The following is a 57,671-nucleotide window of genomic DNA, read 5'->3' as shown; positions in this document are numbered from 1 at the left end:
TCTGAAAAAGTTTTCAGACAGGCATTGTTACTGTCGATGCTTTGCAAAACCGCCTTAACAAAAACCGGCCATTTCCTAAATATCCGTTGAAATACAGTCAAACCAGCCATTATACTTACGCTTTGTAATCGGAGGTAATTCCAATTACAATCAAAAAAATCAATTGCTTCGGCGTTCCACCATCATAAACACAACAGAGAATTTACGCGAAGGAACCATCATGAAAAAGACAGGCGTACTCAACGCGGAGCTGTCCAAACTCATTGCCTCATTAGGGCACGGCGATATGCTGGTCATCGGTGACGCCGGTTTGCCCGTGCCCCACGGCGTGCCTTGCATCGATTTGGCCGTCAGCTTAGGCGTGCCTAAGCTTAGGCAGGTGCTGGATGCGGTGTTACAGGAAATCTGCTTGGAAAAGATCACGCTGGCCGAAGAAACCGAAACGCGCAGTCCCGATTTATGGCGTTTCGCCCGCGACCACGCAGAAAATAACCGGATTCAAACCGACACCGTTACCCACGAAACGCTCAAGCAGCTTTCTCAAACCGCCCGCGCCGTCGTGCGTACCGGCGACGTAACGCCTTACACCAATATTATTCTTCACTCCGGAGTTCCGTTTTAATGAACCAGCCAAGATTATTGGTGGAAATGCGGCAAATCAATAAATCCTTCGGCCCCGTGCAGGTGCTGCGCGGTGTGGACTTTGATTTGCGCGCCGGCGAAGTGCATGCCCTGATGGGCGAGAACGGCGCAGGCAAATCCACTTTGATGAAAATACTTACCGGCATTTATCAGGCCGAAGAAGGCCGGGTATCGATTGACGGTCGTGAAGAAACCATCAAAACCCCTGTTGACGCACAAAAACTCGGCATTGCCATCATCCACCAAGAACTCAACCTGCTGCCGGAAATGACGGTGGCGGAAAACTTTTTTCTGGGGCGCGAAATCGTCAAACACGGCGTACTGCAAAAGCAGGAAATGGCCAAAATTGTGACCGAGCAGCTTGCCGCGTTGCAGGCCAACTTCGGCCCAGATACTTTGATTAAAGAGTTGTCGGTAGGCCAACAGCAATTGGTCGAAATCGCCCGTGCGCTTTCCATTGATGCGAAAGTCATCATCATGGACGAGCCGACCGCAGCCTTAACCGAGCCTGAAATCCAGCGGCTGTTTGTGATTGTGCGGCAGCTTGCCGAAAAAGGCGTCGGTTTGGTTTACGTGTCGCACCGTATGGAGGAAATTTTTCAAATTTGCCAACGCATTACCGTATTGCGCGACGGCATTTCAGTCGGCACTAAAGAGATTGGCGACACGCATTTCGACGATGTTGTCCGCATGATGGTGGGACGGGAACTGAACGAACGTTTCCCAGAGCGCGACAGCCGTATCGGAGAAGTGAAACTGCAAGTCAGCAATCTTTCAGACGGCCTCAACATCAGCGGTATCAGCTTTGAAGTGCGCGCCGGCGAAATTTTGGCGTTCGCCGGACTCATCGGCTCAGGCCGGACGGAAATCGCCAATACCCTATTCGGCCTCTCGCCGCTGACGGAAGGCGAAATCAAAATCAACGGCCAACCCGTTCAGATTAAAAGCCCGCGCCACGCCATCAACCACAAAATCGCTTACGTTACCGAAGACCGCAAAGCCAAAGGGCTGATTCTCGGCATGAGCGTACGCGAAAACAGCACGCTGGTGCATCTGCCCGTGAAAAACGGCATGGTCGACCGCGCCCGCGAAAAAAGCTACATCAAACAGGCGGTTGAGAAGCTGAAAATCAAAGTTGCCGACACCGAAGAAGCCGTGCGCCGTCTTTCCGGCGGCAACCAACAAAAAGTGGTGTTGGCCAAATGGTTGATGCAGTTGCCGGAAATTTTGATTCTCGACGAACCTACGCGCGGCGTGGATGTGGGCGGAAAAGCCGAAATTTATCGCATTATCAATGAATTAAGCCGTGAAGGCGTAGCCATCATCATGATTTCGTCTGAGCTGCCGGAAGTGCTCGGCGTGTCTGACCGCGTTGCGGTGATGTGTGAAGGCCGTCTGAACGGCATTTTGAATACCAAAGAGGCTGACCAGGAAAAAATCATGGCATTGGCAGCCGGAGGGAACGCAGCATGAAACAATTGTCTATCGGTGCCACCATCAAAAAGATGGGGCCGTTATTGGGGCTGGTGGTTTTGTCGGCCGTATTGAGCGCGGCCACGCCCAACTTTCTGACTTCCAACAATTTATTCAGCGTATTGCGCCAAGTAACCTACAGCGGCCTACTGGCTTTCGGCATGACGTTTGTGATTCTGATCGGCGGCATCGATTTATCGGTCGGCGCGATTTTGGCTTTGGTCGGCATCATCACCGCCAGCCTGATTCAGACAGGCATGGATCCGATTTTGGCTTCCTGCATCGGCATTTTGCTCGGTGCGGCTTGCGGCGCAGTAAACGGGCTGTTGGTATCGGTAGGCCGCATCGCCCCTTTTATCGCCACGTTGGCAACCATGATTCTCTTTCGCGGAATCGCGCAGGAATATTCACAATCCAAACCCATTACCATCAATGTGGACGGTTTCTTTAACGATATCGGCTCCGGCTATCTCTTCAATACCGTTCCCACGCCGGTCGTGTTGATGCTGGCCGTTTATTTCATTTTATGGTTTGTATTGAAAAAAACACGGTTCGGCCGTCATGTTTACGCACTCGGCGGCAGTGAAGACGTCGCCCGTATTTCCGGCCTGAAAGTAAAAAGCCTGAAACTTTGGGTTTATACCCTGTCGGGTATTCTTTCCGCCGTAGCAGCTTTGGTAGTTACCAGCCGCCTCTCTTCCGCCAGCCCCAACGCCGGCGTGATGTACGAATTGGACGCAATTGCCGCCGTTGTGCTGGGCGGAACCAGTTTGTCGGGCGGACGCGGCTGGCTGTTCGGCACATTGGTCGGCGTGGTGTTGCTCGGCGTATTGAGCAACGGCCTGAATCTGCTGAACGTATCGGCCAATTACCAATTGATTATCAAAGGCGCGGTTATTTTGTTTGCCGTATTGCTCGACCGCAAAAACGCCTGATTTTTACCCCAACCTCGAATGGAGAACCACCATGAAATTTTTACGTAAAGCCTCAGCCTTATTGATTACCGGCGTTTTGCTGGCTGCCTGCGGCCAACAGCAAGCCGATAACAAAACCGCCGCCTCTTCCGCAGCTGCTGCCGGCGACACCGTAGGCTTGGCGATTTCCACCCAAAACAACCCGTTTTTCGTCAGCCTGAAAGAAGGAGCGCAAGCCCAAGCCGACAAACACGGCTTGAAACTGGTGGTGGTTGATGCCAACGACGATTCCGGCAAACAAGCTGCCGGCATTGACGACTTGCTGCAACAGAATATCAAAGTGCTGCTGATCAACCCGACCGATTCCGAAGCCGCTGCCGCTTCTGTAAACCGTGCTGCTAAAGCAGGTATTCCCGTGATTTCGATCGACCGCTCCGTGAAAGGTGCCGATGTGGTTTCCCATGTAGCGTCCGACAACGTTGCCGGCGGTAAAATGGCAGCCGAATTTATCGTAGGCAAACTGCCCGAAGGAGGCGAAATGGTTGAATTGGAAGGCATTCCCGGCTCCTCTGCCGCACGCGAACGCGGCGAAGGCTTCCACCAAGTGATAGACGGGCAGCAAAAAATCAAAATCGTCGCCAAACAACCGGCCGACTTCGACCGCACCAAAGGTCTGACCGTGATGGAAAACATTTTGCAAAGCCATCCGAACGTAAAAGCCGTATTCGCGCACAACGACGAGATGGCTTTGGGCGCGGTAAAAGCTTTGGAAGCAGCGAATAAGAAAGACGTTATCGTGGTCGGTTTTGACGCGACAGACGACGCCCAAGCCGCAGTTAAAGCCGGAAAAATGGCCGCTACCGTTGCCCAAAAACCGACCAAAATCGGCGAAATCGGGGTAGATGCTGCGAAAAAAGTGATTGCCGGCGAAACCGTGGAAAAATCGATTCCGGTGGAGTTGGAATTGATTAAACAATAAACCATTGCTACAACAACGCATCCGAATCAGCAAATGCCTGTCTGAAAAACTTTCAGACAGGCATTTGCTTGTTTCAAACCAAAGCTTGCCCAAAATATAACGGGCTGATCATTCAACATTCAAACTGTATTTCTTCAGCTGATAAGCCAACGTAGCGCGGCTGATATTCAGTTTGCGCGCGGCTTCTGAAATATTGCCGCCGCTGCGGCGCACGGCTTCCTGAAGAATATCGGCAACCCAATGCTCCAAGTCAAAACCCTGCTCCAGCAGCTGGCCGATATACGCATTTTTGCGGTTTGCGTCCATGCTGGCGGAAAGTGCGTCGCCGGCGATGCTGAAATAATCGGAACCGGGCGTAAAATGAGGAAACAGATTTTGCGCCTCCACAAAGTGATTGTGTTCGGTGAGGATAATGCCGCGTTCGATGACGTTTTCGAGTTCGCGGATGTTGCCCGGCCAGCGGTGTTTGAGCAGCAGTTCGCGCCCCTGGTCGCTGATGCCGAGTATTTTTTTCTGATAAATCGCGCTGTATTTGTCGAGGAAATATTTGATAAGTATGGGAATATCCTGCTGACGCTCGCGCAGGGGCGGGATATAGACGGGGAAGGTGTTGAGGCGGTAATACAGATCGGCGCGGAATTTGCCGGCGGCAACGGCGTCGGCGAGGCTTTCGTTGGTGGCCGCTACCAGCCGCACGTCTACTTTGCGCACTTGCGTGCCACCCACGCGTTCAAGTTCGCCTTCCTGTAAAACCCGCAGCAGTGCGGCTTGGGCGCGCGGCGACAGTTCGGCCACTTCGTCGAGAAAAATGGTGCCTTTGTCGGCGCGCTCGAATTTGCCTGCTTTGCTTTGTGCGGCACCGGTAAATGCACCTCGTTCGACGCCGAAGAGTTCGGCCTCTATCAGTTCGGGCGGAATGCAGGCGCAGTTGATGGCGACAAAGGGTTGGTTGCTGCGGTCGCTGCCTGCGTGCAGCCCTTTGGCGAAGGCTTCTTTGCCGACGCCGGTTTCGCCTTCGAGCAAGACGGCCACTTTGCTTTTGGAGGCTTTGTTGAGCATCTCGCACACATGGCGGAAGGCGGGCGATTCGCCCACGGCGTCAAACAGGCTGTCTTGCTCGAGCAGGTCGTTGTGTTTGCGGTGTTTGAGTTCGTCCAACTCGCTGCGCAGGCTGAACAGCTCTTCTTCCACCGGATCGGGCAGCATGGAGCGTTCCAGATCGGTGGTTTCGTCCCATTCTTCCACGGGTTTGCCGATGATGTGGCAGTGCGTATGCCCCATGGCTTCGCATTGGGTTTCGGTAAACGCAATCTGCTTGCCCATGAAATAGCTGCTGTAACCGCTGGCATAGCCCAGCAAACTCCAACAAACCGGCTCTTGGCTGATGCCGTTTTTCTTTTTGTGGTACGACACTTCAAACGAATCTTCCCAAGCGAATTCGCCGTAAAACCTGCCTTGTTCGATGTCGATATCCAGCGTAACGGGCGTGACTTTCACCATGCCGCGCACGGTATGCAGTTGCGGCCCGACTAAAAACGCTTCCGTCGGGTCGCTGCTGGGCCGCACTTTTTTGGCGATTTCGGCATCTTGCACGCCGGCATAATAGCCGTAACGCATGAAAAAACGCTTCGCCCGCTCTTTGCCTAAAGATTCGACCAAATCTTCGCGCAGCCGCCATAAGGCATAGGCGTGGCTCAACAGCATGCGTTGTTCGCAAAACCATATTTTTCCGTTCTCCACATCAAACCTGATACGGTCGATCAGGTCTTGATTGGCTATCTGCCGTGGTTGTTGTAGCGGCATAGCATTGCTCCTTTGTAAGCATGATTCAGACGGCCTTTATCGTTTGTTTGTTATCTGATGCCTGTCTGAAAAACAGGTTTTCAGACAGGCATTTAATGGCTCCTTGCTTACTAATATTCACACCTATGAAAAATTTGTCAAATATTTCAATTATTTTAATCACTCGTATCACTATGTTTTATATACATATTTTCAAAACCGTTTGATTATTTGGTGAAATCGTCGCCAACACTTCATCAAATGATGAAAGATTTTTTCCAGTCAAGCTTCATATCCGAAGCGGAATATTTTTTATTTCCTTAACTATCAATGTGTTGTACCTAAAAATCGTGTTTGGCATCAAAAATGCTTTGCTTTCCGTATGGCCTTGCTCATTCAAAGAAAGGAAGTGGATGAATATGCAAACCAACGCACCTGCCAAATTGGTGAAATATGTCCGGGTGCGCAGCGAGCCGGATGCCCGCTTCGTAGAGTTCGACTTCGCCATCAACGACCCGTCGCTGTTTGTCGAACTCATCATGCCGAAAGACTGCTTCACAGTGTTTTGCAAACACAACCAAGTGATACACATGACAGCGGAACAAGCGGCGAAAAACGACGAAGAAGCCGCCAAATGGCGCTACGGCACCGAAGCCGAGCTGCGATAAACCATTCAAAACCAAAATAGCTGTGGCATGACGCGGTTTCAGACAGGCATCAACTAAGGCCGTCTGAAACATTCAGATTCACAGCAATAACAACCTCCCCGGAGGAGAAGGAGAAACAGAATGTCTTTGGAAATCAAAACCGCCACCATCGACCCCGTGCGCCAAACCTACGCGCACATCGCCCGCCGCTTCGGCGAGAAGCCCGCTTCCCGCTATCAGGAAGCCACTTACGACGCGCAGGCCGTCGCCAACTTTCACTACCGTCCGCTCTGGATGCCTGAAAAAGAGCTGAACGATCCCACCCATACCGCGCTGGTTATGCAGGACTGGTATGCCCTGAAAGACCCGCGCCAGTTTTACTACGGCGCTTATGTGCAAAACCGCGCCAAGATGCAGGATACCGCCGAGAGCAACTATGCCTTTTTTGAAAAGCGCAATCTGGCTTCATTGATTGAAGACAACGTGAAAACGCGCATCATCACCGGCCTCTTGCCGCTGCGCCATGTCGAGCAAACCGCCAACCTCAACATGATGTCGTGCTGCGCCTACGGCTACGGCACCGCCTTAACACAAGCCTGCCTGTATGCCGCCATGGACCGCTTGGGCATCGCCCAATACCTCTCGCGCATCGGCCTCGCGCTGGACGACAACAGCGGCGAATCCTTAGCCGTGGCCAAAAAAGCATGGATGGAAGATGCCGCGTGGCAAGGTGTGCGCGCATTGTGCGAAGAAATGCTGGTGCATAAAGACTGGGGCGAATTGTTCGTTGCCCAAAATCTGGTGGTAGATACCTTGCTGAACATCGTTTTCTATCAGCACTTCGACAACTGGCTCTCTGCAAACGGTGCGCGCGATATTTCCATGTTGACCGAATTCATGCAGGCCTGTCTGAAAGACCAAGCCGGCTGGGCAGACAACGTATTGAAAACGCTGGCGGCCGAAAGCGAAGCCAACCGCGATCAAATCAACAGCTGGCTGGAAAAATGGCAGGAAAAAGCCTTTACGGCCTACCGACCCATCATTGCCGACCTGTTTGGCGGCGAAGCCGACAATATATTGGCCGAAACCGACGCCCAAATTAAACAGCGTGCCGCAAAAACCGGATTAATCGAAAAAGGAAAATAAGCATGAGTTCAAAAGTTTATCTCGCCCTGCAAGACAACGACACTTCCCGCTACATCGTAGAAGCCGTAGAGCAAGACAACCCCGACGTGGTGGTGATCCACCAGCCCGCCATGATCCGCATGGAATGCGAAGGCCAATTGGTGGTGAAGAAGGCCACCGTGGAAGAAAAAATGGGCCAAAGCTGGGATGTGCAGGAGCTGCATCTGAACCTGGTTACCATCGGCGGCAATGTGGATGAGGATGACGAACAACTGACCTTAAGCTGGAACCGCTGAGCAAATAAACTTTGATTTCTGCTACGGCGTTGCTGCGCCTTGCCGTACTGCCTGTACTGTCTTCGGCTTGCGGCCTTGTATCAGAAATAAGTTTATTTGCCATTAACCATACCGCTTAAGGACAAAGAGGAGAAAAACAATGGCAAAACTGAATTTAAAAGACAAATACCGTTTGCTCACGCGCGATCTGGATTGGGATTTTTCCTACCAAGACCGCAAAGAAGCGTTTCCGTATGAAGACTTCGAAGGCATCAAAATCACCGACTGGTCAAAATGGGAAGACCCTTTCCGCCTCACCATGGATGCTTATTGGAAATATCAGGCCGAAAAAGAGAAAAAACTGTATGCCATTTTTGATGCGTTTGCCCAAAACAACGGCCAGTTAAACATCTCAGACCCGCGCTACGTCAACGCCATCAAGATTTTCCTGACCGGCGTTACCCCGCTCGAATATCAGGCTTACCAAGGCTACGCCCATGTGGGCCGCCAATTTAGCGGCATCGGTGCGCGCATCGCTTCGCAAATGCAGTCGATCGACGAATTGCGCCATGTGCAAACCCAAATCCATGCCATGAGCCACTACAACAAATATTTCGACGGCTTCCAAGACTGGAGCCATATGCACGACCGCGTGTGGTATCTCTCCGTGCCGAAATCCTTCTTTGAAGACGCCCGTTCGGCAGGGCCGTTTGAATTTTTGCTTGCCATCAGCTTCTCGTTTGAATATGTGCTGACCAATCTTTTGTTCGTACCGTTTATGTCGGGCGCGGCGCACAACGGCGATATGGCCACCGTTACCTTCGGCTTCAGCGCCCAATCCGATGAAGCCCGCCACATGACGCTCGGCCTCGAAATCATCAAATTCCTGCTCGAGCAACACGAAGACAACCTGCCGATTGTGCAGAAATGGATCGACAAATGGTTCTGGCGCGGCACCCGCCTGCTCTCTATCGTGGCCATGATGATGGATTACATGCTGCCGAATAAAGTGATGTCGTGGAAAGAGGCATGGGAAGTGTATTTCGAAGAAGCCGGCGGCGCGCTGTTTAAAGACCTCGAGCGTTACGGCATCCGCATGCCCAAATACAGCGATGTGATCGAGAAAGAAAAAGAGCATATCTCGCATCAGGCTTGGTGGATTTTCTACAACTTCGGCCACGCGGCGGGCTTCCATACTTGGATTCCCACCGATGAAGAGCTGGACTGGTTGAGCGAAAAATACCCCGACACCTTCGACAAATACTACCGCCCGCGCTGGGAATTGGCGAAGAAAATGGAAGCAGAAGGCAAACGCTTCTATTCCAGCGGCCTGCCGCAGCTTTGCCAAGTGTGCCAAGTGCCGATGGGCTTCACCGAAATGCACGGCGATGCCGGAGAAATCAGCTACCGCTGTGCCGAGTTTGAAGGCGAGCGTTACCACATGTGTTCAGACGGCTGCCACGACATCTTTATGGAAGAGCCTGAGAAATTCGTCCAATCTTGGCTGCCGGTACACCAGATTCTGCAAGGCAACTGCGGCGGCCCCGAGCTGGAAAAAATCCTCAGCGAGTATTACCGCATCAACGTCGGCGCCGACAATCTGGATATGAAAGACTCGCCCGACGAAAAACGCTGGAAAGAATGGAAAGGCGTGGCCTGACAAGCAGTTTAGCGAAACTCGCAAAGCTCGTTTTCAGACGGCCTCTTCATCAAAACACACAGCAAATAAAAGGTATCGTTAACCAACTTGAAAAAACACCGTACCCGCCATACTCGGGCTTGCCCCGAGTCTCTCCCAAACTTTTCGGGGCTCAAGATACGCAGGCTAAGCCCGAGTATGACGGTGGTGTGATTTGAATGAAGTTGGTTGACCATAAAAGAAAGAAAAGGAGAAACCATGCCAACTAAAGCCATCCATGAAAACTACCACGGCGACGTCCGCGACCGCCGCGAAAATTTCGGCGGCAACATCTTAGTGTATGTCGGATGGGACGAGCATCTGCTCTTCTGCTCTGCCAAAGCGTTCCCGCTCCCCCCTGCCATGACCTTCAAAGACTTCCGCGAACATGTGCTGACCGAAGGCTTTTCGCAGCATCCCGACTTCGAGCACATCAAGTGGGACGAAGTGCAATGGAAGCTGAACAACGAAGCCTTATCGCCGGACGACGATAAAACGCTGGAGCAGCTCGGTTTCGACCACAAATCCCTGCTGCGCTTCAAAACGCCCGGGCTGAACGGCTGGAACGGCACCGGCGTGTAGAAAGGGGGACATCATGAGCTATCAAGTAACGGTAGAACCCACCGGCGACGTCATCGAAGTGGAAGAAGGCCAAACCATTTTGGCCGCCGCCTTGCGGCAAGGCGTTTGGCTGCCGTTTGCCTGCGGTCACGGCACCTGCGGCACCTGCAAAGTGCAGGTGACCGAAGGCTACGGCGACCTCGGCAACGCTTCGCCTTTCGCCCTGATGGATGTCGAACGCGACGAAGGCAAAGTGCTGGCCTGCTGCTGCATGCCCGAATCGGATATGACCATCGAAGCCGATATCGACGTCGATCCCGACTTCTTGGGCTACACGGTGGAAGACTACACCGCCACCGTCACCGCGCTGAAGCCGCTTTCACCCACCATTCTCGGCATCACCCTGAAACTCGACCGGCCCATGAAATTTCAGGCAGGCCAATACATCAACCTGCAAGTGCCGGGCGTGGAAGGCACACGCGCTTTTTCGATTGCCAACCCGCCGTCTATGGCCGACACGGTTGAGCTGCATGTGCGCAAAGTCGAAGGCGGCGCGGCCACCACTTGGCTGCACGAAAGCCTGAAAGAAGGCGACGAGCTGCCGCTTTCCGGCCCTTACGGCCAATTCTTCGTGCGCAAGTCCGACGGTCAAGACGCGATTTTCATTGCCGGCGGTTCGGGCTTGTCCAGCCCCGAATCCATGATTTTGGATTTGCTGGAAGAAGGCGACAGCCGCCGGATTTACCTGTTTCAAGGCGCGCGCAATGTGGCCGAACTCTACCACCGCGAGCTGTTTGAAAAGCTGGCCGAAGAGCATGAAAACTTCCACTACATCCCGGCGCTCAACGCCGCCCTGCCGGAAGAAAACTGGGAAGGCTTCAACGGTTTCGTGCACGAAGCCGTGGCCGATTACTTCAACAACCGTTGCAGCGGCCACAAAGCCTATCTCTGCGGCCCGCCGCCGATGATCGAAGCCGCCATTACCACGCTGATGCAAAGCCGCCTGTTTGAGCGCGACATCCACATGGAGCGCTTCCTCACGGCCGCCGACGGCAGCGAAACACAAACCCGTTCGGCCTTGTTTAAGAAAATCTAAACCATGATTCAGATGTTCAGACAGGCCGTCTGAAAAAACCAAAACCCAATAACGAGGAGAAAGCCGTGAGTAAAAAACTTAAAGCGGCCATTATCGGGCCGGGCAACATCGGCACCGACTTGCTGATGAAAATGAAGCGTTCCGAGTGGATAGAGCCGGTGTGGATGGTCGGCATCGACCCGCAATCCGAAGGCTTGAAGCGCGCCCGCGACATGGGCATCAAAACCAGCGATACCGGCGTGGACGGCCTGTTGCCGTATGTGAAGGAAGACGACATCCGCATCGCCTTCGACGCCACGTCCGCTTATGTGCATGCCGAAAACAGCCGCAAGCTCAACGAGCAGGGCGTGATTATGATCGACCTCACGCCCGCCGCCATCGGCCCTTTCTGCATTCCGCCCGTGAATCTGAAAGCACACGCCGAAAAGCTGGAAATGAACGTAAACATGGTTACCTGCGGCGGCCAAGCCACCGTGCCGATGGTGGCGGCCATTTCCCGCGTTCAGCCGGTTAGCTACGGCGAAATCATCGCCACCGTGTCGTCCAAATCGGTCGGCCCCGGCACCCGCGCCAACATCGACGAGTTTACCCGCACCACCGCGCAGGCCATGGAAAGCGTGGGCGGCGCCAAAAAAGGCAAGGCCATCATCATCATCAACCCGGCCGAACCGCCTTTGATGATGCGCGACACCATCCACTGCCTCACCGAAAGCGAACCCGACCAAGCTGCGATTACCGAATCGGTACACCGCATGGTGGCCGACGTGCAACGCTATGTGCCGGGCTACACGCTGGTCAACGGCCCCGTGTTCGACGGCAACAAAGTGTCGATTTTCATCGAAGTGAAAGGCTTGGGCGACTTCCTGCCGCCTTTTGCCGGCAACCTCGACATCATGACCGCCGCCGGTTTGCGCACTGCCGAAATGTTTGCCGAAGAAGCGGCCAACGGCGTTTTAACCCTGCCTGCACGCTAAGGAGAGCGACATGGATTTAAAAGGTAAAAAAGTTACCCTGCATGATATGAGCCTGCGCGACGGCATGCACGCCAAACGCCATCAGATTTCTTTAGACGAAATGGTAAACATCGCCACCGGCCTCGACGAAGCCGGTATGCCGCTGATCGAAGTAACCCACGGCGACGGCTTGGGCGGCGCTTCGCTCAACTACGGCTTTCCCGCCCACAGCGACGAAGAATACCTCGGCGCCGTGATTCCCAAAATGAAGCAGGCCAAAGTGTCGGCCTTGCTGCTGCCCGGCATCGGCACTGTTGACCATCTGCTGATGGCCAAAGACTTGGGCGTGTCGTGCATCCGCGTGGCGACCCACTGCACCGAAGCCGACGTTTCCCAACAACACATCACCAAATCCGCCGAGCTGGGCTTGGATACCGTCGGCTTTCTGATGATGGCGCACATGGTGCCCGCCGCCAAACTGATCGAGCAGGCCAAGCTGATGGAAGGCTACGGCGCAAACTGCATTTACTGCACCGATTCGGCGGGCTACATGCTGCCCGAAGAAGTGGAAGAAAAAATCGGTGCGCTGCGCCAAGCGCTGAAGCCCGAAACCGAGCTGGGTTTCCACGGCCACCACAACCTCGGCATGGGCATCGCCAACTCGTTGGCCGCCATCAACGCCGGCGCCAACCGCATCGACGGCTCGGTAGCAGGCTTGGGCGCGGGCGCGGGCAATACGCCGCTGGAAGTGTTTGCGGCGGTGTTGGAGCGCATGGGCGTCGAGCACGGTACCGACCTGTTCAAACTGATGGACGTGGCCGAAGACCGCGTGGTGCCGATTATGGACCAACCCATCCGCGTCGACCGCAACGCGCTCACGCTGGGCTATGCGGGCGTGTATTCGTCGTTCCTGCTGTTTGCCAAACGCGCCGAAGCCAAATACGGCGTGTCCGCCCGCGAAATTCTGGTGGAGCTGGGCAAGCGCGGCACCGTCGGCGGGCAGGAAGACATGATTGAAGATTTGGCACTCACTATGGCCAAGCAGAAAGGCAAAACAGCATGAGCACATTAAGCAGACAACAAATCGAACAACTGGCCGAACATTTGGAAAACGCCGAATTGCAGGCTTATGAAGTGACCAAAATCACCGACGATTTCCCCGACATGGATTATGAAGACGCCTTCGACATCCAATGGGAAATCCGCCGCCGCAAAGAAGCGCGCGGCAACAAAATCGTCGGCATGAAAATGGGGCTGACTTCATGGGCGAAGATGAGCCAGATGGGCGTAGAGCATCCCTGCTACGGCTTTCTGGCCGACTATTTCAGCGTGCCCGAAGGCGCGGCGGTGAAGCACGACGAGCTGATCCACCCGAAAATCGAAGCCGAGCTGGCGTTTGTGACCAAAGCCGACCTGCGCGGCCCGGGCTGCCACATCGGCGACGTATTGGCCGCCACCGATTTCGTGATGCCCGCCATCGAAGTGATTGACTCGCGCTATAAAGATTTCAAATTCGATTTGAAATCGGTGATTGCCGACAACTCTTCTTCCAGCCGCTTCATTACCGGCGGTTGCGCCAAGCCTGCAAGCGGATTGGATTTGAAAACGCTGGGCGTGGTGATGGAAATCAACGGCAAAGTGGTGCAAACGGGCGCGGGCGCGGCGGTGCTGGGGCATCCGGCCGCATCGGTTGCCATGCTGGCCAATATGCTGGCCGAACGCGGCGAATATCTGCCGGCCGGTTCGTTTGTGATGATCGGTGCGATTACCGCCGCCGTGCAGGTGGAAAAAGGCGACTCGTTCTGCGTGCATTTCCAAGATTTGGGCAGCATCAGCGGCCGTTTTGAATAACTTTGTTGCGACAACCATTGCTTAATAACAGCACCGTCATACTCGGGCTTGACCCGAGTATCTCCAAACGTAACCGCAACGCAAGATACTCGGGTCAAGCCTGAGTATGACGGGTGAACTGTTTTGAAGCCGAATCATTATCGTTGTTTCAATAGAAACAAAAACCTAAAGAAAGGAAACAACCATGCCGATTATTCAAGTCCACATGATGGAAGGCCGTACCGACGAGCAGAAAGAAGCCGTGATCCGCGAAGTAACCGAAGCGATGGTTCGCGCCGTGGGTGCGCCGAAAGAATCGGTGCGCGTGCTGATCAACGAGATGCCCAAGCAGCATTTCGGCATCGGCGGCGAATCGGCCAAAGCCAAAGGGCGGTAATGTTTCAGACGGCCTGTCTGAAAAACAAGAGGCCGTCTGAAGACCGCGAAGGAGGAAACATGGGCTACACCGTATGCATAAAAGACCCGGGCGGTTCGGCTGTCTGCACGCGCAGCATCACCGTACACGAAGGCCAAACCTTGCTGGCCGCTTCCGAACAGATGGGGCGGCACGCCATTTCGGTGGGCTGCCGCGGCGGCGGATGCGGTGTGTGCCGGATACGGATTTTGTCGGGCTGCTACCGCAAAAAAGCGATGAGCAAAACCCACATCAACGAGCAGGATTTGGCCGAAGGCGTGGTGCTGGCGTGCCGGGTTTTTCCCGAAAGCGATATGGAAATCGTGAGCGAGCCGCCCCCGCCGCCCTACAACCCGTTTATTTAATTCATTCAAGACGACAACCACAAACCGAATAACGAATACAGGAGAAACATCATGAGAAAAGGTGTAATGCGTCCCGGACACGTACAAATCCGCGTATTGGACATGGAGGAAGCCGTCAAACACTACGGCGATTTGCTGGGTCTGATTCCCACGGGCAGCGACGAACAAGGCCGCCGCTATTTCAAAGGCTGGACGGAAGTGGACAGCTTCTCCGTTGTGCTGCGCGAAACCGACCATGCCGGCATGGATTTCATGGCCTTCAAAGTGGTTGACGAAGCCACCTTAGACCAACTGCGCCAAGAGCTGGTTGATTTCGGCGGTTTGGACGTACACGACATCCCCGCCGGCGAACTGAAAGGCTGCGGCCGCCGCGTGCGTTTTACCGCGCCCACAGGCCATGTGTTCGAGCTGTTTGCCACCAAAGACCAACCGGGCAAATACGGTGTGAGCAACCACAACCCCGAAGCGTGGCCGCGCGATTTGAAAGGCATGAAAGCCACCCGTTTCGACCACTGCCTGCTTTACGGCGACGATCTCGACCGCACGTTTGATCTCTTCACCCAAGTGCTGGGTTTCGGTTTGGCCGAGCAGGTGGTTACGCCCGAGGGCGCGCGGGCCGCACAGTTTTTAACCTGCTCGATGAAAGCGCACGACGTGGCTTTTATCCGCCACCCCGAAAAAGGCAAATTCCACCATGCTTCGTTTTACTTGGAAACATGGAACGACGTGCTGTTGGCAGGCGATTTAATCTCCATGACCGATACCTCCATCGACATCGGCCCGACCCGCCACGGCTTAACCCACGGGCAGACGATTTATTTCTTCGACCCCTCCGGCAACCGCAACGAAGTGTTTGCGGGCGGCGATTACTATTATCCCGACCACCCGCCCGTTACTTGGGATGTGGACAAGCTGGGCAAAGCCATTTTCTACCACGACCGCGTACTCAACGAGCGTTTCTTAACCGTATTGACTTAAGCGGCATGTTCAGACGGCCTGTCTGAAACCAAAGGCCGTCTGAAAATGAATAACCGCCATACTCGGGCGTTGCCCGGGTATCTCCCCGAGTTTACGGAAAGCCAAGATACTCGGGTTAAGCCCGAGTATGACGGCGGTTATTGATTAAGTATCGAGCGCGGTCTAACCGTTCTTTTCAGACAGGCATCAAGGCCGTCTGAAAAACTTGCACAAACCCTATCCCGAAATAGAGGCAGCAACATGAAAGAATTCAAACATTTTATCAACGGCGAATATGTCGGCTCCGCCAGCGGCAAAACCTTTGAAAACCGCAATCCGGTCGACAACAGCCTGATCGGCATGGTGCACGAAGCCGGCAAAGAAGAAGTCGATGCCGCCGTAGCCGCCGCCCGCGCCGCCCTCAAAGGCCCGTGGGGCAAGCTCACCCAAGCCCAGCGCATCCAGCTTTTGAACAAAGTGGCCGACCGCATCAACGAGCGTTTCGACGAGTTTCTCGAAGCCGAATGCCGCGACACCGGCAAACCGCGCAAAATGGCCGCGCACATCGATATCCCGCGCGGCGCCGCCAACTTCAAAGCCTTCTCCGAAACTCTGGCCAACCACCCCACCGAAGCCTTCCGCCTCGACACGCCCGACGGCACCGGCGCCATCAACATCGGCCACCGCACCCCCAAAGGCGTGGTCGCCGTGATTTCGCCGTGGAACCTGCCGCTGCTGTTAATGACATGGAAAGTTGGCCCCGCTCTGGCCTGCGGCAACACCGTGGTTGTGAAGCCGTCTGAAGAAACCCCCGCCACCACCACGCTGCTGGGCGAAGTGATGAACGAATGCGGCGTGCCGCCCGGCGTGTTCAACGTCGTGCACGGCTTCGGCCCCAATTCCGCCGGCGCGTTCCTCACCGAACACAAAGGCATCGACGCCATCACCTTCACCGGCGAAACCCGCACCGGCGAAATCATCATGAAAGCCGCCGCCGTCGGCCTGCGCAACATCTCAATGGAATGCGGCGGCAAAAACCCCGCCATCGTGTTTGCCGACTGCGATTTGGAAAAAGCCGTCGAAGGCACCATGCGCTCCGCCTTCGTCAACTGCGGCCAAGTCTGCCTCGGCACCGAGCGCGTGTATGTAGAACGCCCGCTGTTCAACGACTTCGTGCGCCGCATGAAAGAAGAAGCCACCAAACTCAAACCCGGCCGCCCCGAAGACCCCGAAGCCAACTTCGGCCCGCTGGTGAGCCAAGAGCACCGCAACAAAGTGCTGTCGTACTACAAGCTGGCCGTGGAAGAAGGCGCCACCGTAGAAATCGGCGGCGGCGTGCCCGACATGGGCGAAGCCCTCAAAGACGGCGCATGGGTCGAGCCGACCATCTGGACAGGTCTGCCCGACGACGCCCGCGTTATCCGCGAAGAAATCTTCGGCCCCTGCTGCCACATCCGCCCCTTCGACACTGAAGAAGAAGCCGTCGCATTGGCCAACGACACCGACTACGGCCTCGCTGCCGCCATCTGGACGGAAAACAGCAGCCGCGCCGTACGCGTGGCCGAGCAGATGGAAGCCGGCATCGTGTGGGTAAACAGCTGGTTCCTGCGCGATTTGCGCACCGCATTCGGCGGCGCCAAACAATCCGGCATCGGTCGCGAAGGCGGCGTACACGGCCTCGAGTTTTACACCGAGCTGAAAAACATCTGCATCAAGATGTAAGGCAGGCCGTCTGAAAGCGGGCTGTGCTAAACCCCGTAGGGCGGGCATCTCTGCCAGCCGCCAAAAACAGTACGTCCGTCATGCTCGGGCTTGACCCGAGCATCTCACAACGTTATCGAAACGCAAGATACTCGGATCAAGCCCGAGTATGACGGCAAGCAGGCGGGTTGAAATGCCTGTCTGAAAACCCGTAGGGCGGGCATCCCTGCCCGCCAACCAACAACCCAAGCGCAGTGGCAATCAGACAAAGCAACCAACAATGCCTGTCTGAAACCCGTAGGGCGGGCATCCCTGCCCGCCTCCCAACAACCCGACAACCCATAACAAAAGGCCGTCTGAAATTTCAGACGGCCTCACGGAGAAATACCATGACCCAAGACGACATCAAACGCTTCGGCACCATGCTCTACCAAGCCATGACCGGCCGCCAAGCCATCCGTCCGCTCACCGAACAAGCGCCCGACATCACCATCGAAGACGCCTACCACATCTCCCAAGCCTTCCTGCAACACCGCTTAGACGCCGGAGAAAAAGTCATCGGCAAAAAAATCGGCCTCACCTCGCACGCCGTCCAATCCATGCTCAAAGTCGACCAGCCCGATTTCGGCTTCCTCACCGACAAAATGGTCTTCAGCCAAGGGCAAGACATGCCCATCAGCCAAATACTGATGCAGCCGCGTGCCGAAGGCGAGATTGCCTTCGTGCTGAAAAAAGACCTCAACGGCCCCGGCGTGACCGCCGCCGACGTCATCGCCGCCACCGAATGCGTGATGCCGTGTTTTGAAATCGTCGATTCCCGTATCGAAAACTGGCAAATCAAAATCCAAGACACCGTCGCCGACAATGCCTCCTGCGGCCTCCTGATTCTCGGCGACACCGCCGTCAGCCCGCACCAAGTCGATTTACGCACCTGCGGCATGGTGGTCGAGAAAAACGGCAAAATCATCAGCACCGGCGCCGGTGCCGCCGCCCTCGGCAGCCCCGTCAACTGCGTTGCCTGGCTCGCCAACACCCTCGGCAGCTTCGGCATCCCGCTCAAAGCCGGCGAAATCATCCTCTCCGGCGCGCTGGTACCGCTGGAAAACGTGAGCACAGGCGATTTCATGTCGGTATACATCGGCGGCATCGGCAACGCTTCGGTGTTGTTTAGCTGAAGCGTTGCCGACGGCGTTTGTTTTGAAGTGGGATAAATATCTGAAACACCGTTCGTACGCTTACGCTGCTTGCCTCAAACCAACATTAAAGATGCCTGTCTGAAACCTTTTCAGACAGGCATTTCTATCATGATGATCTATATCGGTTTAGGCAGTATAAATATCCAACCATCTCAATAATGAACATTGATGATGACTTTATCTCGGTATTCGCCTGCGCGGTAGTCGGCAGAATCAACCGTGGCGTAAACATTATACGTTTGTGCCGAGCCGTTGCCTCTGCCGCTCACTCCGTTGCCTATGTCCCGGCTTGTCGCCGTATCGCCCCACACAGCCCCGTTCATGCCGGCGGCTGAGCGCAGCTGATATGGTATGCGGTCGGGATTGCCTGTTTGAACGGCTCTCATTTCTCCTGCTCCGCCGGAATGGCCGTTTGAAGGCATCAGGCCGATGTTGTAAGATGTGTTCGAGGTGCAGGTAACGTTGATGGAAGTCTGCCCCTGCAAATTGGCTGCCGTCGGGCCGACTGTGCCGATATGAATATCTTGCGGCGTATCGACACGGCAGTTTTGAATAACTGTGGCCGATACGTCAAATGGGAACCTTAAATTTCCGAAACTGCTTTCAGGGCAAGCTTTGGGTGTATCTTCGGACGTTTCGTAGAAGGTCATTGCTGTAGAGTTGCCGGCAAAGCTGGTCGTATAGCGCCCGGGTGCAATGCCGGTTTGAGCCGGATTCAGCTTGGCATAAACGGGAAACGTTATGGATTGGGGACGGAAGATGGAAGGAACCTCGATAACTTTATTGATAGATTTTCCGACACGCTGGTTGGTGGCTGCCAAAATAGTTGTATGGTTCGGATCTCCATAGAGATTATAGGTCAAAATCCCTGAAGCGCAGGAACCGTTGCGGCACATACGGCGGGGATCTAAGGCACGCGGTGTTACCCGACCACCATCTGCCGTCAGACAAACATTAAATTTTTGAGGGCTCCATTGGACGGCTGTTTTCTCGCATGTAACCGTTACTTGCGCCTGTGTTGTCCACGACCGGCCGTCAAGCCAATCGACATTGCCGAAGTTCACCGGCTCCATCGTTGCCGTACACTTTGCCCAAGCTTCTTGTGCGGGCAGCAGCCCCAGCAGTGTTGCGGACAATGCGGCGGCAAATAAGCGGGAGGATTTGCGTACCCGCTGTGGCTTTTTCGCTATTTTGTCGAGTTCGTACATATCGTTTCACCTAAATCAGGCAGGCTGCCTTTATATTGTTCCGCCCGATAGTCTATATCAAACCTGCATTCGCCGCCGTTTTCCGGCAGCCGCACCGTGAAGCGGTTGCGTCCTTCTGCCAAATGTTCGATAAATGCGCGCCCGTCAAAGCCGACTACGGCAACGGGTGTGCCGTCTTCCCGGTAAACCGTTGCGCCTTCTTGCACGACGGAGCCGTCTGAATGTTTCAGGGTTAGGGAAGCGGCGCGCATGATGTTGAGTTTGAAATCCACGGCCACGCCGGAGCGTTCGCCCGGAACTGCCCGAACCGCGGCCTGTTCTACCTGAACATTCTGCGGCAAATCGGTAATGTCGATATCCAGCATGTTTTGCTGGTAGGCGGATAAATTGGGTACGAGCAGCAGGCCTTTGCGGTTGGTTTTGCCGACGGTATTGTTAAACAGCTTAACCGGCACGCCGCTCATGCCGCCCGCACTCACTACGGCAAAGCTGTCGTTAACGGTGCGGGTGGCAAACACATCGCCGCGCATCAGCACCACGCCGCCGCGCACCCCCGCGTTCCAGTTGGTAACGCCGCGGGTGTTATATACGCTGCCTCTGAAATCGCCGTATTGGGTATCGTAGTTCAGATAGCCGTTCAGATGGCCTTGCCGCTTGGCGTGGCTGTTGCTTTGCTGCTGCCAGCCGACGTTCCAAGAAGGGCTGCCCAATCCTGCGGAAGATTTGCTTAAAGAGAGGCGGTGGGTTTGGTTGCTGCCGCCGTCTCTTTGGCTGCTCGCATTGGCCGAATAGCCTTTATCCAAACTCAGCGACACGCCGCCGTAGATACTGCGTTGTCGGCTGTTGCTGAAATTATGCGATGTGTTCAGATACACGCCGATGCGTTTGCCTACATTAAAATTCCAGTTGAATGTGCCGATTTTATCGGTTTGCCGCTCCGCGCTGCGCCTGTTGTGGAGGAAAGAAAGTGCGAATGCGCCCAACTTTCGGCTGCTCCAACCGAGCGAGGCGGAAGCCGTGCGGATATGGCCGGGTTCGGGTTTAAACTCATCTTGATCGACGATGATGCCCAATTCTGAAAAGCTGTTGCCGTAATGGCTCCAGCCTGCGCCGAACGACCACGCGCCTTTCTGCGTGCTGAAAAATACGCTGCTTTGCGCGCCCTTATGCTGTTTGAAGCGGCTTTGGGCATGGCTGAAGTTCAACTGCCCGAGCGATCCGATCACGGTGTTGGCTGCCGCGCCAAACTGGCGGTATCCGCCGCCGCCCTGCGCGTGAATCTGGCCGGTTAAAAAATGGGTGATGCCGTAGCGCAGCGCACCGCTGCCCACCGGTTTTTTGCCGTAATCGAAATTGTGCAGGCCGTAGCCTCGCCGCAAATAGCCGGCTTCCAGCGACCATTCGTTCAAGCCTTTGGCCAACATACCCGTACCGCGGTATAGAGGCATATCCACCACAACCTGCCGGCCCAATACGTCTGTGGCCACCACTTGCGCCGTGCCGCTGCCGCTGATGGAAGGCGGCAGGGTGATTTCGTATTTGCCGGCACCCACGTCTTGGCTGTATTGCTTCACGCCGTTCAAATATAAATCCACCGTGCCGGGCAAGGTGGTTTCGCCCAGATAAGAGCGCAAAGGGGCGGTGTTGCGCCACGGCTGCGTGCGGTAGGTATGCTCGAGCTTAATGCCGCCCAAACGCGAGCTGCTGCCGCCCAACTGCCCGGCCAAAATATCGCCCGCCGTCAACACCAAGCCCCGCTCCGGCCAAGTGCTGCGCCAGTAAGTATCCAAACGCACGTTTTTATCGACGTTGCGTCTGTTTTCTTTGTGCCGGTTCCAAAGATGGTTATGGCTCAGGTAGCCGGCAGGCGTGGTCAGGCGCGATTCGGCCAAGAGGCCGTGGCTGATCCCGCCGTTGCCGTTGCGCGCCATGTTGTAATCGTAATTCAACACGCCCGCAAAACCGGCACGGGCAATATGGTAGGCATGCTCGGTTTCTTTGCCGATTCGGGTAACGGGCAGGTTGAGCCAATCCAAAGGTGCGGTCAGTGCCAAAGTTTGGTTGGCAGCATCGTATTGCACTTCCAAACCGGGAATGGTTTCCAGCTCAAGCCAGCCTGCCGCAGCGGTGTGTTGCGTTTGGTTTTCTTGGTTGTCCGTGGATGGTTGCCCGTCAATCTCGGGTAGGTTTTCAGACAGGCCTTGTTCAGACGGCCTGTCCGAAGCGGCGGGATTGCTTTCGGATTCCGTCGGCACTATTGCGGAACTCGTGTCGTGTTCGGGCGCAGCCGTACCATCGGTATCGGCAGCCTTTGCTTCGGCCTGCTTGGCTTGCCGCACATACGAATGCGGCACACGGATACCCAAAGAAACAAGCGTATCCGTTTGCACGAACAAACGCCCGTGGTGCGACATAAATTGAAACAGGCCGTCTGAAGTGCTGCCGTTTACCGACACTTGCGGATACACCGGCAGCCATTCGCCCGCATACACGGCTGCTTCCGGAGCAAGCGGTTCGGCACATACTTGAAACGCGCAAAAAGACAATAAAATACCGGAAACAATCTGTTTTAACGGGAATGCAGCATTAATGAACTGCACCTTGAACCTCCGGCTTTATCTGCCGACCGTTTACCGTAGCCGACAACCCGCCGTTTTTGAATGAAGCAGGTGCGGCATCCAGCGTGTTTTTCCAAGTGTTTCCCGGCAGCACATATCCTGCCAACCCGTTAATCAAAGTCTGCTCCTTACTACCGGTTTTGACAGACAAATTGCTCAATTGGGCATAAGCCTTGCCGATATTTTTAACGGTGAGCACGGCTTTGCCGTCGGGTGCGCGTTCAACACGCCATTGAAGGTTGGCTTCAGGGGAATCCGTTTGATTTAAAAACAGAGGAATAGAATAACGCAACACAAATTGCAGGCTGGCTGCCGGCTTTTCTTCGGGCGCAGGCAGTTCGTCCACCACCAGGCGGAACGCCTCTTCATGTTGCCCCGCGGGTTTGGTACGGATAACGCGGAATTGTTGTGAGCCGCCGGCAGCCAGTTTCACCATAGGCGGGCTGGCGACCACATCGCCGCTGGGCGTGAGTACATCTTTGCCTTTATCGTCTTGGCGCCAACGGTACACCCGCACCTGAGCGGTAAGCGGTTTGCCGCCCGTGTTGGTTAACGTGAAAACGCCTGCCCGTTGTTTCACGGGCAGGGATAAACCGGTAGGGCTGACTTGCAAGCCGGCGGCAAAAGCGCCGGATACTGCACCCAGCGCCAAACCGGCCAACAAGCATGCCTTTTGATATTTCAGGCTTGCCATATCTATATCAGCTTTGATGTGATGGAGAAAATTGAATTAATAAGAAACTTCGACAGCCACACGGTCAATATAGCGGCCGGCTGTTTTGTCCAGCTCGGCTCCGGCTACTTTGCCGTAAACAAGGTGGTGAATAGGTGAAGCAATACCCTCGCCACTGCCTGTAAGTGTATTTACATTTTTTTGATTACCCCAAGCTTGGCTATAACCGTCATCTTTATAGAGCGTATAAGCAATTTTATCGTTGGCGGTAGCGGCAGCTGAACCTACCAAACCGCTCATTGTGCCCGCTCCTGTGGTGCTGCTGGTGCTATCAGGTGTTAAAGCAATTTGGTAAGGCGTGCCTTTGGTACATTTGACTTGAATACCGCCACCTGCGCCTGCCTTGCTTAAGCGTTTTACATCGGCTGTACTGTTGGAAAGATGCTCACCGAAATCAATATCTGCTCCGGCTGAAGGCGTTGTTAGCTCTTGAGTAGGTGCATTCCCTGTGCTGGTTTCTACCTGGCAAACAGGCATAATACGGATGGTCACATGGAATTCAGAACTTACGCTCTCTGCATAAGCCATACCGGATGCTGACAATGCAGCCATAGTTGAAGTGAGTACGAATAATTTTTTAACCGCTTTCATGTGTTTTAAGTCCTTATTTATTAAATTTTTTAATTTTTACCCGATAAATTCAGATACCAGAAATCTATTTATCAGACCGCTTGTATCACAGGTAACGGACAGAATTATTATTCCAATTGAAAGTAACATCAAGTTATTTTCAAATCGTTACACAACTAAACAAATTTTATGTAGGTTTTTGGCAAACCTTCCTGCGCTGCCTTTTCAATCTGCCAAAAATTCAGTTTCCCCCACGCTGTCGATCTGCCACTTCCCATGTTCAAACCTAAGCCGCGATACCGAAGCATTATCTACACTCCGATAAATGATGCTGTTGAAATCAATATTTTTCAGGATAGAAGTAATCGCCATGCCATGCGCCACCACCAACACCTTTTGCGCGCCGTTGCTACGTTCGGCCACTTCCGCCATACCGTTTTTCAAGCGTGTGACAAACTGCGTTTCGTTTTCGGCCAAACCCAGCTCATCCAAAGCAGCTACTGTTTCGGCCAGCAGATGGTGGTCGGCATTTTGGTAAGCCTGTTTCCACACCTGCACATCGGCCAAGCCTAAAGATGCAGCAATCATTTCATGCAGCTTATGGCTGAATTCGCCTTCAAACCCACCAAAGCAATATTCACGCAAATCAGGCAGTTGCACCAAGGGCAAATCGGCCTGCCCTTGATGGGTCAGAATAATGCGCGCAGTTTCGGCGGCTCGGGGAGCGGTGCTGGAAAATGCGGCGTCAAAACGGATTTTGTGCCCTGCCAAACCACGCCCCAATCGGGCGGCAACATCGCGTCCTTCGGGCGTGAGGGGAGAATCGCTCCAGCCTTGCAGGCGGCCTATGGTGTTGAACACGGTTTTGCCGTGGCGCACAAGATAGATTTGCAAAGACATGCTTTTTCCTTTCCATTAATTTTTCAGACAGGCATTATAAACGGCAGATGCCCGGCCTGCCGTTTTAAATTAAGACGTGAATACCATCTTACAAAACAAAACAATGCCTGTCTGAAAGCTTTTTCAGACAGGCATCATCCTTTTCACATCAAGCCGCTTCCCAATAATCGATATAAAGCTGCAATTCCAGATTATTGCGCCATTCGTTGGCCACGGGGCGGTAAACCGTGCGGATACGTTCGGGAATTTCTTCCGTACAACGCCAAAACATGGCTTCAAACTGGCACCCTTCTTTTTGCAGCCACACTTTTTTATGGTTCACGCCCATTGCCTGCTGGCGGATTACGGAAAATTCATCGGTAAAACTCGGCGGTGCGAAACCCTGCCCCCACACTTGCCCTGCCAGGTTCTGCGCCTGCGCCAGTGTGATTTCCGAAGCAGGCAGGCTGCCGTCGGTGATATAGGTTTGTGACAAATCGTCTTCACAGAGCAGCTCACTCACAATGCATTCAAAAGCGGCTTGAAACCTACCCACATTTTCCGCCGCAATGCTCAAACCCGCCGCCATCGCATGGCCGCCGAATTTCAAAATCAGGTCGGGATAGCGTTTCGACACCAAATCCAGCGCATCGCGCAAATGCAGCTTGGGAATGGAGCGGCCGGAGCCGCGCACTTCGCCGTTATCCGCCGGCGCAAACACAATGGCGGGGCGGTAAAAACGGTCTTTCAAGCGGCTGGCAACAATGCCGACCACGCCTTGATGAAAATCTTCGCGATAGGCCGTAACCGTGGTTTGGCCGGCCGGTAATGTTTCAGGAAACGTATCGAGCGCATCTTGCAGCATGGATTGCTCGATTTCGCGCCGCTCGATATTCAAATCATTCAGTTGCGCGGCAAGCTGTTGCGCCGTTTCAGCACTATCAGCGAGCAGGCAGGCAATGCCGAGCGACATATCGTCCAAACGCCCCGCTGCATTGATGCGCGGCCCCAGTGCAAAACCCATATCGAAAGGCTGCGCCTTGCGCCAATCACGCTTGGCCGCTTCAAACAAAGCTCGGATACCGTGGCACATCTTGCCCGCCCTCATCCGCTTCAAGCCCTGCGACACCAAAATGCGGTTATTGTGATCCAGCGTTACCACATCAGCCACCGTGCCCAACGCCACCAAATCCAGCAGCATGCCCAAATTAGGTTCTGGATGCCTGTCTGAAAAATAATTTCGGCTGCGCAGCTCTGAGCGCAAAGCCGTCAACACATAAAAAATCACGCCCACGCCCGCCAAATTTTTGCTGGCAAACGTGCAGCCCGGCTGGTTCGGGTTCACAATCAAACAATCCGGCAGGGCATCGCCGGGCAAATGATGGTCCGTAACCAACACATCCAAACCCAGCGCCTGCGCGTGCGCCACGCCCGCCGTGCTGGCAATACCATTATCCACCGTCAGCAGCAAATCCGCGCCCTGCCCCGCCGCCAACTCCGCCAACTCGGGCGTTAAACCATAGCCGTGTTCAAAACGGTTGGGCACCAGAAAATCCACCCGCGCCCCCATCGCGCCCAAACCTCTCATCCCCACTGCGCAAGCCGTTGCACCGTCGGCATCATAGTCGGCCACAATCAGAATCCGCTCCCGCTTTTGCACCGCATCCGCCAAACGTACTGCCGCCGCCTGACAATTTTTCAAGCCCTCAAACGGCAGCAATCCCGCCAGCTTGTCTTGCAACTCCTCCGGCCGCTCCACCGAGCGCGCCGCGCACAAACGCGCCAGCAACGGATCCGCTCCGGCGGCAATCAATGCTTCACAAGCTTCAAGGTTAAATTCACGGGTTTGGATTTTGACAGACATGCAGATTCAAACGAAGTTCGAAAACGCGTATTGTACGCTTTTTAGAAGGAATTTTCAGACAGGCATAGTTTCACGAACATAAAACAAAGTCTACCTAAAAGATTTCAGGTAGACTTTGTTGTGGCCTAAATTACTTCAGAAATACCGAACTTTTTAAAAGCAGCTACGGTATTAATGATACTATCCGCATTAACATACTGCAGTAAATTTGGCTTTACTACCGTTTTATCCTTAAACTCAAACCGATTGATGTCTCCCCCCTCAATAAAAAAGCCCTGTACCTCTATGGAATCGGATGCACTATAACCCGACAAAATCAAATCGTTACCGGACTTCCTGAAAGACACCTCATTCGATGCCACATCAGTGAAACGGATAATGTCGTCCTCTTTCGAATGGTTGGCGTAATTCTTAACAATATCCTGACCATGTCCTTTGGAAAAGATATAAGTATCATTGCCATAACCGCCTTCCAACTTATCATTGCCGGTTCCGCCGATTAAGGTATCATCGCCGCTTCCACTATTTAATACATCGTTTCCTTCTCCTCCGTCTAACACATCATTGGCTGACGAAGAAGTAATAACATCATTACCTTTTCCACCATACACAATACTTTTATGACCCCAAGTATCTAAAGTATCGTCGTTGTCCGCACCGGTAAAGGTTAAACCGTTCTGACGAAACTCCTCTAAAGTAATGGTTTTATCCTTAAACTCAAACCGCACGGGTACCATATTTGTTTGTTAAATCAGCAAGACTTTTTAAACCCGCTCCTAATGTAATTCCTCCCCCATAAAATGATGTAACTGGTGGCAATCCCATATCCTTCATATTTTGATTATAATATTTATTAAAATCACTACCAAAACTCATTACAAAACTCCTTACAAAATAACAATACCGTTTAGTTGACTAACTGTTTCTTAATTTCACTAACTTTATCTCTAGCTATTTTTAATGAAACACGATGTATCCTCATGTAACAACGCATAGCCAGTATTTCTTCATTCTGCAAAATTAGGAATTCAACATCCTGATCTGTCTCAATATTTTTAGGATAACCGTATTCACGTTCTTTTCTTCTAGAATAGAGTTCACCCATCCACAAAATGGATAAAATCAATAAGAACACTCCCATGAAAACCAACATAATAGGCCTCTGTTTTTTATTACAAAGTTTATATAACTTTAATTCGACTAATTTAAATGCAATACAACTTAAATTTGTTTTTTCTGCCAAAATTAATCAATTCAGTTATAAGATTTAAGAATAACACTTTGAAAAATTCCATTCAAATATTTCAAGGTTTTCAATTACATTAGTTATTTAATTTAAAATCAATCAACTTAATGAACAGACTCCATCTAATGCACTTACTACCTATCAATCATCTAATTAAAAAAGGAGCTGAAGTAGATTAGCAGTCATGATAGGCTGCCAAAATGAAGATAACACACTGTAACAAAGAAGAGTGTCCAAAGAAAACTGCTTGAATATTTTGTATTGGAAGTAACCGCACGTTCTGCTACCGATATCTTGGGTATTCAGCCCAATACGACCATTCTCTTTTACCACAAAATCCGTCTCGTTATCAGCCATCATTTGGCTTTGGAAGCAGATCAGGTTTTTGAGGGCGCTATAGAATTGGATGAGAGCTATTTCGGCGGTAAGCGTAAAGGAAAACGTGTTAGGGGGTGCCGCAGGGAAAGTAGCGGTTTTCGGTATCCTCAAACGCGGTGGTAAGGTGTATACCGTAGTGGCGGAAAACGCCAAACGGGAAATCTTATTGCCTGCTATTACAAAGAAAATTATGCCGGATAGTATGGTTTATACGGACTGTCTGAGCAGTTATGATGTGTTGGATGTGAGTGGTTTTACCCATCACCGCATCAACCACAGCAAACTGTTTGCCGACCGTCATAACCACATCAACGGTATCGAAAATTTTTGGAATCAGGCAAAACAGGTACTGCGCAAATACAACGGTATCGACCGTAAATCGTTCCCGTTGTTCTTGAAGGAATGTGAATTTCGTTTTAACTTCGGGACACCAAAGCAGTAGTTAAAACTTTGCGGCTTTGGTGTGGTATTTAGGGCTAATCTACTTCAGCCCCTTTTTTAAACACTTAAGGTGGTAAAAATGTAAAACAATATACAACGACACAAACAACCGACAAAACTGCAAAACCGTATAATATATAAGTATTCTAAAAAATCAAAAATTTGCAACTGTAGGAATAATTATCCATTCAATGATAAAAAGAAAAAGCAACAAAAAATAAATGCCTATCAATATTTTTTATTGATTTGCCTGAATAAGACTCCAGAATCCACAAAGGCTGGGTAATAATGTTTTCATTATAGGTATGTATTATTTCCTTTCTTAATATAAATATGATGACTGCTGTAATTAAACAGGTTAACCCCGTCCTTTCCGCATACGAAAAAGGCTTTATGAAATTTAATCCAGCCAAAACCAATCCATTTGCAACCGAAGGTTTAAATAAAACCGTTTCTATTTTCTTCATAAAATATTAGCTTTCACTCCATCACATAAACACATAAATCACGAGCATCCATTTTCATTTGATCTAATGTTAAGACTTTTGATGTTTAAGGTGATATGAATGCAAAAAAATATACGATAAGCAAAACAACCGACAAAATTGTAAAATTGTATAATATATAAAATATTCCAGAAAATTAGATATATGGAACTTTGGAATGAAGACCCAATCTGATGCAAAAACAAACAACAAAAAGAAATAACTGTGTGCAAATATTTTCTTTACCGATTTACCTGAATAAAATTCAGAAGTCCAAAGAGAATAAGTGCGGGTGTTTTCTTTATAGATATGTATCAGTTTTTTTCTTAATAAAAATACAGTACCTACCGTTATCAAGCAGGTCAGGCCGATTATTTCCGCATACGAAAAAGGCTTTATGGAACCTAATATAGCCAAAACCAATCCATTTATAACGGAAGACACAAATAAAACCGTTTCTATTTTTTTCATAAAATATTAGCTTTCACTCCATCACATAAATCACGAACATCCATTTTTATTTTTATCTAACTTTAAGACTTTTGATGTTTAAGGTGATATGAATGCAAAAAAATATACGATAGGCAAAACAACCGACAAAATTGTAAAATTGTATAATATATAAAATATTCCAGAAAATTAGATATATGGAACTTTGGAATGAAGACCCAATCTGATGCAAAAACAAACAACAAAAAGAAATAACTGTGTGCAAATATTTTCTTTACCGATTTACCTGAATAAAATTCAGAAGTCCAAAGAGAATAAGTGCGGGTGTTTTCTTTATAGATATGTATCAGTTTTTTTCTTAATAAAAATACAGTACCTGCCGTTATCAAGCAGGTCAGGCCGATTCTTTCCGCATACGAAAAAGCTTTATAAAATTTAATCCAGACAAAACCAATCCATTTATAACGGAAGACACCAATAAAACCGTTTCTATTTTTTTCATAAAATATTTATCTCCCCTTCATCATATAAATCACGAGCATCCATTTTCATTTGATCTAACTTTGAGATTTTTGATATCTACGGTGATAAAATGCATAACAAGATATGATAAGAAAAGCAATCTTAAAAACTGCAAAATTGTATAATATATAAAATATTCTCCCAAATTAGATATACAAAACTTGGGAATAGCTACCCAATCAGATATAAAAATGAATAAAACTACAAAATAACTATATACAAATATTTTTTTTGTAGTTTTTTCTGAGTAAAATTCAAACGTCCAGAGAGAATAAGTACGTGTATTTTCCTTATAGATATGTATCAGTTTTTTTCTTAATAAAAATATAATACCTAATGTTATCAAGCAGGTCAGACTGGTTCTTTCCTCATAAGAAAAAGGCTTTATGGAATTTAATAATGCCAAAATAAATCCACTTACAACCGACGGGCTCAATAGAACCACTTCTAATTTTTTCATAAGCATTTATCTCTAAAGCATCAACTGGCTTAACTTTTTTATTTAAATTTAACCTATTTTAAAGTAAATTTCATAAAACACACAACATCTTTGTTTATCAATATAATTTTATTCAACTATATTTCAAACAAAACTATAACTTTGTTAAGTTAAATAACATATAAACCTGCAACAAACTCACCTGTTCCGATATCGGCCTTACTTAAAAACACCTGTCTGAAAACAAGCTGTGCGAGTTTCTGCGAAACTAAGGCTTTCAGACAGGCATTCCCTTATCTCAATCCGTTTTATAATACCCGCCATGATCTATCACCATATCGCCCTCAACGTTCCCCTCGGCCTGCTCACTTATGCCCACCCTGCTGCCATCAAACCCGGCAAGCGGGTAGTGGTGCCGTTTCGCGGCAAGCCGGTGGTGGGGGTGGTTTGGGCGCATTCGGTGGCGCCGGATATCGAGGTGTCGAAAATTCTGCCGGTGCAGGAAGTTTTCGATAAAGAGCCGCTTTTGCCGGAAAGTTGGCGCGCTTTGCTGGATTTTGTGGCGCGTTATTATCTTTATCCGCTCGGGCAGGCGGTGTTTACGGCGCTGCCGCAGGGTTTGAGGGAAACGAAAGCGGTGAAGCCGCCGCAACCGCCTGTTTTTTATACACTCAATGAGCAAGGCCGAGCAAATGAGCCGCCGCCGGAGCGTTTTCATAAGAAGCGTGCGCTGTGGCTGGCTTTGCGTGAAGGTGCAAACGATATGGCCTGTCTGAAAACGGTTCATCCGCAGGCGGCCAAGTTGGTGGCCGAATGGAGCGAAGCGGGCTGGATTGAGCAGAGCCGCGCCGCCGATCCGGTGATTCCGCCGGCGGAATATGTGTTAAACGAAGCGCAGCAGGCGGCTTCGGATGCGGTTCAGACAGGCATCGGCGGTTTTCAAACGTTTCTGCTCTACGGCATCACGGGCAGCGGCAAAACGGAAGTGTATTTTGATGTGATGGCCAAGGTGTTGGCTTCGGGCAGGCAGGTTTTGTTTTTGCTGCCCGAGATTAATCTGACGCCCCAGTTGCTAAAGCGCGTGCAAACGCGATTTGCGCAAGTTCCCACCGCCGTGCTGCACAGCCAAACCGCTGCGGGCAAACGCACGCAGGACTATCTGCGCGCGCTTACGGGGCAGGCCAAACTGATTATCGGCACACGGTTGGCGGTGTTTACCCCGCTGCCGGATTTGGGCTTGATTGTGGTGGACGAAGAACATGATGCCTCGTTTAAGCAAGATAACGAGCTGCGCTACCATGCCCGCGATTTGGCGGTTTGGCGCGGCAGGCAGAGCGCTTGTCCGGTAATTTTGGGCAGCGCCACGCCCAGTTTGGAAAGCTGGCACAAGGCGCAAACGGGCGCTTACCGGCTGCTTGAGTTGAACGAACGCGCCCACTCGGCCGCGCGCCTGCCGCAAGTGGATATTTTGGATGTGCGCCGTGTGAAGCTGGATAACGGCTTTTCGCCGCAGGCTTTAAAGCTGCTGCAAGAAAACTACCGGCAAGGCGGCATGTCGCTGGTTTATCTCAACCGCCGCGGTTTTGCACCGGCACTGTTTTGCGGCGACTGCGGCCATATTTTCGGCTGCCCGCGCTGCTCGGCCAAGATGGTGCTGCACCAGCGCGCGCGCCAGCTGCGTTGCCATCATTGCGATTTCAGACAGGCCATACCTTATAAATGCCCGGATTGCGGCAATCAGGATTTAACCGCCGTCGGCCAAGGCACGCAGCGGGTAGAAGAAACGTTGCGCACATTTCTGCCCCAAGCGCGCGTCGCCCGCGTTGACCGCGACAGCACGTCCAACAAAAACGATTGGGCGGCTTTGTATGAACATATTGCCGCAGACAGCATTGATATTTTGGTCGGCACGCAAATGCTGGCTAAGGGGCACGATTTTGCGCGGCTGAATCTGGTGGTGGTGCTCAATGCCGACGGCTCGCTTTACAGCGCGGATTTCCGCGCGCCGGAGCGGCTGTTTGCCGAATTGATGCAGGTTTCCGGCCGTGCGGGGCGCGCCGATGCGGCGGGGCGCGTGTTAATCCAAACCCAATTGCCCGAGCATGCCGTGTTCGCCGCCGTGAAAGCGCAAAATTACCGCGCGTTTGCCGAAACCGAGCTGGCCGAGCGGAAAATGTTCGGTATGCCGCCTTTCGGTTTTCAAGCAGCCATCCGTGCTGATGCGCTGAAAGTGGACGATGCTTTGCGTTTTCTCAGTGAAATCAAAGAAGTTATCGAGCCGCTACTGCCGGAAAACACGGCATTGCTCGGCCCGGTACCGATGATGATGGTGCGGCTGGCCGAGCGCGAACGGGCACAGGTGTTTATCGAATCGGCATCACGCAAAAACCTGCACCGAGCCGCCGCGATGTGGCTGCAAGTGTTGCAAAGCTATCGTGATTCGGCGGTGAGATGGTCGGTGGATATTGATCCGATGGAAATGTAATGAACCCGGATGCCTGTCTGAAAAGCCGATTTCCTGCCGCGCGATTTATTTTTAATGATGCCGTGCGCTGTTTTCAGTAAAATCCGCATGGTATGGCTGCACCATGTCAAACCCCACAAAACACCCGACAACGATACGGAAAAATGAACATACAATGCCTGTCTGAAAAGCGGATGCGCCGCTTGTTGCTTTCCGCCCTACTCCTGCTGCCCGCTGCCGCATCCGCACTCGACACCGGCACGATTCCCGCGAAAGAAGTGGCGGTTTATGTACAAGATTTGAATACCAAAACCGTGCTGGTCGCGCATCAGGCCGATGCTTCGTTTAACCCCGCGTCCACCATGAAGCTGGTTACGGCATTTGCTTCGCTCCGCGCGTTGGGGCCTGATTTCCGCTGGCAGACTGAATTCAAATCGGCCGCACCCATTGCCAACGGCAGCCTGAATGGCGATATTTACTGGATCGGCAGCGGCGATCCGATTATGGATCAAGATGATTTAATCGCCGTTCAGCAACAGTTGCGCGACAAAGGCATCAAACACATTACCGGCTCACTGGTGTTCGACCGCAACATCTGGGGCAATGCCGGCTCCGCACAAGGTTTCGACGATGACGCCAACGAAGCCTTTACCACCAATCCCGACCCGCACATGCTGGCTTATAAAGTCGTATGGCTGAAGCCCGCGTTCAATGAAGCCGGGCAGCCTGTGATGACCACCAATCCGCCGCTACCGGATGTGGCGCAAAATAATCAAGTACGCTTCACCGCCTCCGGCACCTGCCGCTCGCTCAAACGCTACCTTTCCGCCAAATATGAAAAAGGAGTGCTGCACATGAGCGGTACGCTGCCCGAAGCCTGCATCGGCCAGGAAACCTTTATCAACATGCTCGACACGCAAGACTTCGCCGCCAAAAGCTTTGTCAACCAATGGAATGCCGCAGGCGGCCGGATGGCTTCCGGCTACCGCGTCGGCACCGTTCCGGCCGATGCCGACACGCTTGCCGTGCACCACTCGCCACCCTTGCGCGAAGCATTAACCAGCATGAACAAACTGTCCAACAACGTCATCGCCCGCACCGTATTCCTTACCATTGGTCAACGCGCCGCTGACAATCAGACAGGTCAAAATGCCAAAGCCGCCGTACGCCAAGAGCTGGTTAAAGCCGGCCTCGACGATGAAGCTCTGGTTCTTGAAAACGGTTCAGGCCTCTCCCGCAGCGAACGGCTGACCGCCCGCTTTCTCGGCGAGTTGCTGGCCAAAGCCTATGAAAGCCGTTTCAGACAGGCATTTATCGACACCCTGCCCATTTCCGGCACCGACGGCACACTGGAGCAACGCTTCAAAAGCCGCAAGGGCGAGCTTTACCTCAAAACCGGCACCCTGAAAAACGTGCGCGCGCTCGCAGGCTATTACCTGCCGCGCAACCATTCAACGAAGCATCCGCTGGTGATCGTCGTGTTGGTAAACAGCCCCAAATCCGACTATTATGTGAACGAAATCGACAAGCTGGTAGAGTGCCTGCTGCCCCCGCCGCAATAATTTTCAGACAGGCATCTTGTAAAAGTAAGCCGGCGGCTCCATACTGCAACGATATCAATCCAAACACACAACACATCATGCAACCCGTTACCATGTATACCGGCCCCTACTGCTTCTATTGCAGCGTGGCCAAAAGATTGTTGGGCCAGCTCGGCGTAAGCGAAATCAAAGAAATCGATGTCAGCCGCGATCCGGCAGCTTTTGCAGAAATGCAACAAATAACCGGCCAGCGCACCGTACCGCAAATTTTTATCGGCGATACCCATGTGGGCGGCCTTAGCGATTTAAAGGCGCTTCACGAAAAAGGCGGCCTTAGCGGCTTACTCAACGGCGAATAAAACCACGCCGTCTATATTTTCAACCCTAAACTCAAAAGCGAGACAAATAATGAGCGAACAAGATCAAGTTCAAGACCAAGCGCAACAAGAAAACCAGCCCGTATTCAGCATTGAAAAGCTGTATGTAAAAGATATGTCGCTGGAAGTGCCGCACGCGCCTAAAGTATTTCTGGAGCAAGGCGAACCGAATGTCGACATGCGCGTAGCCACCGAAAGCCAAAAGCTGGAAGACGAGTTTTACGAAGTAAGCGTTACCGTAACCGTTACCGCCAAACTGGCTGAAGAACGCGTAATGTTCCTCAACGAAGTCACCCAAAGCGGCATCTTCCGCTTGGCCAATATTCCCGAAGAAGATTTGCAATTACTGCTGGCCGTAGCCTGCCCCAACATCCTCTTCCCTTACGCGCGCGAAACCGTGTCTTCCACCATCACCCGCGCCGGCTTCCCGCCTGTTCTGCTGGCTCCGATTAACTTCGAAGCTTTGTACCAACAGCAACAAGAGCAAGGCAACGCTTAACTGCTCCGCTTTAACCAACCATGCCTGTCTGAAATTTTCAGACAGGCATTGTATTATTTTAGGCGATTAAAGCCGCACATTCCTTTATGCGTTTTAACCCAACATTACACCACACCACTTCTTCCCAACATACACCAATGTATAATAAGCGTCCAGCATACCCGTGAATCAATACTGGTGCGTACTTAAGCAACATAAAATTATTTAATTTCTAAGGAAACAATGATATGAAAAAATTATCTGCTGCATTATTGGCTTGTTCTCTGTTGGCCTCCGGTCTTGCTCATGCCGAGAACGCAGCTGTAAGCAAATCAGTTGTACACTATTCTTGCCAGCAAGGTAAAAAGTTGAAAGTGACTTACGGCTTCAACAAACAAAAACTGCCTGTGTACGCCTCTGCCTACATGAACGGCAAAACACGCTATATGCCGATCAACTTAAACGTTTCAGACAACGTTGACACCGTATTCGGTGATGAAAACAACTTCAAACTGAGCACCAGCTATATGGATCGCAAAAATCACCGCAAAAATGCCGTGATGGTTACTTCACCCGGCCAAGAAATCATTTTCAAAAGCTGCCGTCCGGTACGCTAAAACTTGAAAGATAGAAGCAGATTAATCATCCTGCCCAACTATCAACCCAAACAAATAATGCCTGCCTGAAATTTTTCAGGCAGGCATTATGTTTAACATCCGCTTATTTCGTTCTCGCCAACACTTCTTTGGCCAACTCCTCATAAGCCACCGCGCCTTTGGCTTTGGCATCGTAAGCCAAAATCGGCATCCCGTGGCTGGGCGCTTCGGCCAAACGCACGTTTCTCGGAATCGTGGTGGCAAACAATTGCTTGCCGAAATGGGTTTGCAACTGCTCCGACACATCTTGCGAGAGGCGGCTGCGGCTGTCGTAAAGCGTACGTACGATACCCAGAATATCCAAATGCGGATTGATGGCCTGGCGGATTTTGCGCACGGTTGCCACCAAATCGGAAATGCCTTCCAGCGCATAATATTCGCACACCATCGGCACAATCACACCATTGGCGGCTACCAAACCGTTGAGCGTTAACAGTGTAAGCGTAGGCGGGCAATCAATTAACACATAGTCGTAATCATCGGCCACAGCCACCAGCGCATTTTTCAGGCGCATTTCACGGGCGATTTCCTGCACCAATTCCACTTCCGCCCCGGCCAGCGCACGGTTGGCCGCCAACACATCATAACCGCCGCTCTCGCTCCGCAATACAGCATCTTTTAATTCGGATTCACCCAATAAAACCTGATAAATCCCGTTGGTTATGGCGTTCTTTTCGATACCGCTGCCGGTGGTGGCATTGCCTTGCGGATCTAAATCCACCACTAAAACACGCTGCCCGGCTGCGGCAAGTGAAGCGGCAAGGTTTACGGCGGTGGTGGTTTTGCCCACCCCGCCTTTTTGATTGGCAATCGCGATAATGTTTATGCTCATGATGTTGGCCGGTAAATGTGAAAACTGGGTGGAATTGTACCTTTATTCGTTTGAAAAAGGTATCGGCGGCTTGCGTATGCGGCAAAAAGCCGCCTCAAAGGCGGCTTGCGGACAGTTTATTTTTTCGGCCGCATCACCACCATATGCCGCTCGGCATTAAGCATCGGCACATGAAGCTTATCGACACATTCGACAACCACATCTTCAGGCACATGCTCCAGCTCTTCGTAAGGATACACACCTTTCATCGCCGCCCAATAACCGTTTTCATTCAGCAGGTGTTTGGTTAGTGCGATAAAGTCGGCCAGCTCGGCAAATGCGCGGCTGGTTACCACATCCACTTTTTTATCGTACATTGCTTCCACGCGGCCGCTGGCCACGGTAACGTTGTTCAACCCCAGCTCGATAACGGCCTGCTGGAGGAATGTGGTTTTTTTGGTGTTGGAATCCAGCAGCGTAATCTGCAAATCAGGGCGGCAAATGGCCGTGGGAATGCCGGGCATACCGCCGCCCGAACCAACATCCATCAGGGTTTTGGCGTCTTTCACATAGGGCAGCAGCGTGAGGCTGTCGAGCACATGGTGGCTGATCATGGTGTTTTCATCACGCAGGGCGGTGAGATTATAAGTGCTGTTCCATTTTTTCAGCAGCGCCACATATTCGAGCAGCAATAATTGCTGAGCGGTAGTCAGCGAAAGCCCCATCTCTTGCAGGCCGGCTTGCAGTTGTTGCTTGTTATCCATTGTTTTTCCTTATTCTTGATTTGTTGTAATAGTAACGGAAAACGGGAGATTGATGGCATGAATTGTTTGAATGCCTGTCTGAAAAGCCATTCATAGTGGGGTTTCAGACAGGCATGGGTATATCCTAATAAAAAAACACCCGTCATACTCGGGCTTGACCCGAGCATCTCCCAACATGACTGAAGCTCAAGATATCCGGATCAAGCCCGAGTATGACGGCGCTGTTACTATGCAAGTGGTTTAACCATAAGGCCAAATCATAAACAATGCCTGTCTGAAAACCGCTTTTCAGACAGGCATTGTTTTGTTTCAGCATCAGCCTTGATGTTTGCTGAGGTAATAAGCAATCAAACCATCGGTGGAATTGTCATGCTGCGGCTTGCCCTCCCCTGCCAGCTCACGCTGGATGGTTTTGGCCAGCACTTTGCCGTATTCCACGCCCCACTGGTCGAACGAATTAATCTGCCAAACCGCACCTTGCACAAACACTTTGTGCTCATACATCGCAATCAGCATGCCTAACGTAAACGGATCAAGCGCGTCGAGCAAAATGGTGTTGCTCGGGCGGTTGCCGCTGAATTCGTTGTGAACGGCCAACTCGTTGCGCTCGTCTTCAGGCAGATGCGCCAGCGCTTCGCGGGCTTCTTTCACGGTTTTGCCGCGCATCAAAGCTTCGGATTGTGCAAACGCGTTTGCCACCACAAATTGATGATGCGTGCCGATTTGATACGGCGTGGTAACGGGCACGACAAAATCCACCGGAATCAGGCGCGTGCCCTGATGAATCAGCTGGAAAAACGCATGTTGGCAGTTCACACCCTCTTCGCCCCAGATAATCGGGCCGGTTTGGTAATCAACCTCTTTGCCGTCCAGCGTGGTGTGTTTGCCGTTGCTTTCCATATCAAGCTGTTGCAAATGCGCAGGCAGGCGACGCAATGCGTGGCTATAGGGAATCACGGCATGACTTTCGGCGCCGTAAAAATTGCTGTACCAAACGCCTAAAAGGCCGAGCAGCACGGGAATATTGTGGCGGTACGGCGCGCTGAAGAAATGCTCGTCCATCGCATGAGCGCCGGCCAGGAAAGCGCGGAAATGCTCGGCGCCCACCGCCACCATCACAGGCAGCCCGATCGCCGACCACACGGAATAACGGCCGCCCACCCAATCAAACATGGCAAAAATATTTTCCGGCGCAATACCGAACTGCGCCACCGCGGGCAGGTTGGAGGAAATCGCAACGAAATGACGCTTAATATCCGCTTCACTCATACCTTGCGCCAAGAACCAATCCCGCGCAGTATGCGCATTGAGCAGGGTTTCGGGCGTACCGAAAGATTTGCTGGCGATGCTGAACACAGTGCGGCGCGCATCCAATTCAGGCAGCACTTGTGCGATGTCGGCATCATCCGCGTTCGACACAAAATGCACACGCACGTTTTTGTGGTAAGGCTTCAAGGCCAACGCCACCATTTGCGGCCCCAAATCGGAGCCACCGATACCGATATGCACCAAATCAGTGATGCGCTCGCCGGTGCTGCCGGTGTATTCGCCGTTAATCAGCTTTTCGGCAAAATCCAACGCGCGCTCCAATTCACGATGCAGCTTGGGCACCACGTTTTCGCCGTTTACATAAACCGGTTCGGCATCCGCAGGCAGGCGTAACGCCGTGTGCAGCACGGCACGCTTTTCGCTGGTATTGATGATGCCTCCGCGGCGCATGGCTTCGGCTTTTTCAGGCAGGCCTGCCGTTTCGGCAAGCCGGCAAAGCAGAGAAAGGGTTTCTTCATTGACACGGTTTTTGCTGAAATCCACCAGCATACCGTGCAGCTTTTCGTGCATGCGGCTAAAGCGGTCGGGGTCAGCCGAAAACTGATGGCGCATTTCAACGCTGCGGGTGTGTGTGTAATGTTCGTTTAAAGCTTGCCAGATGGGCGTTGTGTTGATATTCATTGCGGGCTTCTTGTTGAGATTTTTATAAAAAAGGAATTGTAGGAAATTTTGCCGTTTCCGTTGCAAAAGACATTTAAGCGGATAGGATTTGCCGATAAGCAGGGCTTCATCGGCATAATAATATGAAACTTGAATCATTTTACAGCATCATGCCTGTCTGAAACCTTTACAGACAGGCATGGGCTTATTCAGGCAACCTAATAAAGTGTTCGCGGTAATGGCGCATTTCTTCAATGCTCTCCAAAATATCGTCCAAAGCCTGATGCGAACCGCGCTTCACCACGCCTTTTACCACCTCGGGGCTCCAACGGCGGGCCAATTCTTTAAGCGTGGACACATCCACATTACGGTAATGGAAATACGCCTCAAGCTTGGGCATATAGCGCACCATAAAACGGCGGTCTTGATGAATGGTGTTGCCGCACATCGGCGCGGTTTTCTCGGGAACCCACTGCGCCATAAAGTCCAAAAGCTTCTGTTCCACCTCAGCTTCGGTCAGCTTGGATTCTTTCACCCGCTGCACCAAACCCGTTCGCGTATGCGTTGCCGTGTTCCACTCATCCATCGCGTTCAAAATCTCATCGCTTTGATGAACAACATACACTTCAGATTGCGCCAATACATTTAAATTCGCATCGGTAATAATCATCGCCACTTCGATAATCCGCTCTTTTTCAGGATCCAGGCCGGTCATCTCCATATCCAGCCAACATAAATTATTTTCGTTTTGCATGCAGTTCTTTCAGACAGGCATTTATCAATTAACAAAACGAATTGTATAACAAAACCCCTAAGCGCTGATGCCTTCAAAAAAATGTTGACGCGAAAAAGCATAGCTTATATACTTCGCAACTCTTTCGGGTCGTTAGCTCAGCTGGTAGAGCAGCGGACTTTTAATCCGTTGGTCGAAGGTTCGAATCCTTCACGACCCACCAGATAAATCAATAAGATAGGCCGCAATTGCTTGCGGCCTATCTTGTTTTTAAAGGTTTGTTAAACCATTCTACTTCTACAAATCTTAATTTTCGGCAATATAGCCTGCCAGCAGGGTGAACGGGCTTAAACCCAACCCCTCCGGCAGCACTTTTTCCAACCCTTGCTTGACTACCTACCAAGCAGCTTTTAGGCTTTCCGGCAGCATGGCTTGCGGGTTGGGGAAGTTTTCGGGCTTCCACAGGTAAACGGGGTTCATCGACATGAGTTTTCCTTGTGTTTGTTTAAAATGTTGCTATTGTTTGAATGGTTTTTGGGCAAATATGCCTGTCTGAAAAGACTAAGCGTTTACTCTTATTCAGACAGGCATATATAGTTGAGTGAAGCTTTTTAAACAATCACGGATAAACAAGGTTCATCGATATTCAGCCCCAATTTTATTGGTGGTGCTTTGTTCGGATTAAATTCGATAAATCATACCCTTGCTGTTGTGCTTGCTGTAAATAAGCTTGGTACACTGCTTCTTCCATTGTCGGCTTGCGCGACAGCAGCCACAAATATTTGCGGTCCGGCTGCCCTATCATAGCGGTTTGATAATGTTCGTCTAAGGCCATCACCCAATAAGGTGCTTTACCGATAGGCAGCCAACGTACAGTTTTCGGGAGAAAGGTGACGCTCAATTTGGTATTTTCGGCATTCTTCGGTTTCGCCAGCCCTTCAGCTATCGACCAGCTGCCGTCGGCTTGTTTGCAGCGATTGGTTACCGAAATGGTTTTGTTGCTGTTGGGCCGGTAGGTTGCAGTCACGTCGGAAGCGCATTGATTTTGATAAGGCATCGGCAGCCGTGCGATTTCATACCATTGGCCGGCGTAGCGTTCAAGGTCTAATTGGGGCACGGTTTGCAAAGGAGGCAAGTCGGCTGAATATGCAGGCAATACGGAAAACACCATGCCTAAAAAGGCCGATACTCTGTGCTTCATATATACTCCTTATAAAAATTATGGTCTTGAATTAAGAACTTCAACGAGAAATTAAGACGTGATTGTTGCGAAAGCTTGATTGCTTTGTTTTTGACGCTTGTTATGGCTGTGTTAAAAATTTTACTATCTGCCTGTCTGAAAAATATTTATAAATCATAAAATAGCCGAAAAGTCTTGTAAAATCCAATCATTATATAGTTCTGTATTCGCCGTACTATTCATGGCTCTGTATCTATACATTAATGATTGGTCTTCACAGCCATAAACTGAGCAGAAACAGCAGACACACGCATCCCATAACACATGAAACTTTTTCAGACAGGCATTATCTTACTACCCTGATTCAATTCAACCACACCAGCCGAAAGCAATATATATGTATAAAACCCTCCTGCTCCTTGCCCTAAGCGCAACCGCCGCAAGCGCGCATGCATTTTCCGTTCAATCCGGCGAATGGCAATGGCCGCACACTATTTCCTGGCACGATAAAAAAAGCAACAGCACCGACAGTGTGAAAGGCAGCGAAAATATCTGTATCAGCCAAAAAAGCAGTGCCGATTACCCTAAAGCGCAAGCGGATAATCTTACTGCCGAAAACTGCAAAGTGAGCAATTTCCAAAGCAAAGGCAACAAAGCTTCGTTTAAAGCCGCCTGCGAAACCATGAGTTTCGATGCCGAATATGAAAAGCTGAGCGAGAACGAAATCAAGTTCACCCAAACCATTTACAGCCGCAAAGGCAAAAGCTATACCGCTGCAGGCACCATGCGCCACAAAGGCAGCCAGAACGCTTCGTGCGCGGAGTGAGGCAGGCGATTTGGTGAGTTGGCGATAAGCTGATATAGTCTGCCCTTTGTCCATCCATTTCAATGCCTGTCTGAAAACATGATTCAGCAGCCATCAACCTATATGAACAGTAAAACCCTCTTAAGCTATTCCCTTATCGGCCTCACCGCCTTTTTGGCAGCGTGTTCCACCAGCAAAAAAACCGGCGGCGATTATACGCCTATCATCACCAAAGGCGAAGCGCTGCCCACCGGCACGCCGGCCGCTCCCGGCACCATCGTTAACCCGGCCGGCAGCCCGGCCAGCTACCGTGCCGTGTCTTATCATGCGCTGCCGCATTGGAACACGCAGCATTTTGTGCGCAGCTTAGAATCTTTCAAAAGCGGCTGCACCAAACTCAAAGCGCGCCCTGAATGGCAAAACGTGTGCGCCCAAGCCGAGCGCACTTCGCGCAACTACTTCTCTGCCAAACATTTTTTCGAGCGCTATTTTACCGTGTGGGAAGTGAGCGAAAACGGCAAACTGGCAGGCACGATAACCGGCTATTACGAACCCGTGCTACATGGCGACAGCAAACCCACCCGCAAAACACGTTTCCCGATTTACGGCATCCCCAGCGATTTCGTATCGGTTGAACTGCCCGCCAATCTGCGCGCATCCAAAGGCACCGTCCGCGTGAAACCCACCGGCAACAACACCGGCACCATCACTGCCGACGGGCAATATACCGCCAACCTCAACGATTTCCCCATCAATGAGCGCAGCAAAAGCATCAAAGGCCGCTTTGTAAGCGGCAACCGCTTTATTCCTTATTACACCCGCGCCCAGATTAACGGCGGCGCACTCGACGGAAAAGCCCCGATTCTCGGCTATGCCGACGATCCGGTAGAACTTTTCTTCTTGCAAATCCAAGGCTCCGGCCGCCTGAAAACTCCGAAAGGCGACTATATCCGCCTCGGTTATGCCGATAAAAACGAGTATCCTTATGTATCGATCGGCCGCTACATGGCCGACAAAGGCTATCTACCTTTAGGCAAAACCACCATGCAGGGAATCAAAGCCTGGATGCAGCAAAATCCCTCGCATCTGGCCGAAGTGCTCGGGCAAAACCCCAGCTATGTGTTTTTCCGCAAGCTTGACGGCAAGGAAGACGAAGGTCCCGTAGGCGCACTCGGCACACCGCTGCACGGCGAATTTGCCGGAGCGGTTGACCGTCGTTACATTACTTTAGGCGCACCTATTTTCGTTGCCACCACCCACCCCGAAACCAATCACGGCCTTAACCGCCTGATGATGGCACAAGACACCGGCTCGGCCATCCGCGGCGCCGTTCGTGTGGATTATTTCTGGGGTTACGGCGATAAAGCCGGCCAAGTGGCAGGCAAGATGAAACACACCGGCTATGTGTGGCAGCTGCTGCCCAACGGCGTGCAGCCGCAATACCGACCGTAACAATGTGACAATAAGCAATGCCTGTCTGAAAAAAGCTTTCAGACAGGCATTGTTTTTTATCAGAATAAGGGCTTGCTTTTTAGTATATTGTCATCATGTTGGAAAGAATAAAATTTTATACAAGCATGCGAGATAACTATGGCAACTGAAAAAAACCATTACGAGGTGCTCGGCCTCACCAAAGATGCCAGCGCCGACGACATCAAAAAAGCCTACCGCAAACTGGTGCGCCAATACCATCCCGACGTCAGCAAAGACCCGGATGCCGACCAAAAAACCAGCGAAATCAATCTGGCCTACAACACCTTGAAAGACCCTGAAAAGCGCGCCGAATATGACGAAATGCTTGCCAACCCGTTCAAGCAGTACCAGCAGGCAGGCGGCAGGCAAGGCTACGGCGGCTTTGAAGGGTTTGAAGGCTTCAACCCCGGCCAAGGCGGCTATCAATATTACAACTTCGACAGCAGCCATTTTGGCGACGGTCAGCCTTTCGGCAGCGGCGATTTCCGCTTCGACGACATATTCTCCGCCTTCGGCCAAGCCCGCCGGCACCGTGCATCACGCCCCACCGGCCCGATTCAAGGCGAAGACCAACATGCCGAGCTGAGCATCGACATCGCCGCCGCTTATGAAGGCAGCGAACGCAGCCTGAGCATCGACATGCCCACGCTCACGCCGGAAGGCGAAATGGCTTACGAACGCAAAACCCTGCACGTTAAAATCCCCAAAGGCATTAGCGAAGGCCAGCAAATCCGACTGCGCGGGCAGGGTTTACCCGGGTTTAACGGCGGCGGCAATGGCGATTTATACTTGAAAATCCGCTTCCGCGAATCGGAAAACCTGTATGTGAAAGACCGTAAAGATGTTTATCAGCGCATCGACGTGATGCCGTGGACCGCGGCAATCGGCGGTCAAACGGAAGTCGTTACCCCCGCAGGCCGCCTCAACATCAACGTGCCGGCCAACAGCCGAAACGGCCAAAACCTGCGCCTCAAAGGCAAAGGCATTCCGGCCAAATCAGCAGGCGATCTGTATCTGACCATCAACATCGTTCTGCCGCGCGCCGAGAGCGCAGCCGATAAAGCCGCATGGCAAAACCTGGCGGAACACTACGGCGCGAAAGGATAAATCATGGATTACGAGCAAGATGTACAACTGACATTCAACGAAATCGTTCACGCCTGCGGCGATGATGCCGACTGGGTGGTGCGCATTATTGAAGAAGAAATCATTTCTGTAAGCGGCAATCCGCAGCAAGCCAGCTTCAGCGGCTTCCAGCTCGCCCGCATTCGCCGCGCCCACCGCATCAGCCGGGATTTTGAAGCCAGCGCGCCCGCTACTGCTCTGATTCTGGAATTGCTGGATGAGCTGGAAAGCCTGCGCAAAGGCCAAACATCCGGTTTCTGATACGGCAAAATATTAGATGCTTATACACATGAATGCCTGTCTGAAAAATGGTTTGTTTCATTGAAACATTATTTTCAGACAGGCATGCCCCATTACTCCGGCCTTTTGCCGTCATATTCAAGCTTAATCCGAGCATCCCTTTGTTCACCGCCATGAAGATTAACCTTTCATGCCACATACCTTGCGACGCTGCTTTATTACTACCAACAACCCGCCGCCTTGTATGAAAGATTGGTTTTCACAGCTATAATAACCGCCGATTCCATAATTACAGATTAACCCTTAAAGACAAACCATGACACGCAAAATCCTCGTCACCTCCGCCTTGCCGTATGCCAACGGCAGCATCCACTTAGGCCATATGGTCGAGCACATCCAAACCGACATATGGGTGCGCTTCCAAAAAATGCGCGGCCACGAATGCTATTACTGCTGCGCCGACGACACCCACGGCACGCCCGTGATGCTGGCCGCCCAAAAACAAGGCATGAAGCCCGAAGACATGATTGCCAAAGTGCGCGAAGAGCATTTGGCCGACTTCACCGGCTTCCACATCGGCTACGACAACTATTACAGCACCCACTCGCCTGAAAACAAAGAATTTTCCGAGCAGATTTACCTCGCACTGAAAGCCAACGGCAAAATCGAAAGCCGCGTGATCGAGCAGCTTTTCGACCCCGAAAAAAACATGTTCCTGCCCGACCGCTTTGTCAAAGGCGAATGCCCGAAATGCCACGCCAAAGACCAATACGGCGACAACTGCGAAGCCTGCGGCACCACCTACTCGCCCACCGAGCTGATCAACCCCTATTCCGCCGTATCCGGCGCCACGCCCGTGCTGAAAGAATCCGAGCATTTCTTCTTCAAGCTGGGCGAGTGTGCCGACTACCTGAAAGAATGGACTTCAGGCAGTACCGAACTTTCAGACGGCCGCATTCAGCCGCATCTGCAAGCCGAAGCCCTCAACAAAATGAAGGAATGGCTGGGCGAAGGCGAAACTACCCTTTCCGATTGGGACATCAGCCGCGACGCACCTTATTTCGGCTTCGAAATCCCCGGCGCGCCCGGTAAATATTTCTACGTATGGCTCGACGCGCCCGTCGGCTATATGGCCTCGTTTAAAAATCTGTGCGACCGCATCGGCTTGAGTTTTGAAGACTATTTCCGTGCCGACAGCGATGCCGAAATGTATCACTTCATCGGCAAAGACATCCTCTACTTCCACGCCCTGTTCTGGCCCGCCATGCTCAAATTCAGCGGTTACCGCACCCCCACCGGCGTGTTCGCCCACGGCTTTTTAACCGTCGACGGCCAAAAAATGTCCAAATCGCGCGGCACCTTTATCACCGCCAAATCCTACCTCGACGGCGGCCTCAACCCCGAATGGATGCGCTATTACATCGCCGCCAAACTCAACAGCAAAATCGAAGACATCGACTTAAACCTGAACGACTTCATCGCCCGCGTCAACAGCGATCTGGTCGGCAAATACGTCAATATCGCCGCCCGCGCCTCCGGCTTTATCGCCAAACGTTTCGAAGGCCGTCTGAAAGACGTTTCAGGTAGCCCGCTGCTGCAAAAACTCGCCGTCGAGCGCGACAACATCGCCGCCGATTTTGAAAACCGCGAATACGCCAAAGCCCTGCGCGAAATCATGGCGCTGGCCGACGCAGTGAACGAATACGTCGATGCCAACAAACCGTGGGAGCTGGCTAAACAAGAAGGCCAAGACGCGCGCCTGCACGAAGTGTGCAGCGAGCTGATCAACGCCTTCAAAATCCTCACCATCTACCTCGCGCCCGTGCTGCCGAAAGTAGCCGAACGTGCCGCCGCCTTCCTGAATCTCGACGGCCTGCGCTGGGCCGATGCCGCAACCGTGCTGCCCGAAGGCCACGCCATCAACAAATACGAACATTTAATGCAACGAGTGGAGCAAAAGCAAGTGGACGATTTAATCGAAGCCAACAAACAAAGCATTGCCGCAGCTGCAGAGGCCGCCACACCTGCCGAAGCAAGCAAATACACACCCATCGCCGATCAAGCCAGCTTCGACGACTTTATGAAAATCGACATGCGCGTCGCCAAAGTGCTCAACTGCGAAGCGGTGGAGGGCAGCACCAAACTGCTTAAATTCGACCTCGACTTCGGCTTTGAAAAACGCATCATCTTCTCAGGCATCGCCGCCAGCTACCCCAACCCCGCCGAACTCAACGGCCGCATGGTGATTGCCATCGCCAACTTCGCCCCGCGCAAAATGGCCAAATTCGGCGTATCCGAAGGCATGATCCTTTCTGCCGCCACGGCTGACGGCAAACTGCGCCTGCTGGATGTGCATGAAGGTGCGCAGCCAGGGGATAAAGTGGGTTAACAGGAATTAGCCACACCGCCATAAAAATGCCTGTCTGAAATGTTCAGACAGGCATTTAATGTTTTTGTGCAAGTTTTTACCGTGTTACTCAAAATAACGGCCACCAAACCTGTCGCTGCATGACAACCATTAAGCCGCCACGCCCAAAATAACCGCACCGGCCTTGAACACGGCCGTAGCTTTCTGGCCCGCACACAAGTTGAGTTCTTCAGCGCTTTTCACAGTAATGCTGGCGCTCAGACCCAAACCATTACCCAAGTCCAATTCAACCAAAGAATGAACCGCGCCACGCTCAATATGGCTGATTGTGCCGGTAAGCTGGTTACGCGCGGAAAGTTTGATATTGTTCAAATCGGCGGCAATCAACACCGTGCCGGCCTTTACCAAAGCCACCACAGGTTTGCCCTCAACCAGCTCCAAATTCTTAACGCTCTCGCAAGTGATTGAAGCCACGATTTCACTGCCGTTTGGCAATGCAACCACCACCTCGCTGTTTACCACCCCGTTGCTGATGCTTTTTACGATACCTGACAATTGATTACGTGCACTGATCTGCATCTCCTATTCCTTTCTTGATTATTGTGAACATTAATTTTGATGATTGCCGACAACACAAGGCCATAGAATTATTTAATTTTCATAAACCACACCGGCTGCCGACCTAGCTGGCAATATACCTTATCTTCCATTTGATTTACCAGTTAAAAGCAAGGAAAATAGTTCTAAATAATTAGTAAAAGCTACTTATTGATTAGACTTCATTAAAACAGTAAATAGTGCCGCCGGCTATCAACACAGCCGGCGATAACTTTTAAGAATGCCTGTCTGAAACCTTATTATGAATATCGTACCATCACAACCTGTTTGGCTTTTCGACCTTGATAACACTTTGCACCATGCCGATGCGGGCATCTTCGGGCTGATCAACCGCTATATGACCGACTATCTAGCCCAGAAATTGAAGCTTTCCACTGAAGAAGCCTCGCATGTACGGCAGGATTATTGGCACCGCTACGGCGCCACGCTCGCAGGCTTGCAAAAACACCATCCTGAAATTGACGTATACGAATTTCTCCAATGCAGCCACCCGCTCCCGGAGCTGCTGGAAGCTTTGGTGCCGATGGAAAATACCGCTGCTACGCTTGCAAACCTTAAAGGACGGAAAGCCGTTTTTTCAAACGGCCCCTCATTTTATGTGGCCGCACTCATTAAAAAAATGGAACTGCCCAACCATTTTGAAGCCCTGTTCGGCACCGATAATTTCGGCATGCTCTACAAGCCCTCCGACCAATCATATTTAACCGTTTGTCGTTTGCTGAAAGCCCGCCCCGCCGACTGTATTATGATTGACGACAGCGCAGAAAACCTGCTGGCAGCTAAAAAGCTGGGCATGACCACCATATGGTTCGGCAGCAAAAGCCATGATTTACCGTTTGTTGATGCGGCCATATCCGATATGGTTACATTAAATAGGTGGGCATCAACCCAAGGTTTAAGTATCCAAGCTGCGTAATTATGCTGTTGCTACACTATCAAATCCGTTAGAATTCCTTCTTTGAATGAATCGATTTCGGGAAATTAAGGAGCCATCATGCGTTACATTCATTGCCTGCTTTTAGCTTTCGCTCTGACAGGGTGCACTTGGGAAACTTATCAAACGGAAGACGGCCGCACCTCGCTGCGTCAAAAATATCCTCAGGGAACCCGCGTATATTACGAAAGCGGCACTTATTCGCCCAATATGCGCAATAACGAATTCCGCCCTGAACAGCATGCTATTAAACCCCAAAGCAGCTCCAATGAAGAAGCACGGGGTACACATTGGGAAAAACCCGCTCGATAACAAATAATAATGAAAGCCGAAAGGCTGGAAATCATCCTATCCGATTCAATAAATCATCATGAACAAAAATAATCTGCATATTGTGATCCTCGCGGCCGGCAAAGGCACGCGCATGTATTCCAAGCAACCCAAAGTGCTGCATGAAATCGGCGGCCAGCCGATGGTGGAGCGTGTGATCGACACGGCTGCCAGCCTCAATCCGCAAAGCATTGCCGTGGTTATCGGCCATGGCAAAGACCAAGTTTTGGCGCGCGTTAAGCGCGATGTGGTTTGGGTGGAGCAAACCGAGCAATTAGGCACGGGACATGCCGTAAAAGTCGCCTTGCCGCACCTGCCTGCCGACGGCAAAACGCTGGTGCTGTACGGCGATGTGCCCCTGATTAATAAAACCACATTAGAAGCATTGCTCAATGCCGCCGGCGACGAAGTGGGCCTGCTAACCGATGTACTCGACAACCCCACAGGCTACGGCCGCATCATCCGCGAAAGCGGCAAAGTGGTGGCCATTGTGGAAGAAAAAGATGCCGATGATGTGCAAAAAGCCGTGCAGGAAATCAACACAGGCATCTTGGTGCTGCCCAACCATAAGCTGGAAGGCTGGCTCAATGCCTTGCAAAGCAACAACGCCCAAGGCGAATATTACCTTACCGACTTAATCGGCTTGGCAAACCGCGACGGCATAGCCGTGCACCCCGTTCAAGTATCCGCTTCCCATTTGGCCGCAGGCGTCAACAATAAATTGCAACTGGCCGAATTGGAGCGCATTTTCCAAACCGAGCAGGCGCAGGCGCTGCTAACCGCCGGTATCACCCTGCGCGACCCGGCCCGTTTCGATTTGCGCGGCAAACTCACACACGGGCAAGATGTGGTGATTGACGTTAACGTGCTCATCGAAGGCGATGTAGAGCTGGGCGACAATGTTGAAATCGGCGCGAACTGCGTTATCCGCAATGCCAAAATTGCCGCAGGCTCCAAAATTTCCCCGTTCTCTCATCTGGATGGTTGCGAAGTGGGCGAACATGCCAAAATCGGCCCGTTCTCCCGCCTGCGTCCGAATGCAAAACTGGGCGACGAAGTACATATCGGCAATTTTGTCGAAGTGAAAAACACCGTAATGGGCAAAGGCAGCAAAGCCAACCACCTGACTTACTTGGGCGATGCAGAAATCGGCAGCCAAAGCAATGTCGGCGCGGGTACCATTACCTGCAATTACGACGGCGTCAACAAACACAAAACCTTCATCGGTGATGACGTGTTTATCGGTTCAGGCTCAATGATTGTGGCTCCGGTGAGCATTGAAACCGGTGCAACCACCGGCGCCGGCAGCGTGATTACCAAAGACTGCCCTGAGCATACCCTGGTATTGGCGAGGGCGCGTCAAACCGTAATTGAAGGCTGGGTTCGCCCCGTAAAAGAAAAGAAAGAGCAATAGGCCGCTGCTTTCAGACAGGCATACCCCCGTTAACCATGCCTGTCTGAAAACCATACACCCAACTGTGTATCGGCAATGATTGAAACTTTACACCATCCACAGCAGAAAGCTTACCAAAGCATAATTTAAACAGAAGGATACAAAAATATGTGTGGTATTGTCGGCGCCATCCGCGCCAATCAAAACGTAGTAGATTTTCTGACCGACGGCTTAAAGCGTCTTGAATACCGCGGTTATGACTCTTCCGGCATTGCCGTTCAAACCGGCAACGAAATTACCCGTGTGCGCCGCGTAGGCCGCGTTCAATTAATGGAAGACGCTGCCAAAGCCGAAGGCGTGAGCGGCCATATCGGTATCGGCCACACTCGCTGGGCCACACACGGCGGCGTAACCGAACCTAATGCCCACCCGCATATTTCAGGCAGCCTGATTGCCGTGGTTCACAACGGCATCATCGAAAACTTCGAAGAAGAGCGCAAACGCCTGCAAGACTTGGGCTACACGTTCGACTCTCAAACCGACACCGAAGTGATTGCACACAGCGTTCACAATGAATACACCAAAAACGGCCACGATTTATTCGCCGCCGTTCAAGCCGCCTGCGCCCGTTTCCACGGCGCATACGCCATCGGCGTGATTGCCAACGACCAACCTGAAAAAATGGTGGTTGCACGCATGGGCTGCCCGCTTTTGGTGGCTTTCGGCGACAACGAAACCTTCATTGCTTCCGACGTATCCGCCGTGATTGCATTCACCCGCAACATCGCCTATCTGGAAGACGGCGATATCGGTCTCTTAACCGCCCAAGGCATCAGCAAACTGCTCGACAAAAACGGCCAGCAAGCCAAGCGCGAAGTGAAAGTATCCGAGCTGTCGTTGGCATCTCTGGAGCTTGGCCCGTACAGCCATTTTATGCAAAAAGAAATCCACGAGCAGCCCAAAGCCGTTTCCGACACCGCGGAAGTGTTTTTGGACGGCGGCTTCGAGCCTGAAAACTTCGGCAACAACGCGCGCGAAGTGTTCAACGAAATCGACAGCATTAAAATCCTTGCTTGCGGCACGTCCTACTACTCTGCTTTGACTGCCAAATACTGGCTGGAAAGCATCGCCAAAATGCCGACCGATGTGGAAATTGCCAGCGAATACCGCTACCGCGACGTGATCGCCAACCCGAAACAGCTGGTTGTGACCATTTCCCAATCAGGCGAAACGCTCGACACCATGGAAGCATTGAAATATGCACAATCTTTGGGCCACAAACACAGCCTGTCGATTTGTAACGTGATGGAATCCGCCCTGCCGCGTGAAAGCGAATTGGTGCTTTATACCCGCGCCGGCGCAGAAATCGGCGTGGCTTCCACTAAAGCATTTACCACCCAACTGGTTGTTTTGTTCGGCTTGGCCGTTACTTTGGGCAAAATGCGCGGCTTGGTCAGCGAAGAGCAGGCTCACGACTACATCGAAGAGCTGCGCCAGCTACCCGGCAGCATCCAACATGTGCTGAATCTGGAGCCGCAAATCGCTGCTTGGGCGCAGAAATTTGCTCAGAAAAACAGCGCCCTCTTCCTCGGTCGCGGCATCCACTATCCGATTGCCCTGGAAGGCGCTTTAAAACTGAAAGAAATCACCTATATCCATGCGGAAGCTTATCCTGCCGGCGAATTGAAACACGGCCCGCTGGCTTTGGTAGATGAAAATATGCCGGTGGTAGTGATTGCACCGAAAGACCAACTGCTGGATAAAGTGAAAGCCAACATGCAGGAAGTAGGCGCGCGCGGCGGTGAATTGTTTGTATTCACCGATCTGGACAGCCACTTCGAAGAAAGCGAAGGCGTACACATCATCCGCACACCACGTCACGTCGGCGCCCTGTCGCCCATCGTGCACACTGTACCGGTACAGCTCTTGTCTTACCACGCTGCTCTGGCACGCGGCACCGATGTCGACAAACCCCGCAACCTGGCAAAATCGGTAACTGTGGAGTAAATACGAACAGCAAAAGCCGCATTTGATATGCGGCTTTTTTTGTTTACTGTATTGGGCTATCTTTCGCACAATGCCTGTCTGAAAAAATTTTCAGACAGGCATTATTGTAGGTAGGCTTTGTTATATGTAAGCAGTTTGACTATTATCAAACAGCAGCAGCCAAAGCCTGCTCCAAATCGGCCAGCAAGTCATCAATATGTTCGATACCGATGGAGAGGCGAACCATGTCTTCGCTCACGCCTGCCTGTGCCAGCTCTTCGGCATTGAGTTGGCGGTGGGTGGTGCTGGCGGGGTGTGTTGCGAGCGATTTGGCATCGCCGATGTTGACCAAGCGGGTGAACAGTTGCAGGGCGTCGATAAACTTGCCGCCTGCCTCGATGCCGCCTTTGATGCCGAAGCTGAGCAGGCCGGAGGCTTTGCCGGCGAAGTCGCGGTCAATCAGGGCTTTGTAGGGGCTGTCGGACAGGCCGGGGTAGTTTACCCAGTTGACTTGCGGGTGCTTTTGCAGGAACTCGGCCACTTTGAGCGCGTTGTCGCTGTGGCGTTCCATGCGCAGGGCGAGGGTTTCGAGGCCTTGCAGGATTAAGAATACGTTCATCGGGCTGATGGCGGCGCCGGTATTGCGCAGCGGCACGACGCGGGCGCGGGCGATGTAGGCGGCGGGGCCGAAGTGTTCGCTGTAATTCACGCCGTGGTAAGACACGTCGGGCGTGGTCAGCACTTTGAAGCGGTCGCCTTTGGTCCAATCGAATTTGCCGCCGTCGATAATCGCGCCGCCGATGCTGGTGCCGTGGCCGCCGATGTACTTGGTTAGGGATTCCACCACGATGTCGGCGCCGAGTTCAATCGGGCGGCACAGGGCGGGCGAGGCGACGGTGTTGTCCACCACCAGCGGCAAGCCTTTTGCGTGGGCGGCTTCGGCAAAGGCGCGCAGGTCAACCACGTTGATGGCAGGGTTGCCGATGCTTTCGCAGTAAACGAGCTTGGTGCGCGCATCGGTTTTGGCGGCGATTTCTTCGGGTTTGGCCGAGTCGATAAAGCGCACTTCGATGCCTTGCTTGGGCAGGGTGTGGGCAAACAGGTTGAAGGTGCCGCCGTAGAGGGTTTTGGTGGCGATGATGTTGTCGCCCGCCTCGGCGATGGTTTGAATGGCGTAGGTAATCGCCGCCATGCCGCTGGCCACACACAATGCGGCGATGCCGCCTTCGATGGCAGCCAAACGCTCTTCCAAAACGGCGGTGGTGGGGTTCATGATGCGGGTGTAGATGTTGCCGGCCACGTTGAGATTGAACAAATCGGCGCCGTGCCGGGTGTTGTCGAATGCGTAACTGGTAGTTTGGTAAATCGGCACGGCGGCGGCTTTGGTGGTGGGTTCGGGCTTATAGCCGACGTGAATGGCTTGGGTTTCGAGTTTCATATTTGCTCCGTTGTATTGTGCGAGTGCATAAAGCGGTTATTGTACATGATGAGGAATGGTTAAGGCCGCCTGAAAGCGAACCTAGTGAGCTTCGCTAAAACGAGCTTGAGAGTTTCGCCAAAGCGATGCGACAAATCCGTTTCACAATAGCGTCATGCTTAAGCGTCACATCTGTCACATCTGCTTTGTCACACCGGCCTGATGTTACTGTCACATCAGGCCGTCTGAAAAATCTAAAAAACAAATCTTTTCTTAAAAATCATTTAGTTATCTTTAAATTTTCAGACAGGCACATGGATTGCTTTGCTTATTTTAAAAACAAGATCTGCAAGGAGAAAAACCATGTCTGCCACCGTTCGCGTCGGCATTATTGCCAACCCCGTTTCCGCCCGCGATATACGCCGCATTATTTCCCATGCGTCGGGGCTGCCGCTGGGCGAGCGTGTGAATATGTTGATCCGCATTTTGTCTGCGCTGGCGGCGTGCGGTGTGGACGAGGTGCTGCTGATGCCGGAAATGGAAGGCTTGCGCATGCTGCTGGAACGGCGGCTGCCGGCCGTAGTCAGCGCGCTGGAATATCCGCTGCCGCGGCTGCGCTGGCTGGATATGGCGGTGAACAACGACACCGGCGATTCGGTGGTAGCGGCCGAGATGATGCGTGAAGAAGGTGTGTCGGCGATTTTGGTGTTGGGCGGCGACGGTACGCACCGTGCGGTAGCGAAAGGCTGCGGCGATATTCCCATCGCGGGCATTTCCACCGGCACCAACAATGCGTTTCCGCCGATGCGCGAAGTAACCATCACGGCGTGGGCGGTGGGCCTGTATGCCGTTGAAAACGTGCCGCGCGAACATTCGCTGCGCGCCAATAAATGCCTGCATATCCGCAAATACGACGCGGCAGGAAAGGAAGTGCTGCATGAAATTGCGCTGATTGACGCGGCTGTTTTGAACGAGGGCATTCTGGGTTCAAAAGCCATCAGCGAAACAGATACGCTGCGCACGTTTATCACTACACAAGCTTCAGTTGAGGCGGTGGGGCTGTCGGCCGTGGCGGCGGCTTTGGAACCGGTAGGCCGCTATGAAGCCGGCGGATTGCTGGTGGATCTGGTGCCGTCTTACGGTTCGTATGAGCCGGCGGATAAAGCGTTTTCCGTTCAGGCCGTGCTCACGCCGGGCATGATCGAATACATCAACATTGGTTCTTACCGCCGCTTTTTCGAGGGCGACGAATACCGCCTGAGCGGGCAAACCGGCTTGGTGGCATTGGACGGCGAACGGGAAATCGTGTTCCGCGAAGAAGAAAGCATTGCCATCACTTTGCAGGAAGGCGCGTTTTACACGCTGGACGTGCCCGCGGTATTGCAATTTATCAACACGCAAAGACGCGGCAAACGGTAACAGTAAATGTTTTCAGACAGGCACGGCAGGCCGTCTGAAAAAGTATAGTCAACCCACTTACATAATAACGATACCGTCATACTCGGGCTTGACCCGAGTATCTCAAGCTCCGGTAAGTTTAGGAGATACTCGGGTCAAGCCCGAGTATGACGAGCGTACTATTTTTAAGTTGATTCACTATATATTTTGAAACAGTCAAACCGTACACCCCAAAAACAAAACCAAAAAGGCCGTCTGAAAACACTTTTTCAGACAGGCATAAACGAAAACCCGTTGAATAAGGAGAAACCCAATGAGCATCAAACTGCCTTTAGAAAAAAACCAGCTGCTCGACGTTTACCGCCGCATGAAAACGATACGCGAATTTGAAGAGCGGCTGCATATCGACTTCGCGCGGGGCGAGATTCCCGGTTTCGTGCACCTGTATGCCGGAGAAGAAGCCACCGGCGTGGGCGTGATTGCCCATTTGAACGACAACGACCACATCGCCAGTACCCACCGCGGGCACGGCCACTGCATCGCCAAAGGCGTGGACGTAATCGGCATGATGAAAGAAATCTACGGCAAGCGCGACGGCGTGTGCCGCGGCAAAGGCGGTTCGATGCACATCGCCGATTTGTCGAAAGGCATGATGGGGGCGAACGGCATTGTCGGTGCGGGCGCGCCGCTGGCCTGCGGCGCCGCGTTGGCAGCCAAATTTCAGGGCAAAGGCGGCGTGGCCATCACCTTCTGCGGCGACGGCGCGGCCAACCAAGGCACCGTGTTGGAAAGCCTGAACTTGGCGGCCATCTGGAATCTGCCGGTGATTTTTGTGATTGAAAACAACGGCTACGCCGAATCCACCGCTCGCGATTACGGCACCGCCGCCAACAGCTTCGCCGACCGCGGCATCGGTTTCGGCATCCCCGGCGTGGTGGTGGACGGCAACGACTTTTTCGCCGTTTACGAAGCCGCCGGCGAAGTGATCCGGCGCGCCCGCAACGGCGGCGGCCCGGCATTGCTCGAATGCAAAACCAACCGTTTCTTCGGCCACTTTGAAGGCGACGCACAAACCTACCGCCCGAAAGGCGAAGTCGACAACCTGCGCGCCCATCACGACTGCCTGAAAATCTTCCGCCAACGCGTTACCGAAGCCGGCGTGATTACCGATGCCGAATTGGACGCCATCGACAAAGAAGTGCTCGAGTTGATCGAACGCTCGGTGCAGGAAGCCAAAGCCGCGCCGGTGCCGACGCCGGAAGATTTGCTGACCGATGTTTATGTATCTTATTAAAAATCATATGTAGCAAATAAAGTTATTTTTGATACAAGGCAGCAAGCCGCAGACAGTACAAGCAGTACGGCTAGGCGCAGCAACGCCGTAGCAAATTAAGTTTATTTGCGATAGCTGCAAAACCGAATCTTTCATGCACCATTTGAAAAGTTGATTCCACAGCTATTTAAAAACAGGAGAAACAGATCATGTCCCGCCAATTAACCATGAAATTAGCGCTTAACGAAGCCATCGATCAGGAAATGAGCCGCGATCCCACCGTGATTATGATGGGTGAAGACATCATCGGCGGCGCAGGCGCCAGCGGCGAACGCGATGCTTGGGGCGGCGTGCTCGGCCTCTCGAAAGGCCTGTATGCCAAACACGGCGACCGCCTGATGGACACACCGCTTTCCGAAGCCGCCTACATAGGCGCGGCCATCGGCGCCGCCGCCTGCGGCATGCGCCCGATTGCCGAATTGATGTTTATCGACTTTATGGGCGTGTGTTTCGACCAAATTCTCAACCAAGCCGCCAAGTTCCGCTATATGTTCGGCGGCAAGGCAGAAACCCCCGTCGTTATCCGCGCGATGGTCGGCGGCGGTTTCAGCGCAGCGGCGCAGCACAGCCAAATGCTCACGCCCATGTTTACCCATGTGCCGGGCTTGAAAGTGGTGTGCCCTTCCAACCCTTATGACGCCAAAGGCTTGCTGGTTCAGGCCATCCGCGACAACGACCCCGTGATTTTCTGCGAACACAAAAGCCTGTACGGCGTAAAAGGCGACGTGCCGGAAGAGCTTTACACCATCCCCTTCGGCCAAGCCAACGTCGTTCGCGAGGGCAAAGACGCCACCATCGTCGCCTACGGCATGATGGTTCAGCGCAGCATGGATGCCGCCAAACTGTTGGAAAAAGAAGGCATTGAAGTCGAAATCATCGACCTGCGCACCCTCTCG

54 protein-coding genes, 1 tRNA gene and 1 pseudogene (1 of these 56 running past the window's edge) are annotated in these 57,671 nt (G+C 52.2%); 37 read left to right on the top strand and 19 right to left on the bottom strand.

Annotated elements, in window-relative coordinates; genetic code table 11:
* Nucleotides 1–220 precede the first annotated feature (220 nt).
* From rbsD to rbsB, 4 genes are read left to right on the top strand one after another with little or no spacing between them, the layout of a single operon-like run.
* Nucleotides 221–622 carry a D-ribose pyranase gene (rbsD, locus tag AKG09_RS03335; RefSeq protein WP_054618069.1) on the top strand — a complete coding sequence of 134 codons (402 nt, stop codon included), beginning with the start codon at nt 221–223 and terminating at the stop codon, nt 620–622.
* Nucleotides 622–2,115, top strand: coding sequence for a sugar ABC transporter ATP-binding protein (locus AKG09_RS03330; protein ID WP_054618068.1), 1,494 nt, complete (start codon nt 622–624; stop codon nt 2,113–2,115). The genes rbsD and AKG09_RS03330 overlap by 1 nt, the downstream gene beginning before the upstream one ends.
* A complete protein-coding gene (locus AKG09_RS03325) occupies nt 2,112–3,050 on the top strand; it encodes an ABC transporter permease (protein ID WP_054618067.1) in 939 nt (312 codons plus the stop codon). Before AKG09_RS03330 ends, AKG09_RS03325 begins: the two co-directional genes overlap by 4 nt.
* A gap of 31 nt (nt 3,051–3,081) precedes the next feature.
* A complete protein-coding gene (gene rbsB, locus AKG09_RS03320; protein ID WP_054618066.1) occupies nt 3,082–4,008 on the top strand; it encodes a ribose ABC transporter substrate-binding protein RbsB in 927 nt (308 codons plus the stop codon).
* A 108-nt stretch (nt 4,009–4,116) separates the two neighbouring features.
* Here rbsB and AKG09_RS03315 read toward each other — a convergent pair whose 3' ends face one another.
* Nucleotides 4,117–5,811: a sigma-54-dependent Fis family transcriptional regulator gene (locus AKG09_RS03315; protein ID WP_054618065.1), complete on the bottom strand. Its 1,695-nt coding sequence runs from the start codon at nt 5,809–5,811 to the stop codon at nt 4,117–4,119.
* A gap of 392 nt (nt 5,812–6,203) precedes the next feature.
* Between AKG09_RS03315 and AKG09_RS03310 the strand changes: the two genes are divergently transcribed.
* The 13 genes from AKG09_RS03310 to AKG09_RS03245 all read left to right on the top strand — a co-directional run bounded on the left by AKG09_RS03310 (nt 6,204) and on the right by AKG09_RS03245 (nt 17,414).
* Complete coding sequence (locus AKG09_RS03310; protein WP_054618064.1) at nt 6,204–6,458, top strand: phenol hydroxylase subunit; 255 nt, start codon at nt 6,204–6,206, stop codon at nt 6,456–6,458.
* Nucleotides 6,459–6,578: 120 nt separating this feature from the next.
* Nucleotides 6,579–7,583: an aromatic/alkene monooxygenase hydroxylase subunit beta gene (locus AKG09_RS03305; RefSeq protein ID WP_054618063.1), complete on the top strand. Its 1,005-nt coding sequence runs from the start codon at nt 6,579–6,581 to the stop codon at nt 7,581–7,583.
* A 2-nt stretch (nt 7,584–7,585) separates the two neighbouring features.
* Complete coding sequence (locus AKG09_RS03300) at nt 7,586–7,858, top strand: MmoB/DmpM family protein (RefSeq protein WP_054618062.1); 273 nt, start codon at nt 7,586–7,588, stop codon at nt 7,856–7,858.
* Between the two features lie 139 nt (nt 7,859–7,997).
* Nucleotides 7,998–9,497, top strand: a complete 1,500-nt coding sequence (locus AKG09_RS03295) for an aromatic/alkene/methane monooxygenase hydroxylase/oxygenase subunit alpha (protein ID WP_054618061.1) — start codon at nt 7,998–8,000, stop codon at nt 9,495–9,497.
* A 237-nt stretch (nt 9,498–9,734) separates the two neighbouring features.
* Nucleotides 9,735–10,097, top strand: a complete 363-nt coding sequence (locus AKG09_RS03285; protein ID WP_054618059.1) for a phenol hydroxylase subunit P4 — start codon at nt 9,735–9,737, stop codon at nt 10,095–10,097.
* A 13-nt stretch (nt 10,098–10,110) separates the two neighbouring features.
* The gene (locus AKG09_RS03280; RefSeq protein ID WP_009115689.1) at nt 10,111–11,172 is read left to right on the top strand and encodes an NADH:ubiquinone reductase (Na(+)-transporting) subunit F; all 1,062 of its coding nucleotides are present in this window, start codon (nt 10,111–10,113) and stop codon (nt 11,170–11,172) included.
* Nucleotides 11,173–11,237: 65 nt separating this feature from the next.
* On the top strand, nt 11,238–12,146 hold the full coding sequence (locus tag AKG09_RS03275; RefSeq protein WP_054618058.1) for an acetaldehyde dehydrogenase (acetylating): 909 nt from the start codon (nt 11,238–11,240) through the stop codon (nt 12,144–12,146).
* A 10-nt stretch (nt 12,147–12,156) separates the two neighbouring features.
* Complete coding sequence (gene dmpG, locus AKG09_RS03270; RefSeq protein WP_054618057.1) at nt 12,157–13,188, top strand: 4-hydroxy-2-oxovalerate aldolase; 1,032 nt, start codon at nt 12,157–12,159, stop codon at nt 13,186–13,188.
* Nucleotides 13,185–13,976, top strand: coding sequence for a 2-oxo-3-hexenedioate decarboxylase (dmpH, locus tag AKG09_RS03265; RefSeq protein WP_054618056.1), 792 nt, complete (start codon nt 13,185–13,187; stop codon nt 13,974–13,976). Before dmpG ends, dmpH begins: the two co-directional genes overlap by 4 nt.
* A 184-nt stretch (nt 13,977–14,160) precedes the next feature.
* A complete protein-coding gene (locus AKG09_RS03260) occupies nt 14,161–14,352 on the top strand; it encodes a 4-oxalocrotonate tautomerase (RefSeq protein ID WP_009115685.1) in 192 nt (63 codons plus the stop codon).
* A 59-nt stretch (nt 14,353–14,411) separates the two neighbouring features.
* Entirely contained in the window at nt 14,412–14,735 is a 324-nt protein-coding gene (locus AKG09_RS03255) for a 2Fe-2S iron-sulfur cluster-binding protein (RefSeq protein ID WP_054618055.1), read from the top strand.
* Between the two features lie 51 nt (nt 14,736–14,786).
* Nucleotides 14,787–15,713 carry a catechol 2,3-dioxygenase gene (locus tag AKG09_RS03250; protein WP_054618054.1) on the top strand — a complete coding sequence of 309 codons (927 nt, stop codon included), beginning with the start codon at nt 14,787–14,789 and terminating at the stop codon, nt 15,711–15,713.
* Between the two features lie 240 nt (nt 15,714–15,953).
* Nucleotides 15,954–17,414, top strand: a complete 1,461-nt coding sequence (locus AKG09_RS03245) for a 2-hydroxymuconic semialdehyde dehydrogenase (protein WP_054618053.1) — start codon at nt 15,954–15,956, stop codon at nt 17,412–17,414.
* Nucleotides 17,415–17,550: 136 nt separating this feature from the next.
* Here the strand turns inward: AKG09_RS03245 and AKG09_RS11860 are convergent, their stop codons facing one another.
* Nucleotides 17,551–17,703, bottom strand: a complete 153-nt coding sequence (locus AKG09_RS11860) for a hypothetical protein (protein WP_156320787.1) — start codon at nt 17,701–17,703, stop codon at nt 17,551–17,553.
* Between the two features lie 79 nt (nt 17,704–17,782).
* Between AKG09_RS11860 and dmpE the strand changes: the two genes are divergently transcribed.
* A complete protein-coding gene (gene dmpE / locus AKG09_RS03240; RefSeq protein WP_054618052.1) occupies nt 17,783–18,568 on the top strand; it encodes a 2-oxopent-4-enoate hydratase in 786 nt (261 codons plus the stop codon).
* Between the two features lie 173 nt (nt 18,569–18,741).
* Here dmpE and AKG09_RS03235 read toward each other — a convergent pair whose 3' ends face one another.
* The 9 genes from AKG09_RS03235 to AKG09_RS03200 form a co-directional block, all read right to left on the bottom strand.
* Nucleotides 18,742–19,797, bottom strand: coding sequence for a spore coat U domain-containing protein (locus AKG09_RS03235; protein ID WP_054618051.1), 1,056 nt, complete (start codon nt 19,795–19,797; stop codon nt 18,742–18,744).
* Nucleotides 19,776–22,397 (bottom strand): fimbria/pilus outer membrane usher protein, encoded by a 2,622-nt coding sequence (locus AKG09_RS03230; RefSeq protein WP_054618050.1) that lies wholly within the window; start codon nt 22,395–22,397, stop codon nt 19,776–19,778. The genes AKG09_RS03235 and AKG09_RS03230 overlap by 22 nt, the downstream gene beginning before the upstream one ends.
* Nucleotides 22,384–23,109 carry a molecular chaperone gene (locus tag AKG09_RS03225; protein ID WP_054618049.1) on the bottom strand — a complete coding sequence of 242 codons (726 nt, stop codon included), beginning with the start codon at nt 23,107–23,109 and terminating at the stop codon, nt 22,384–22,386. Before AKG09_RS03225 ends, AKG09_RS03230 begins: the two co-directional genes overlap by 14 nt.
* A 36-nt stretch (nt 23,110–23,145) precedes the next feature.
* The gene (locus AKG09_RS03220) at nt 23,146–23,739 is read right to left on the bottom strand and encodes a spore coat protein U domain-containing protein (protein WP_054618048.1); all 594 of its coding nucleotides are present in this window, start codon (nt 23,737–23,739) and stop codon (nt 23,146–23,148) included.
* Between the two features lie 204 nt (nt 23,740–23,943).
* Nucleotides 23,944–24,618 carry a histidine phosphatase family protein gene (locus AKG09_RS03215; RefSeq protein WP_054618047.1) on the bottom strand — a complete coding sequence of 225 codons (675 nt, stop codon included), beginning with the start codon at nt 24,616–24,618 and terminating at the stop codon, nt 23,944–23,946.
* A 148-nt stretch (nt 24,619–24,766) separates the two neighbouring features.
* Nucleotides 24,767–26,461, bottom strand: a complete 1,695-nt coding sequence (recJ, locus tag AKG09_RS03210; protein ID WP_054618046.1) for a single-stranded-DNA-specific exonuclease RecJ — start codon at nt 26,459–26,461, stop codon at nt 24,767–24,769.
* 125 nt (nt 26,462–26,586) lie between these two features.
* Nucleotides 26,587–27,198: a calcium-binding protein gene (locus AKG09_RS03205; RefSeq protein WP_054618045.1), complete on the bottom strand. Its 612-nt coding sequence runs from the start codon at nt 27,196–27,198 to the stop codon at nt 26,587–26,589.
* Nucleotides 27,179–27,337: a hypothetical protein gene (locus tag AKG09_RS11855; RefSeq protein ID WP_156320786.1), complete on the bottom strand. Its 159-nt coding sequence runs from the start codon at nt 27,335–27,337 to the stop codon at nt 27,179–27,181. Before AKG09_RS11855 ends, AKG09_RS03205 begins: the two co-directional genes overlap by 20 nt.
* Before the next feature lie 31 nt (nt 27,338–27,368).
* Complete coding sequence (locus AKG09_RS03200; protein WP_054618044.1) at nt 27,369–27,614, bottom strand: hypothetical protein; 246 nt, start codon at nt 27,612–27,614, stop codon at nt 27,369–27,371.
* Between the two features lie 293 nt (nt 27,615–27,907).
* Between AKG09_RS03200 and AKG09_RS03195 the strand changes: the two are divergent.
* Nucleotides 27,908–28,559 (top strand): annotated as a pseudogene (locus tag AKG09_RS03195) (IS1595 family transposase).
* A 155-nt stretch (nt 28,560–28,714) separates the two neighbouring features.
* Here AKG09_RS03195 and AKG09_RS11850 read toward each other — a convergent pair.
* Nucleotides 28,715–28,993, bottom strand: coding sequence for a hypothetical protein (locus tag AKG09_RS11850; RefSeq protein WP_156320785.1), 279 nt, complete (start codon nt 28,991–28,993; stop codon nt 28,715–28,717).
* Between the two features lie 1,751 nt (nt 28,994–30,744).
* On the opposite strand from AKG09_RS11850, the gene AKG09_RS03185 reads away from it, so the two are divergent.
* From AKG09_RS03185 to AKG09_RS03165, 5 genes are all read left to right on the top strand, one after another.
* Nucleotides 30,745–32,907: a primosomal protein N' gene (locus AKG09_RS03185; RefSeq protein WP_054618042.1), complete on the top strand. Its 2,163-nt coding sequence runs from the start codon at nt 30,745–30,747 to the stop codon at nt 32,905–32,907.
* Nucleotides 32,908–33,050: 143 nt separating this feature from the next.
* Nucleotides 33,051–34,448 (top strand): D-alanyl-D-alanine carboxypeptidase/D-alanyl-D-alanine-endopeptidase, encoded by a 1,398-nt coding sequence (gene dacB, locus AKG09_RS03180; protein ID WP_054618041.1) that lies wholly within the window; start codon nt 33,051–33,053, stop codon nt 34,446–34,448.
* Nucleotides 34,449–34,525: 77 nt separating this feature from the next.
* A complete protein-coding gene (grxC, locus tag AKG09_RS03175) occupies nt 34,526–34,786 on the top strand; it encodes a glutaredoxin 3 (RefSeq protein ID WP_054618040.1) in 261 nt (86 codons plus the stop codon).
* A 49-nt stretch (nt 34,787–34,835) separates the two neighbouring features.
* Complete coding sequence (secB, locus tag AKG09_RS03170) at nt 34,836–35,303, top strand: protein-export chaperone SecB (protein ID WP_054618039.1); 468 nt, start codon at nt 34,836–34,838, stop codon at nt 35,301–35,303.
* Nucleotides 35,304–35,530: 227 nt separating this feature from the next.
* Nucleotides 35,531–35,899, top strand: coding sequence for a hypothetical protein (locus tag AKG09_RS03165; RefSeq protein WP_009115667.1), 369 nt, complete (start codon nt 35,531–35,533; stop codon nt 35,897–35,899).
* A gap of 103 nt (nt 35,900–36,002) precedes the next feature.
* Here AKG09_RS03165 and AKG09_RS03160 read toward each other — a convergent pair whose 3' ends face one another.
* The 4 genes from AKG09_RS03160 to orn form a co-directional block, all read right to left on the bottom strand.
* The gene (locus AKG09_RS03160; RefSeq protein WP_054618038.1) at nt 36,003–36,770 is read right to left on the bottom strand and encodes a ParA family protein; all 768 of its coding nucleotides are present in this window, start codon (nt 36,768–36,770) and stop codon (nt 36,003–36,005) included.
* Nucleotides 36,771–36,886: 116 nt separating this feature from the next.
* Nucleotides 36,887–37,513 (bottom strand): 16S rRNA (guanine(527)-N(7))-methyltransferase RsmG, encoded by a 627-nt coding sequence (gene rsmG, locus AKG09_RS03155; RefSeq protein WP_054618037.1) that lies wholly within the window; start codon nt 37,511–37,513, stop codon nt 36,887–36,889.
* A gap of 315 nt (nt 37,514–37,828) precedes the next feature.
* Complete coding sequence (gene pgi / locus AKG09_RS03150) at nt 37,829–39,463, bottom strand: glucose-6-phosphate isomerase (protein ID WP_054618135.1); 1,635 nt, start codon at nt 39,461–39,463, stop codon at nt 37,829–37,831.
* Between the two features lie 184 nt (nt 39,464–39,647).
* Nucleotides 39,648–40,196, bottom strand: a complete 549-nt coding sequence (gene orn / locus AKG09_RS03145) for an oligoribonuclease (protein ID WP_054618036.1) — start codon at nt 40,194–40,196, stop codon at nt 39,648–39,650.
* 126 nt (nt 40,197–40,322) lie between these two features.
* Between orn and AKG09_RS03140 the strand changes: the two genes are divergently transcribed.
* Nucleotides 40,323–40,398: transfer RNA gene (locus AKG09_RS03140), tRNA-Lys, on the top strand.
* Between the two features lie 435 nt (nt 40,399–40,833).
* Here AKG09_RS03140 and AKG09_RS03135 read toward each other — a convergent pair.
* Nucleotides 40,834–41,376, bottom strand: coding sequence for a lipocalin family protein (locus AKG09_RS03135; RefSeq protein WP_054618035.1), 543 nt, complete (start codon nt 41,374–41,376; stop codon nt 40,834–40,836).
* A gap of 376 nt (nt 41,377–41,752) precedes the next feature.
* On the opposite strand from AKG09_RS03135, the gene AKG09_RS03130 reads away from it, so the two are divergent.
* The 5 genes from AKG09_RS03130 to metG all read left to right on the top strand — a co-directional run bounded on the left by AKG09_RS03130 (nt 41,753) and on the right by metG (nt 47,387).
* Nucleotides 41,753–42,181, top strand: coding sequence for a DUF3617 family protein (locus AKG09_RS03130; protein ID WP_054618034.1), 429 nt, complete (start codon nt 41,753–41,755; stop codon nt 42,179–42,181).
* Between the two features lie 102 nt (nt 42,182–42,283).
* Nucleotides 42,284–43,612, top strand: coding sequence for a murein transglycosylase A (locus AKG09_RS03125; protein WP_054618033.1), 1,329 nt, complete (start codon nt 42,284–42,286; stop codon nt 43,610–43,612).
* 138 nt (nt 43,613–43,750) lie between these two features.
* Complete coding sequence (locus AKG09_RS03120) at nt 43,751–44,740, top strand: DnaJ C-terminal domain-containing protein (RefSeq protein WP_054618032.1); 990 nt, start codon at nt 43,751–43,753, stop codon at nt 44,738–44,740.
* 3 nt (nt 44,741–44,743) lie between these two features.
* Nucleotides 44,744–45,019 carry a chaperone modulator CbpM gene (locus AKG09_RS03115; RefSeq protein ID WP_054618031.1) on the top strand — a complete coding sequence of 92 codons (276 nt, stop codon included), beginning with the start codon at nt 44,744–44,746 and terminating at the stop codon, nt 45,017–45,019.
* Nucleotides 45,020–45,314: 295 nt separating this feature from the next.
* The gene (metG, locus tag AKG09_RS03110; RefSeq protein ID WP_054618030.1) at nt 45,315–47,387 is read left to right on the top strand and encodes a methionine--tRNA ligase; all 2,073 of its coding nucleotides are present in this window, start codon (nt 45,315–45,317) and stop codon (nt 47,385–47,387) included.
* A 129-nt stretch (nt 47,388–47,516) separates the two neighbouring features.
* Here the strand turns inward: metG and AKG09_RS03105 are convergent, their stop codons facing one another.
* Nucleotides 47,517–47,945: a molybdopterin-binding protein gene (locus tag AKG09_RS03105; RefSeq protein WP_054618029.1), complete on the bottom strand. Its 429-nt coding sequence runs from the start codon at nt 47,943–47,945 to the stop codon at nt 47,517–47,519.
* A 286-nt stretch (nt 47,946–48,231) separates the two neighbouring features.
* On the opposite strand from AKG09_RS03105, the gene AKG09_RS03100 reads away from it, so the two are divergent.
* The 4 genes from AKG09_RS03100 (at nt 48,232) to glmS (ending at nt 52,648) form a co-directional block, all read left to right on the top strand.
* Nucleotides 48,232–48,900: a pyrimidine 5'-nucleotidase gene (locus AKG09_RS03100; protein WP_369814078.1), complete on the top strand. Its 669-nt coding sequence runs from the start codon at nt 48,232–48,234 to the stop codon at nt 48,898–48,900.
* Nucleotides 48,901–48,978: 78 nt separating this feature from the next.
* Nucleotides 48,979–49,230 (top strand): hypothetical protein, encoded by a 252-nt coding sequence (locus AKG09_RS03095; protein ID WP_054618027.1) that lies wholly within the window; start codon nt 48,979–48,981, stop codon nt 49,228–49,230.
* A 58-nt stretch (nt 49,231–49,288) separates the two neighbouring features.
* On the top strand, nt 49,289–50,662 hold the full coding sequence (glmU, locus tag AKG09_RS03090; RefSeq protein ID WP_054618026.1) for a bifunctional UDP-N-acetylglucosamine diphosphorylase/glucosamine-1-phosphate N-acetyltransferase GlmU: 1,374 nt from the start codon (nt 49,289–49,291) through the stop codon (nt 50,660–50,662).
* A gap of 147 nt (nt 50,663–50,809) precedes the next feature.
* Nucleotides 50,810–52,648, top strand: coding sequence for a glutamine--fructose-6-phosphate transaminase (isomerizing) (glmS, locus tag AKG09_RS03085; RefSeq protein WP_054618025.1), 1,839 nt, complete (start codon nt 50,810–50,812; stop codon nt 52,646–52,648).
* Between the two features lie 145 nt (nt 52,649–52,793).
* On the opposite strand, the gene AKG09_RS03080 is transcribed toward glmS, so the two are convergent.
* Nucleotides 52,794–54,065: an O-acetylhomoserine aminocarboxypropyltransferase/cysteine synthase family protein gene (locus AKG09_RS03080; RefSeq protein WP_054618024.1), complete on the bottom strand. Its 1,272-nt coding sequence runs from the start codon at nt 54,063–54,065 to the stop codon at nt 52,794–52,796.
* Between the two features lie 342 nt (nt 54,066–54,407).
* Here AKG09_RS03080 and AKG09_RS03075 point away from each other — a divergent pair, with 342 nt between their 5' ends.
* The 3 genes from AKG09_RS03075 to AKG09_RS03065 all read left to right on the top strand — a co-directional run.
* On the top strand, nt 54,408–55,463 hold the full coding sequence (locus AKG09_RS03075; RefSeq protein ID WP_054618023.1) for an NAD(+)/NADH kinase: 1,056 nt from the start codon (nt 54,408–54,410) through the stop codon (nt 55,461–55,463).
* Nucleotides 55,464–55,755: 292 nt separating this feature from the next.
* The gene (locus AKG09_RS03070) at nt 55,756–56,736 is read left to right on the top strand and encodes a thiamine pyrophosphate-dependent dehydrogenase E1 component subunit alpha (RefSeq protein WP_054618022.1); all 981 of its coding nucleotides are present in this window, start codon (nt 55,756–55,758) and stop codon (nt 56,734–56,736) included.
* A 188-nt stretch (nt 56,737–56,924) separates the two neighbouring features.
* A protein-coding gene (locus AKG09_RS03065; RefSeq protein ID WP_054618021.1) for an alpha-ketoacid dehydrogenase subunit beta crosses the window boundary here: on the top strand, nt 56,925–57,671 show its 5' portion. It continues 273 nt past the right edge of the window; only the first 747 of its 1,020 coding nucleotides appear in the window; it begins with the start codon at nt 56,925–56,927; its stop codon lies off the right edge, out of view.

The sequence above is a fragment of the Neisseria sp. 83E34 genome, assembly GCF_001308015.1.
Lineage (GTDB): Bacteria > Pseudomonadota > Gammaproteobacteria > Burkholderiales > Neisseriaceae > Neisseria.
This window is presented reverse-complemented; position numbering and strand designations above follow the sequence as displayed.

Bases quoted from the DNA above. Each gene is read 5' to 3' on its own strand.
- dmpH (WP_054618056.1), top strand. From the start codon at position 13,185: ATGAGCACATTAAGCAGACAACAAATCGAACAACTGGCCGAACATTTG.
- AKG09_RS03300 (WP_054618062.1), top strand. From the start codon at position 7,586: ATGAGTTCAAAAGTTTATCTCGCCCTGCAAGACAACGACACTTCCCGC.
- AKG09_RS03205 (WP_054618045.1), bottom strand. From the start codon at position 27,198: ATGGTACCCGTGCGGTTTGAGTTTAAGGATAAAACCATTACTTTAGAG.
- dmpG (WP_054618057.1), top strand. From the start codon at position 12,157: ATGGATTTAAAAGGTAAAAAAGTTACCCTGCATGATATGAGCCTGCGC.
- AKG09_RS03135 (WP_054618035.1), bottom strand. From the start codon at position 41,376: ATGAAGCACAGAGTATCGGCCTTTTTAGGCATGGTGTTTTCCGTATTG.
- dacB (WP_054618041.1), top strand. From the start codon at position 33,051: ATGAACATACAATGCCTGTCTGAAAAGCGGATGCGCCGCTTGTTGCTT.
- AKG09_RS03120 (WP_054618032.1), top strand. From the start codon at position 43,751: ATGGCAACTGAAAAAAACCATTACGAGGTGCTCGGCCTCACCAAAGAT.
- AKG09_RS03095 (WP_054618027.1), top strand. From the start codon at position 48,979: ATGCGTTACATTCATTGCCTGCTTTTAGCTTTCGCTCTGACAGGGTGC.
- AKG09_RS03115 (WP_054618031.1), top strand. From the start codon at position 44,744: ATGGATTACGAGCAAGATGTACAACTGACATTCAACGAAATCGTTCAC.
- AKG09_RS03165 (WP_009115667.1), top strand. From the start codon at position 35,531: ATGAAAAAATTATCTGCTGCATTATTGGCTTGTTCTCTGTTGGCCTCC.
- AKG09_RS11855 (WP_156320786.1), bottom strand. From the start codon at position 27,337: ATGAGTTTTGGTAGTGATTTTAATAAATATTATAATCAAAATATGAAG.
- rsmG (WP_054618037.1), bottom strand. From the start codon at position 37,513: ATGGATAACAAGCAACAACTGCAAGCCGGCCTGCAAGAGATGGGGCTT.
- AKG09_RS03185 (WP_054618042.1), top strand. From the start codon at position 30,745: ATGATCTATCACCATATCGCCCTCAACGTTCCCCTCGGCCTGCTCACT.
- AKG09_RS03235 (WP_054618051.1), bottom strand. From the start codon at position 19,797: ATGTACGAACTCGACAAAATAGCGAAAAAGCCACAGCGGGTACGCAAA.
- AKG09_RS03285 (WP_054618059.1), top strand. From the start codon at position 9,735: ATGCCAACTAAAGCCATCCATGAAAACTACCACGGCGACGTCCGCGAC.
- AKG09_RS03250 (WP_054618054.1), top strand. From the start codon at position 14,787: ATGAGAAAAGGTGTAATGCGTCCCGGACACGTACAAATCCGCGTATTG.
- pgi (WP_054618135.1), bottom strand. From the start codon at position 39,463: ATGAATATCAACACAACGCCCATCTGGCAAGCTTTAAACGAACATTAC.
- AKG09_RS11850 (WP_156320785.1), bottom strand. From the start codon at position 28,993: ATGAAGAAAATAGAAACGGTTTTATTTAAACCTTCGGTTGCAAATGGA.
- grxC (WP_054618040.1), top strand. From the start codon at position 34,526: ATGCAACCCGTTACCATGTATACCGGCCCCTACTGCTTCTATTGCAGC.
- AKG09_RS11860 (WP_156320787.1), bottom strand. From the start codon at position 17,703: ATGCCCGCCCTACGGGTTTCAGACAGGCATTGTTGGTTGCTTTGTCTG.
- AKG09_RS03130 (WP_054618034.1), top strand. From the start codon at position 41,753: ATGTATAAAACCCTCCTGCTCCTTGCCCTAAGCGCAACCGCCGCAAGC.
- AKG09_RS03075 (WP_054618023.1), top strand. From the start codon at position 54,408: ATGTCTGCCACCGTTCGCGTCGGCATTATTGCCAACCCCGTTTCCGCC.
- glmU (WP_054618026.1), top strand. From the start codon at position 49,289: ATGAACAAAAATAATCTGCATATTGTGATCCTCGCGGCCGGCAAAGGC.
- AKG09_RS03325 (WP_054618067.1), top strand. From the start codon at position 2,112: ATGAAACAATTGTCTATCGGTGCCACCATCAAAAAGATGGGGCCGTTA.
- AKG09_RS03280 (WP_009115689.1), top strand. From the start codon at position 10,111: ATGAGCTATCAAGTAACGGTAGAACCCACCGGCGACGTCATCGAAGTG.
- AKG09_RS03080 (WP_054618024.1), bottom strand. From the start codon at position 54,065: ATGAAACTCGAAACCCAAGCCATTCACGTCGGCTATAAGCCCGAACCC.
- AKG09_RS03330 (WP_054618068.1), top strand. From the start codon at position 622: ATGAACCAGCCAAGATTATTGGTGGAAATGCGGCAAATCAATAAATCC.
- AKG09_RS03070 (WP_054618022.1), top strand. From the start codon at position 55,756: ATGAGCATCAAACTGCCTTTAGAAAAAAACCAGCTGCTCGACGTTTAC.
- rbsD (WP_054618069.1), top strand. From the start codon at position 221: ATGAAAAAGACAGGCGTACTCAACGCGGAGCTGTCCAAACTCATTGCC.
- AKG09_RS03105 (WP_054618029.1), bottom strand. From the start codon at position 47,945: ATGCAGATCAGTGCACGTAATCAATTGTCAGGTATCGTAAAAAGCATC.
- AKG09_RS03255 (WP_054618055.1), top strand. From the start codon at position 14,412: ATGGGCTACACCGTATGCATAAAAGACCCGGGCGGTTCGGCTGTCTGC.
- secB (WP_054618039.1), top strand. From the start codon at position 34,836: ATGAGCGAACAAGATCAAGTTCAAGACCAAGCGCAACAAGAAAACCAG.
- rbsB (WP_054618066.1), top strand. From the start codon at position 3,082: ATGAAATTTTTACGTAAAGCCTCAGCCTTATTGATTACCGGCGTTTTG.
- AKG09_RS03260 (WP_009115685.1), top strand. From the start codon at position 14,161: ATGCCGATTATTCAAGTCCACATGATGGAAGGCCGTACCGACGAGCAG.
- AKG09_RS03315 (WP_054618065.1), bottom strand. From the start codon at position 5,811: ATGCCGCTACAACAACCACGGCAGATAGCCAATCAAGACCTGATCGAC.
- AKG09_RS03295 (WP_054618061.1), top strand. From the start codon at position 7,998: ATGGCAAAACTGAATTTAAAAGACAAATACCGTTTGCTCACGCGCGAT.
- AKG09_RS03310 (WP_054618064.1), top strand. From the start codon at position 6,204: ATGAATATGCAAACCAACGCACCTGCCAAATTGGTGAAATATGTCCGG.
- orn (WP_054618036.1), bottom strand. From the start codon at position 40,196: ATGCAAAACGAAAATAATTTATGTTGGCTGGATATGGAGATGACCGGC.
- AKG09_RS03125 (WP_054618033.1), top strand. From the start codon at position 42,284: ATGAACAGTAAAACCCTCTTAAGCTATTCCCTTATCGGCCTCACCGCC.
- AKG09_RS03215 (WP_054618047.1), bottom strand. From the start codon at position 24,618: ATGTCTTTGCAAATCTATCTTGTGCGCCACGGCAAAACCGTGTTCAAC.
- AKG09_RS03200 (WP_054618044.1), bottom strand. From the start codon at position 27,614: ATGTTGGTTTTCATGGGAGTGTTCTTATTGATTTTATCCATTTTGTGG.
- AKG09_RS03305 (WP_054618063.1), top strand. From the start codon at position 6,579: ATGTCTTTGGAAATCAAAACCGCCACCATCGACCCCGTGCGCCAAACC.
- AKG09_RS03245 (WP_054618053.1), top strand. From the start codon at position 15,954: ATGAAAGAATTCAAACATTTTATCAACGGCGAATATGTCGGCTCCGCC.
- metG (WP_054618030.1), top strand. From the start codon at position 45,315: ATGACACGCAAAATCCTCGTCACCTCCGCCTTGCCGTATGCCAACGGC.
- AKG09_RS03160 (WP_054618038.1), bottom strand. From the start codon at position 36,770: ATGAGCATAAACATTATCGCGATTGCCAATCAAAAAGGCGGGGTGGGC.
- recJ (WP_054618046.1), bottom strand. From the start codon at position 26,461: ATGTCTGTCAAAATCCAAACCCGTGAATTTAACCTTGAAGCTTGTGAA.
- dmpE (WP_054618052.1), top strand. From the start codon at position 17,783: ATGACCCAAGACGACATCAAACGCTTCGGCACCATGCTCTACCAAGCC.
- AKG09_RS03225 (WP_054618049.1), bottom strand. From the start codon at position 23,109: ATGGCAAGCCTGAAATATCAAAAGGCATGCTTGTTGGCCGGTTTGGCG.
- glmS (WP_054618025.1), top strand. From the start codon at position 50,810: ATGTGTGGTATTGTCGGCGCCATCCGCGCCAATCAAAACGTAGTAGAT.
- AKG09_RS03220 (WP_054618048.1), bottom strand. From the start codon at position 23,739: ATGAAAGCGGTTAAAAAATTATTCGTACTCACTTCAACTATGGCTGCA.